The organism is Acidobacteriota bacterium (genome assembly GCA_018001935.1).
In the GTDB taxonomy this organism is placed as follows: Bacteria; Acidobacteriota; JAAYUB01; order JAAYUB01; family JAAYUB01; genus JAGNHB01.
Genome location: JAGNHB010000039.1, coordinates 1 through 54,420 on the forward strand (window position 1 = coordinate 1; position 54,420 = coordinate 54,420).

The 54,420-nt window shown below is 66.0% G+C and carries 35 protein-coding genes, 1 tRNA gene and 2 pseudogenes; 25 read left to right on the forward strand and 13 right to left on the reverse strand.

The features are described from left to right. Nucleotides 1-355: 355 nt before the first annotated feature. From KA419_14100 to KA419_14110, 3 genes and pseudogenes are all read left to right on the forward strand, one after another. The gene (locus tag KA419_14100) at nucleotides 356-1,102 is read left to right on the forward strand and encodes a hypothetical protein (GenBank protein ID MBP7867071.1); all 747 of its coding nucleotides are present in this window, start codon (nucleotides 356-358) and stop codon (nucleotides 1,100-1,102) included. 203 nt (nucleotides 1,103-1,305) lie between these two features. Continuing rightward, nucleotides 1,306-3,465 (forward strand): annotated as a pseudogene (locus tag KA419_14105) (RCC1 repeat-containing protein). Nucleotides 3,466-7,303: 3,838 nt separating this feature from the next. Continuing rightward, a complete protein-coding gene (locus tag KA419_14110) occupies nucleotides 7,304-8,464 on the forward strand; it encodes an ATP-binding protein (GenBank protein MBP7867072.1) in 1,161 nt (386 codons plus the stop codon). A gap of 314 nt (nucleotides 8,465-8,778) precedes the next feature. Here KA419_14110 and KA419_14115 read toward each other — a convergent pair whose 3' ends face one another. After that, entirely contained in the window at nucleotides 8,779-9,273 is a 495-nt protein-coding gene (locus KA419_14115; GenBank protein ID MBP7867073.1) for a tryptophan-rich sensory protein, read from the reverse strand. A 720-nt stretch (nucleotides 9,274-9,993) separates the two neighbouring features. Here KA419_14115 and KA419_14120 point away from each other — a divergent pair. The 6 genes from KA419_14120 (at nucleotide 9,994) to KA419_14145 (ending at nucleotide 18,966) form a co-directional block, all read left to right on the forward strand. Continuing rightward, entirely contained in the window at nucleotides 9,994-11,250 is a 1,257-nt protein-coding gene (locus tag KA419_14120) for a hypothetical protein (protein MBP7867074.1), read from the forward strand. A 692-nt stretch (nucleotides 11,251-11,942) separates the two neighbouring features. Next, nucleotides 11,943-13,967 (forward strand): GGDEF domain-containing protein, encoded by a 2,025-nt coding sequence (locus tag KA419_14125; protein ID MBP7867075.1) that lies wholly within the window; start codon nucleotides 11,943-11,945, stop codon nucleotides 13,965-13,967. Between the two features lie 840 nt (nucleotides 13,968-14,807). Further along, a complete protein-coding gene (locus KA419_14130; GenBank protein MBP7867076.1) occupies nucleotides 14,808-16,160 on the forward strand; it encodes a hypothetical protein in 1,353 nt (450 codons plus the stop codon). A 66-nt stretch (nucleotides 16,161-16,226) separates the two neighbouring features. After that, nucleotides 16,227-16,895 (forward strand): TrkA family potassium uptake protein, encoded by a 669-nt coding sequence (locus KA419_14135; GenBank protein MBP7867077.1) that lies wholly within the window; start codon nucleotides 16,227-16,229, stop codon nucleotides 16,893-16,895. 22 nt (nucleotides 16,896-16,917) lie between these two features. Continuing rightward, entirely contained in the window at nucleotides 16,918-18,369 is a 1,452-nt protein-coding gene (locus KA419_14140) for a mechanosensitive ion channel (protein ID MBP7867078.1), read from the forward strand. Between the two features lie 159 nt (nucleotides 18,370-18,528). Further along, entirely contained in the window at nucleotides 18,529-18,966 is a 438-nt protein-coding gene (locus tag KA419_14145; GenBank protein ID MBP7867079.1) for a thioredoxin family protein, read from the forward strand. Nucleotides 18,967-18,974: 8 nt separating this feature from the next. Here KA419_14145 and KA419_14150 read toward each other — a convergent pair whose 3' ends face one another. Beyond that, a complete protein-coding gene (locus KA419_14150) occupies nucleotides 18,975-19,763 on the reverse strand; it encodes a YdcF family protein (GenBank protein ID MBP7867080.1) in 789 nt (262 codons plus the stop codon). Between the two features lie 32 nt (nucleotides 19,764-19,795). Further along, a complete protein-coding gene (locus tag KA419_14155; GenBank protein MBP7867081.1) occupies nucleotides 19,796-20,347 on the reverse strand; it encodes an HDIG domain-containing protein in 552 nt (183 codons plus the stop codon). An 83-nt stretch (nucleotides 20,348-20,430) separates the two neighbouring features. Between KA419_14155 and KA419_14160 the strand changes: the two genes are divergently transcribed. Then, the gene (locus tag KA419_14160) at nucleotides 20,431-23,457 is read left to right on the forward strand and encodes a hypothetical protein (protein MBP7867082.1); all 3,027 of its coding nucleotides are present in this window, start codon (nucleotides 20,431-20,433) and stop codon (nucleotides 23,455-23,457) included. Nucleotides 23,458-23,988: 531 nt separating this feature from the next. Here the strand turns inward: KA419_14160 and KA419_14165 are convergent. From KA419_14165 to KA419_14190, 6 genes are all read right to left on the reverse strand, one after another. Beyond that, nucleotides 23,989-24,234, reverse strand: coding sequence for a twin-arginine translocation signal domain-containing protein (locus tag KA419_14165; protein MBP7867083.1), 246 nt, complete (start codon nucleotides 24,232-24,234; stop codon nucleotides 23,989-23,991). A gap of 139 nt (nucleotides 24,235-24,373) precedes the next feature. Continuing rightward, nucleotides 24,374-26,011 carry a hypothetical protein gene (locus tag KA419_14170; protein MBP7867084.1) on the reverse strand — a complete coding sequence of 546 codons (1,638 nt, stop codon included), beginning with the start codon at nucleotides 26,009-26,011 and terminating at the stop codon, nucleotides 24,374-24,376. A gap of 480 nt (nucleotides 26,012-26,491) precedes the next feature. Continuing rightward, complete coding sequence (locus KA419_14175; GenBank protein ID MBP7867085.1) at nucleotides 26,492-27,421, reverse strand: lysophospholipid acyltransferase family protein; 930 nt, start codon at nucleotides 27,419-27,421, stop codon at nucleotides 26,492-26,494. 11 nt (nucleotides 27,422-27,432) lie between these two features. After that, entirely contained in the window at nucleotides 27,433-28,167 is a 735-nt protein-coding gene (locus KA419_14180; protein MBP7867086.1) for a zf-HC2 domain-containing protein, read from the reverse strand. Between the two features lie 55 nt (nucleotides 28,168-28,222). After that, nucleotides 28,223-28,786 carry a sigma-70 family RNA polymerase sigma factor gene (locus KA419_14185; protein ID MBP7867087.1) on the reverse strand — a complete coding sequence of 188 codons (564 nt, stop codon included), beginning with the start codon at nucleotides 28,784-28,786 and terminating at the stop codon, nucleotides 28,223-28,225. Nucleotides 28,787-28,793: 7 nt separating this feature from the next. Beyond that, a complete protein-coding gene (locus KA419_14190; GenBank protein ID MBP7867088.1) occupies nucleotides 28,794-29,813 on the reverse strand; it encodes an NAD(P)-dependent glycerol-3-phosphate dehydrogenase in 1,020 nt (339 codons plus the stop codon). Between the two features lie 149 nt (nucleotides 29,814-29,962). Here KA419_14190 and KA419_14195 point away from each other — a divergent pair, with 149 nt between their 5' ends. The 9 genes from KA419_14195 (at nucleotide 29,963) to KA419_14235 (ending at nucleotide 39,867) form a co-directional block, all read left to right on the forward strand. Continuing rightward, nucleotides 29,963-33,943 (forward strand): response regulator, encoded by a 3,981-nt coding sequence (locus KA419_14195; GenBank protein ID MBP7867089.1) that lies wholly within the window; start codon nucleotides 29,963-29,965, stop codon nucleotides 33,941-33,943. Next, nucleotides 33,940-34,629, forward strand: coding sequence for a dockerin type I repeat-containing protein (locus KA419_14200; GenBank protein MBP7867090.1), 690 nt, complete (start codon nucleotides 33,940-33,942; stop codon nucleotides 34,627-34,629). The genes KA419_14195 and KA419_14200 overlap by 4 nt, the downstream gene beginning before the upstream one ends. A gap of 100 nt (nucleotides 34,630-34,729) precedes the next feature. Then, the gene (pyrB, locus tag KA419_14205) at nucleotides 34,730-35,671 is read left to right on the forward strand and encodes an aspartate carbamoyltransferase (protein ID MBP7867091.1); all 942 of its coding nucleotides are present in this window, start codon (nucleotides 34,730-34,732) and stop codon (nucleotides 35,669-35,671) included. Further along, nucleotides 35,668-36,141, forward strand: coding sequence for an aspartate carbamoyltransferase regulatory subunit (locus KA419_14210; protein MBP7867092.1), 474 nt, complete (start codon nucleotides 35,668-35,670; stop codon nucleotides 36,139-36,141). The genes pyrB and KA419_14210 overlap by 4 nt, the downstream gene beginning before the upstream one ends. Nucleotides 36,142-36,380: 239 nt before the next feature. Continuing rightward, nucleotides 36,381-37,319, forward strand: a complete 939-nt coding sequence (arcC, locus tag KA419_14215) for a carbamate kinase (protein MBP7867093.1) — start codon at nucleotides 36,381-36,383, stop codon at nucleotides 37,317-37,319. A gap of 189 nt (nucleotides 37,320-37,508) precedes the next feature. After that, a complete protein-coding gene (gene argF, locus KA419_14220; protein ID MBP7867094.1) occupies nucleotides 37,509-38,453 on the forward strand; it encodes an ornithine carbamoyltransferase in 945 nt (314 codons plus the stop codon). Between the two features lie 251 nt (nucleotides 38,454-38,704). Continuing rightward, nucleotides 38,705-39,025 (forward strand): Smr/MutS family protein, encoded by a 321-nt coding sequence (locus KA419_14225; protein ID MBP7867095.1) that lies wholly within the window; start codon nucleotides 38,705-38,707, stop codon nucleotides 39,023-39,025. Nucleotides 39,026-39,265: 240 nt separating this feature from the next. Continuing rightward, nucleotides 39,266-39,484 (forward strand): type II toxin-antitoxin system Phd/YefM family antitoxin, encoded by a 219-nt coding sequence (locus tag KA419_14230; protein MBP7867096.1) that lies wholly within the window; start codon nucleotides 39,266-39,268, stop codon nucleotides 39,482-39,484. After that, nucleotides 39,481-39,867 carry a type II toxin-antitoxin system VapC family toxin gene (locus KA419_14235; protein MBP7867097.1) on the forward strand — a complete coding sequence of 129 codons (387 nt, stop codon included), beginning with the start codon at nucleotides 39,481-39,483 and terminating at the stop codon, nucleotides 39,865-39,867. The genes KA419_14230 and KA419_14235 overlap by 4 nt, the downstream gene beginning before the upstream one ends. 251 nt (nucleotides 39,868-40,118) lie before the next feature. On the opposite strand, the gene KA419_14240 is transcribed toward KA419_14235, so the two are convergent. Next, the gene (locus tag KA419_14240; GenBank protein MBP7867098.1) at nucleotides 40,119-45,371 is read right to left on the reverse strand and encodes a tetratricopeptide repeat protein; all 5,253 of its coding nucleotides are present in this window, start codon (nucleotides 45,369-45,371) and stop codon (nucleotides 40,119-40,121) included. A 37-nt stretch (nucleotides 45,372-45,408) separates the two neighbouring features. Next, nucleotides 45,409-45,759 (reverse strand): annotated as a pseudogene (locus tag KA419_14245) (cupin domain-containing protein). Between KA419_14245 and KA419_14250 the strand changes: the two are divergent. Then, nucleotides 45,742-46,020: a hypothetical protein gene (locus KA419_14250; protein MBP7867099.1), complete on the forward strand. Its 279-nt coding sequence runs from the start codon at nucleotides 45,742-45,744 to the stop codon at nucleotides 46,018-46,020. The pseudogene KA419_14245 and the gene KA419_14250 sit on opposite strands and share 18 nt — an antisense overlap. Nucleotides 46,021-46,184: 164 nt before the next feature. Here KA419_14250 and KA419_14255 read toward each other — a convergent pair whose 3' ends face one another. Beyond that, nucleotides 46,185-46,406 (reverse strand): hypothetical protein, encoded by a 222-nt coding sequence (locus KA419_14255; GenBank protein ID MBP7867100.1) that lies wholly within the window; start codon nucleotides 46,404-46,406, stop codon nucleotides 46,185-46,187. Nucleotides 46,407-46,983: 577 nt separating this feature from the next. Between KA419_14255 and KA419_14260 the strand changes: the two genes are divergently transcribed. From KA419_14260 to KA419_14280, 5 genes are all read left to right on the forward strand, one after another. Next, nucleotides 46,984-47,058 (forward strand) — tRNA-Thr (locus tag KA419_14260). A gap of 180 nt (nucleotides 47,059-47,238) precedes the next feature. After that, complete coding sequence (locus tag KA419_14265; protein ID MBP7867101.1) at nucleotides 47,239-48,444, forward strand: tyrosine-type recombinase/integrase; 1,206 nt, start codon at nucleotides 47,239-47,241, stop codon at nucleotides 48,442-48,444. After that, on the forward strand, nucleotides 48,441-49,358 hold the full coding sequence (locus KA419_14270) for a hypothetical protein (GenBank protein ID MBP7867102.1): 918 nt from the start codon (nucleotides 48,441-48,443) through the stop codon (nucleotides 49,356-49,358). The genes KA419_14265 and KA419_14270 overlap by 4 nt, the downstream gene beginning before the upstream one ends. 78 nt (nucleotides 49,359-49,436) lie before the next feature. Then, nucleotides 49,437-49,673, forward strand: a complete 237-nt coding sequence (locus KA419_14275; GenBank protein ID MBP7867103.1) for an AlpA family phage regulatory protein — start codon at nucleotides 49,437-49,439, stop codon at nucleotides 49,671-49,673. A gap of 207 nt (nucleotides 49,674-49,880) precedes the next feature. Next, nucleotides 49,881-52,385 carry a DUF927 domain-containing protein gene (locus KA419_14280; protein ID MBP7867104.1) on the forward strand — a complete coding sequence of 835 codons (2,505 nt, stop codon included), beginning with the start codon at nucleotides 49,881-49,883 and terminating at the stop codon, nucleotides 52,383-52,385. 103 nt (nucleotides 52,386-52,488) lie between these two features. On the opposite strand, the gene KA419_14285 is transcribed toward KA419_14280, so the two are convergent. Further along, entirely contained in the window at nucleotides 52,489-54,048 is a 1,560-nt protein-coding gene (locus KA419_14285) for an ATP-binding protein (GenBank protein ID MBP7867105.1), read from the reverse strand. Between the last annotated feature and the right edge of the window lie 372 nt (nucleotides 54,049-54,420).

The following is a 54,420-nucleotide window of genomic DNA, read 5'->3' on the forward strand; positions in this document are numbered from 1 at the left end:
GCGCAGCGGCTGCCGCTGCGGCCTCTGCGAGGCCTCAAAGGTATGGATCAAGAAGGGGCCCGAGACCCTTCTTGATCCATTAGCTTATTTTTAGTGGATTTTTGTCTAGACAAAGGGGAGCACCGCATAGTACCCTGAGCCTGTGAGTTATTTCCGGAGGCAGGGGTGACGATGACAGCCGGCAGGACCGGGCCGCGGTGCAGAGCGCGCGGCCGCGGAAAGGGCAGGGTTGGCCGCGGGCTGTCGGAGAACGGCTGGAGAAGGCCGTGACCCCTGTCATCGACCGGGCCCAGAGGTGAAGCACCATCTTCGACACGGAATGTCAAATCAACGTTCATGCCTGAGGGAGGAAAATATGATCAGCCGTCGAGAGAGCCTGGGAGAGTCCTGCGATCGCCCGTTCCGGCCCATGGAGACGGCCCTGCGCCTGACCTGGATTCTAATTGTCTTCACCGTCAATCTGGCGGCTGGGGACAAGCCGAAACTGGTGGAGAAACCGTATGTCGATCCCCGGGGGTTTTTCAGGATATTCCCTCCGGAGGGATGGCAAACCCAGGAGTTCCAGGACGATCCGCGGGGAAAAGTCAAATTCGTCTACCCGGGCGTGAAAGCGAACCTGATCCTGGTGATCGGCCAGTCGAGCCCGTACGCCGACCTGAAGGCCCTGCGGGGGGACCTTGAACTGCAGAACGGGCGGATGAAGGCGAAAGTGGCCAGCGCATCGTTTTCGCTGACCGACACGATGTTCCAGGGAAGCCCCGCCTTGCAGAACGTCATGGAAGTCCCCGGGATGATGAAACAGGTGCAGGTCCACTTCCTCTCGGGGGGGATGTACTTCACGCTCTGTTACGGGTCCACCCCGGCCCTTTTCGAGGATTACCGGGCCGCGGCCATGAACTGCCTGGAGAGCCTCGAAACCGTTGCGAAGAACCTTTCCCCGGAGGAGGCCCGCCGCCACGCGGCGGCCTCGAAACTCCGAACGGCGAGGCTGATGATTCAGCTGGGTCAAACGGGCTACGCCCGGACCGTCGTTCAGGAGGGTCTGGCGCTCGATCCGGAGAACCCGGAACTGCTGAAGCTGAAGCAGCAGATCGACCCGTGAGGGCGGGGTTCGTCCCGCCGCGTTCGGCATGAGAACGACCGCCCCGAGCGAGCACGCCCCGGGGCGACCGGACGCTCAGGGTTTACGAGGCGTGCAGGATGAAATGTTTTGACTTTTTGTCACCTGATGCCGGAGGGAGATATGAAACAGAGATTTCCATCTCCCTTCCGTCGTCGGAAGACCCGTTTCCTCAGGAGGGAAGCATGACATCCCATCATCTGTTTTCGTCAGCCAGCAAGGCTTTCGGTCGCGCGGCCGTCGTTGCCCGCGCAACGATCCGGGGCCTGGCGCTTCCGGCCCTGGTCGCCGTCCTGGCCGTTGCCGCCCTCGCCGCGCCCGTGTTTGCCGGCGCCGCCCCGGCCGCCGGGGGGACCGTGGTGAAGTGGGGCAGCAACACCTTCGGCGAACTCGGGAACGGGGCCCAGGCGCTTCAGCTCACGCCGGTCCAGGCGGTGGTGATAACAGGGGTGATGAACGTTGCCGTCGCGCCCTTCCACACGGTGGCGGTGAGGTCCGACGGGGCGGTCTGGGCCTGGGGCAGCAACAACTACGGCCAACTCGGGAACGGTACCGACACCGCCCGTTATACTCCTGGCCCGGTACCCGGCCTGACGAATATCACCGCGGTGGCGTCAGGGGCCTACTTTTCCCTGGCGCTGAAGTCGGATGGGACGGTTTGGGCCTGGGGGAACAATTCCTACGGCCAGCTGGGGGACGGGACCACCACCGGCCACAACACGCCCCGGCAGGTTCCGGGGCTCGGAGACGTCATCGCCATTGCCGCCGGGTCCAACCATTCCCTGGCGGTGAAGTCGGACGGGACGGTCTGGGCGTGGGGGCTCAACAGCAACGGGCAGCTCGGCGACGGCAGCCTGACGAACCGGCTGGCACCCGTCCCGGTTTCCCTCGTGGAGAACGTCCAGGCCGTTGCGGCGGGAAGCGGGCATTCCCTGGCCCTTCGGCAGGATGGCGCGGTTTGGGCCTGGGGCATGAACAACAGGGGACAGGTCGGCGACGGCACGACCGTCCGCCGCACCACGCCGGTCCCCGTCTCGGGGCTCACGGGGGTCTCTTCCCTCGCGGCGGGCTCTTCCCATTCGCTGGCCGTGAAAACGGACGGCAAACTGTTGGCCTGGGGAGGCAACTGGAACGGCCAGCTGGGGGACGGGACATGGACGACCCGGAAGCTCCCCGTCGAAGTATTCACCAACGTGGTTTCCGTCGCGGGCGGGTCGGCTCACTCTCTCGCGGCCCGCGGTGACGGGACGGTCTGGACCTGGGGATACAACGAGTACGGCCAACTGGGAATCGCATCCACCTCGGATCGAAACACGCCGACCCAGATCGACGGGATGAGCGGGGCGCTTCGGGTCGCCGGGATGCAGTTCGGGTCGGCCATCGTCCGGGCGGACGGGTCGGTCTGGTGTTTCGGAACCGACATCGCCGGGCAGTGCGGCACCGGATCCTGCGAAGGCGTCAATCCGTTCGCCTTCGCCGTCGGTTCGGACCCCCTGGTCACGGCGATCTCTGCCGGGGACAACCACACGCTTGCCCTCAGCGACGGGAAGATCTATGCCTGGGGAGACAATTACAGCGGGCAGCTGGGCGACGGGACCACGTACAACCAGAGTACCCCGAAAGAGGTTCCGGGATTCAACGGCGGGGTGGCCATTGCCGCGGGGTCACTGCATTCGATGGCGCTGAAGGGGGACGGGTCCGTCTGGACCTGGGGCTACAACCTGGACGGCCAGCTGGGGGACAACACCTACGACAACCGCTACTATCCGAGCCCGGTACCGGGATTGTCCGGCGTGACGGCCATCGCGGCGGGCGACTACCACTCCCTGGCGTTGAGCGGCGGGCAGGTCTGGGCCTGGGGGGACGGCTTCTACGGCGAGCTGGGCGACGGCGCCACGGACGGTCGCCCCTCCCCGGGGCCGGTGCCCGGATTGACCAACGTGGCGGCCGTGGCCGCGGGGAACGATCACTGTATGGCTCTGACGGCGGACGGCAAGGTCTGGACCTGGGGCGGAAACGATGCGGGGCAGATCGGGGACGGGTCCACCACCGACCGCCTCACCCCCTACCTGGTCCCGGGGGTGACGGGCATCACCGCCATCGCGGCGGGGGCCTCGTTCTCCCTGGCCCTGAAGAGCGACGGGACTGTCCTGGCCTGGGGGGGCAACGGCTGGGGGGCCCTCGGCCTGCCGTCGTACACCAATTACCTCACCCCGCAGGCGGTCCCCGGCCTGACGGGCGTCACGGCCATCGCGGCCCGGGCGAGCCTGCACTCCCTGGCCCTGAAGTCGGACGGCACCGTCTGGGCGGCGGGTTACAACGCCCTCGGGCAGCTGGGGAACGGGTCCGCCGTCGTCCGGGACAACACCTTCCGGCAGGTGCTGGGCTCCGTGGGCGTCACGAAGATCTCGGCCAGCGGCTGGAGTTCCATGGCCCTCACCAGTGCGACCCTCACCACTCCGCCCACCATCACCCAGCACCCCCACGACGTGACGATCCCCGCGGGGGCTACGGCCACCCTGACCGTCTCGGCCGCGGGCTCGGAACCCCTGGGCTACGCCTGGTTCGGCGGGCTCCTGGGCGACGAGATGGATTTCATCGACTGGGCCCCCAACGCCCCCTACCTCATCCTCCCGGAAATCCCGGCCAGCGGCCGGGTCTTCGCCCGGGTCTACAACTTCCTCGGCTTCGCCGACAGCGACGTCGCCACCCTCACGGTGACGGGGGGCGCCGCGCCGTCCGTCACCGCCCCGCCGGCATCGACCACGGTCCTCCCCGGCGAGTCGGTCCTGCTCGCGGTGGTGGCCGAGGGCACCGCGCCGCTTTCGTACCAGTGGTACACCGGGCCCTCGGGCGACACCTCCGCCCCGATTGCGGGCGCGGTGTCGCCCGCCCTGGTCACCCCCCCGCTGGCGACGACCACCGCCTTCTGGGTCCGGGTGTCCAACGTCTACGGCGCCGCCGACAGCCCGGCGGCCGTGATCACGGTGCAGTCGTGCATCGCCCCGTCCATCGTGGCCCAGCCGCTCGGGAGCGTCGTCCCGGCGGGACAGCGGGCCACCCTGACGGCCCAGGTCCGGGGGACCGCCCCCCTGGACTTCCAATGGTTCGAGCTGACCCCCGGCGGAACGAACCCCGTCGCCGGCGCCACCCAGGCCTGGTACACCACGCCGCCCCTGACCGCCTCCGCCACGTACCGCCTGCAAGTCCACAACGGGTGCGGGGACCTGGACACGGCCACGGCCACGGTGACGGTGCTTTCCTGCACGCCGCCCGTCATCACGACCCCCCCGCAGGGCACCACCGTCAACATCGGCGCCACCGTGTCCCTGGGCGTTTCGGCCACGGGCACCGCGCCGCTGTCGTTCCAGTGGTACGACGGCGAGACGGGGAACACGGCCAACCCCGTCCCCGGGGCGACGACGTCGCTGCTGACCGTCGGCCCGCTCAACCAGACGCGGTCCCTGTGGGTCCGCGTGACCAACGCCTGCGGCCAGGCCGACAGCCCGGCCGCCGTGGTGACGGTGGAGGAGTGCTATCCCCCGGTTTTCACGAGCCAACCGGCGGACACGACGGTCCTCGCCTGGCAGACGGCGACGCTGACCGCCGCCGTCTCCGGGAACGCGCCGTTTTACTACCAGTGGTACGAGGGCCCGAGCGGCGACGTCACCCTCCCGGTCTCCGGGGCCATCGCGCCCGTGTTCGTGACCCCGCCCCTGGACCGGACCCGGTCCTTCTGGGTCCGGGTCACCAACCCCTGCGGCCTCAGCGAAAGCCGGACCGTCACGGTGACGGTATCCACCTGCTCGCCCCCGGTGATCCGGCGACAGCCCAAGGGTCGGACGGTGCGCCCCGGGGGCGTGGTCACGCTCTCGGTGAAGGCCGAGGGGCAGGCGCCCTTCAGCTACCAGTGGTACCAGGGGCCCCGGGGGGAAACGGGCACGCCGGTGGGGAGCAATGAGCCATCCTTCACCACGCCGCCCGTGACGTCCACCACGTCCTGGTGGGTGCGCGTGTCCAACGCCTGCGGGTCGGTGGGGAGCGAGGCGGCCGAGGTGCGGGTGAACGGGGCCGCCCCCGTCATCAACTCCCAGCCGCAGCCTGTGACGGTGCAGGCCGGGGAGCGGGCGACCCTGGGCGTGGCCTGGGAGGGCGGTGCGAAAGCCGGTTGCCAGTGGTACCTCGGCGAGAGCGGGGACAGCTCGAACCCCATCGCCGGCGCCACCTCCCCCGAGTACACCACCCCGACCCTGAACGCCAACGGGTCCTACTGGGTGGAGGTGGGCGGGACGGCGGAGAGCGAGACGGTGGAGGTGGGTGTGCAGGGCGAGGCCGCCTACCGCCTGTACGCCGCCCACCTGGCCACGGACGCCAACTGGTGGAGCCGGTTGACCCTGGCGAACCCCGGGTCGTCCGCCACCGAAGTGGTGATCGAAGCCTTCAACGGCGCGGGGGTGCCGGTGTACGCCAAGGGGGCGCCCCGGCGAACGCTCCTGCCCGGGGAGGCGCTGAGCCTGGACGCGGCGGAGTTGGTGGAAAACGGCAGCGACTACTGGCTGCGCCTCACCAGCCAGAAGAAGGTGGCGGGGGTCATCGAGTTCGGCATGCGCGGCAACGCCACCACCGAGGTGATCCTGCCGCTGCTGGACACCGGCTGCCTGGGGATGGTCTACCCCTACGTGGTGTCGGGGATCGGGAACTGGTACACCGGCCTCACCCTGCTCAACACCACGCCCGTGAGCGTCCAGGTGCTCCTGTCGGCCTACCGGGAGGACGGGACGCCCCTGGGGGCCCTGGGCCCGCTCCTCATCCCCGCGCGGGGAAAGTACGTGCGGCTCGTCAGCGGCCTGTTCCCGGCCGGGTCGGGGATCGACCCGAGCCAGATCCGTTTCCTCAAGGTGGAGGTGCCGACGCAGGGCGGCGTGGACGAGAACGCGGGCCCGCTGCTGGGCTTCGAGCTGTTCGGGATCTTCAGCGCCCAGGGCGGGCTGTCGGGGCTGCCCGGCTTCGTCCTGCCGGCGGAGGCGCTGACGGAGCGGTCCAGCTCGACGCTGCACCTGGGCGAGGTCCCGCCCGACGACCAGTGGTACACGGGGGTGACCTTCTCCAACCTGGGGACGGCCCCGGTCACGGCGAAGGCGGACCTGCTGGACGGCGCGGGCTCCCTCCTGGCGAGCGCCGACCTCAGCGTGGGGCCCCAGAGCCAGATGACGCGGGAGGTGTGGTCCCTCTTCGGCGGGACGCCGTTCCCCTCCGCGGCGCGGGTGCGGGTGGTCTCGCCGACGCCCCTCCTGGGCTTCGAGATCAACGCGGCCAGGAACGGGCTGGAGAGCCTGGACTTCGACGGCCTCCTGGGGATGGGGGGCGGGTGCACGAAGCAGTGCTTCCCGCTGGTCCGGTGCACGGGCGCCTGGACGACGGTGCTGCGGCTCACGGACCTCTCGGGTTCGACCAACGCCTACACCCTGAAGGCTTACGATGCCTCGGGGGCGGAGGTGGGGACGAGCGCGGGGACGGTGGCCGCCAACGCCCAGTCGGTGGCGGACCCGGCCGTCCTCTTCCCGTCCGTGGCGGCGTCCGTGGCCTGGGTGCGCCTGGAATCGGCCGGCCCGCTCCTGGCAGGGGCCACCCTCGAAAACGCCGCCACGCACCAGATCGGGAAGTACGTCGGGATTCCGGTCCCCTGACCGCCGAAGCCCCGGCACCGGGGCACGTACGCGAAGACCCATGCATCGGCTTGGCCGGCCCGCGCCGCCCCGGCGAAGGCGCTGTCGGGGTGCGGCGTCGCGTCCCCGCCGCCCCGGCAGGGCGTCCCCGGCGCCAGGAGCTTGATGAACAATAATGACACCCCCGTAATAAGTCCTGATTGTGATCTCACAGAGGCACAGAGGCACGGAGAAGAATCATAAGATTTTTTGATTCTAATAAATACGATTTGCATTTCTCCGTGCCTCCGTGCCTCTGTGAGAGAAAGGGACTTTTTGCGAACCCGTCAAATTTCCCCGGTAGTCCGGGGATTTATAATCCGGCCGGAGGTTCCCCCATGAGCGGACCAGACAGCCTGCCAACCGCGACCGTCAATTTCCCCTTTTCACTGACCACGGCGCGATTCTTCCGGATTTCTTGCGATCGCCGGCCAACCCGTGATAAAATGGCACCAGAAATGCCGTTTTGAGGCGCAATATGGAATTAGTGTCTCGCTTTTTTTCTCCCCCCGCCGACCATTTTTTCCTGCTCGGTCCTCGTGGCACCGGCAAGACCCTGTTGACCCAGGCGCTTTTCCCGCAAGCGGTCCGGATCGACCTGCTGGAGCCGGAAACCGTGCGGGTCCTGTCCGCGCGGCCCGAACGCGTGAGGGAGTTGATCAAGGCCCAGCCCTCCGTCCCGCAGGTGGTCATCGACGAAGTTCAGAAACTGCCCGAACTGCTGGAAGTCGTCCATCTGCTGATGGAAGAACGAAAATCCATCCAGTTCATTCTGACGGGGTCGAGCGCCCGCAAGCTCCGGCGGGGCGGTGTGAACCTGTTGGGCGGAAGGGCGGCGCAGAAGTCCCTGCACCCCTTCATGGCCGCCGAACTCGGTCCGCGGTTCGACCTGGCGGAAGCGTTGCGCCTTGGCATGCTGCCGGTCGTTCGGGGCGGGCGGAAACCGGAGAGCATCCTGCACGCCTACAATGGCCTCTACCTGCGGGAAGAAGTTAAAATGGAGGGCCTGGCGCGCAATATCGGAAATTTTTCCCGCTTCCTCGAAGCCATCAGTTTTTCGCACGCGGGAGTGCTCAACCTCGCCAATGTCGCCCGCGAATGCACCGTGGGCCGTAAAACAGTCGAAGGCTATCTGGGTCTGCTGGAGGACCTTCTCCTGTCCTTCCGCATCCCGGTCTTCACTCGGCGGGCCAAGCGTGAATTGGCGGCCCACCCGAAATTTTTCTTTTTCGACGCCGGCGTTTTCCGCGCCAACCGTCCCCGCGGGCCGCTGGATGCGCCGGGAGAGATCGACGGCGCCGCCCTGGAAGGGCTCGTCGCCCAGCATCTCCGTGCCTGGTGCGAATACACGGCGGGCAACCACCAACTCTCCTACTGGCAGACGAGATCGAGAGTGGAGGTGGATTTTGTCGTCTATGGCGAAAGCGGACTGTATGCGCTGGAGGTTAAAAACACGACCCAGGTGCGGCCGGAAGATCTGCGCGGCCTGAAGAGCTTCGGCGAGGACTATCCGGAGAGCCGCCGTTTTCTGTTGTATCGCGGGAAGGATCTGTTGTTGCGCGACGACATCCTGTGCGTCCCCTGTGGCGACTTCCTCCTCAGCCTCAAGCCAGGAGTGTTTCCCTATGACCGTTCTTGAAACCCTTGCAAAGGCGCTGACCAGGTGTTCGCTCTCTTGCCGAAGGATTTCGTGAGATGCACCAGTCTTTTCGCGGGTAATTGGTTATCGGATCCATCGGGATGAGCTGGATATGGGTGGATATGGGTGCCAGGAATGGGGACGTAGACGAGAACGGGCGGGTGAACCCCGTCGACCTCCTGGCCGTCGCGGGTGTCCTGGCCGGCCTGTACCCCGCCGGGCAGGGGCCCTGCCCACACCCCGAACGGGCCGAGTGGGCTGGTCTCGTGACGTCCAGACCCTCGGCGAAATGCCGCAGCGGTGTGACGGCGTGTTCAGGCGTTCATTCGCCACAGGGCGAAGTTCAGCACCGCGGCGAAGCTCACCCACGCCAGGTAGGGCGCGAGCAGCCACGCCGCGGCCCGGCTGACCGGACGGAAGCCGGCCATCGTCGCGGCGATCGCCAGCCAGAGCAGCACGATCTCGGCAAAGGCCGCACCGGTCCAGTGCAGTCCGAAGAAAAGGGGCGTCCAGGCCGCGTTGAGCGCCAGTTGCGCAAGGAAGAGTGTGAGCGGCCGGCGCTGCGCCCTGAATCCGCCCTGCGTCCACACGAGCCACGCGGCGACCGCCATCAGGGTGTATAGCGCCGACCACACCGGGCCGAACACCCAGCCGGGCGGGTTCCACGACGGCTTGTTCAGCGTCGCATACCACTCCCCGGGCACGAACAACCCACCCATCGCGGCGGCGCTGAAACTGAGCGCGAGCCAGGCGATCAGGCCCAGCCGGCGCAACAGCGGGGTAACCGGTTGGCCTGCCTTTGGATGCATCGTTTCCCCCCCGAAGCTTGCGTTCAAACAGCATTGACGCCCTCGCATAAAGTCCTTTTCTCTCACAGAGGCAAGGAGAAATGCAAATCGTATTTAAGAGAATCAACAATCCTTATGATTCTTCTCCGTGCCCCCGTGCCTCTGTGAGATCAAAATCCGGACTTCTTGCGAGATCATCATCATTAGACTCGATGGAAGGCGGGATGTCAAGTTCGGCGGATACACCGGACCCCGGGCCCGCGCGGTACGCGGGGGCATACGCCTCGATGAGGGTGAACACGAACGGGAAGTGCGAAAACTGTCAGGAGGTCGTCGTCGGGAGACAGGCGATGGCGTTTGGCCGGTTGACCGCAACCGGATACGCCTCTTCTCCGTGCCCCCGTGTTCCTCCGAGAGAAATTCCGGAAGGCGCCTCCCGGAGGCGGGGCGCCCCTTGGCCGCACCACCGGCGATCCGTTTTCCTTTGCGATCGTTGCGCGAGATCAAGATCCGGGCAGGCTCCCGCCAAGGCGCCAAGGAAGACCGCCTTGGCCGCAAAGTCTCTTAAAGGGCCTCGAACGGAACTCCGCTTCAGATGGTCGCCGGCCCTGTTCCCGAGACCCACTTCCACCCCCTAAAAGCCGCGAAAAAGACGGCCGCGACGAAAAGCCCTTGCTCCCGGGCGGCGGAGACTCTAAGATCAGTTGCGAGTCTGAAATCAAGAATGCCGGGTTCGAACCCATGTTCAGGAAAACCCCCGGAGTCCTGTTTGTCAGCGGCAGCATCGGCCTCGGGCACGTCACCCGGGACCTGGCTCTCGCCGCCGCGCTTCGGGAGAAGGTCCCGGGCGTCCGCCTGGCCTGGTTGGCCGGCGACGCCGCGCGGGATTTCCTGGCGGCCGCCGGGGAGCCGCTCCTCCCCGAATCGGCGCACTACACCACGGGCACGGGGATCGTCGAAGCCGCCGGCCGCGGGTTCTCCCTGAACCTGGCCCAACCGTCCTACCTGTTTCGCAATCCGTGCAACCTCCTGCGTCTCTTCCGGTTCTACAAGGATCTCCGGTTGAACGTGTCTCTCTTCCGGCAGGCGGCCGCGACCCGGGACTTCCGCCTGGTGGTGGGGGACGAGACCTTCGAACTGGCGCTGGCGATCACCCGGAACCCGGCCCTCAAGGCGGCCCCCTTCGTCCTGTTGACCGATTTCCTGGGCGTGGACGCCATGACCCGCAACCCGTTCGAGCGCCTGCTGGTGCGGGTGATGAACCGCGGCTGGGTCGCCTTGCTGCGGGGAATCGGGCGGACCTGCGACCGGGTGCTGTTCGTGGGCGAGGCGGAGGATGTCCCCGACGTCCCGTTCGGGCGCCGACTGCCGAGCCGGCGCACCCTGGCCCTTGAAAAGGTGGACTTTGTCGGTTACGTGCTGGGTTTTAACCCCGCTGCCCTGGCCGACCGGGCCGCGGTCCGACGGCGCCTGGGCTACGGCGAGGGGCCGGTCGTCCTCTGCGCCGTGGGCGGGACGAGCGTGGGCATCCCCCTGTTGCGGCTGTTCGCGGAGGCCTGTCCGCTGGTGCGGGAGAGGGTCCCGGAGGCCGCTTTCATCGCGGTCGGCGGCCCCCGCATCCCCGGCTCGGCGGTTGACGGCCCGCCCGGGCTGGACGTTCGGGGGTACGTGCCGGAGCTTTACGAGCACCTGGCCGCCGTCGACCTGGCCGTGGTGCAGGCCGGCGGCGCCACCACCCTGGAGCTGACCGCGCTCCGGCGGCCGTTCCTCTACTTCCCCCTCGAGGGGCACTTCGAGCAGGCGAATGTCGTCCACGGCCGCCTCAGCCGTCACGGGGCGGGGAGGCGGCTCGATTTCGGCCGGACCGATGCGCGAAGCCTGGCCGCGGCCATCCTCGAGACCCTCGGGACGACCCCGGGTTGGCCGCCGATCCGCTGTGACGGGGCGAAAAAGGCGGCCGGGATCCTGGCGGCGTACCTGGATCACCCACCCGGATAAACCGGAAATTGAACCACGAAATACACGGAATACACGGAAATTGAACCACGAACCACACGAACCACACCAACGAAGAATTCAGATTTCAGAGTGGGGAAACCCGATGCGGGGACGGAGGAGGGAATCCCGGCAGCGTCGTCCGGCATGCCCCGGAGCTGAAATGCCCCGCTTGTGCCGATCCGGGTCCGGAATCGGCGGAACAGTTCTCCCGCATAGGCGCCAGGATGCAAAGCCTCGCAAGGGAATCCCCTTTTTCCGGTTCCGGCTTTGCGAGGCTTGGCGGCTTTGTGCCTTGGCGAGCGGTTGGGACCGCCCGTCTTTTCTTCTGGAGCGTCCGGATGATCCGTGTCCATCCGTGTTCATCCGTGTTCATCCGTGGTTTCTTTCCGGTTTATCCGGGTTCGGCAGGAGGAAGAGACGGCCGTCAGGAGGCCTCGGTTGGGAGACAGGGGGAAGGAGACGGGAGTCGGGCGGAACGCGTCTCGGCGGGGGAGGCCTCGCCTCCGGGGTAGACAGGTCGGACGTTTTCCGTCGATTCAGCCCCTCCAGTGCCTTCGAGCTTGACTGATCGTGAATTTTCTTATAAATTTCAAATAGGGTCTACGTTACGAACGTTGCAATCTACAACCCCCCCTGTGGAGAGACCCTGTCTTCGTCCTGGTTGACCAACATGATCGCGGAGGACAGAGGCAATGGGCAGGACGGGCGCTTCACCCCGGGGCATGACAGGGAGACCGCACCGGTCAGCCCCGGTTCTCCGGCTGGCCCTCGTCCTGCTGGTGCTCTGCCTGGCCCGTCCCGTGGCGGCTGCAAGTCTCGCCCAGCGGGTCGCCGGGGCATCCCGGCTCCGGCTGGACAGCCCGGAGCAGTGCCGAGAAGCCTGCCTGGGGATCCTGCACGACCTGGGGGCGTCCATCGACTCGCCGGAAGGGGTCGCGGTCTTCCGGCTTCTGGCTGAAACCAGTTATATCCTGGAAGACGGGGAGAGCACGATCCGCTACGCCGCCCGGGGTCTGGCGCTCCAGTCCCGCACGCGCGAGCAGGACGTCCGCCTTCGCCTCAGCCTGAGCGGCGGGTTCGACCTTCTCGGGCAGTACGAGAGGGCCCTGGCGGAACTGGACACCGCGGGGCGGGTCGCCGAGGCGGTCGGTGACCCTGCCCTGAGGGCCCTCGTCCGGGCCCGGCGAGGGCAGGAGGCCTCCATGCTGAAGCGATACCGGGAGGCCCTGGTCGACGTGGTTGCCGCCGCCGCCCTCCTGGAGAGGATTTCGGATCTGGAGACGCGCTCCGACGTCCTCAACGCCATCGCGGAGACGTACGTTTCCATGGAAGACTACCCCAAGGCCCTGGACTACCACCTGAAAACGCTGGCCGTCCTGGAGGGGCTGGGGAACCGGCAGCAGATCGCCGCGGGGTGTTACAACGTGGCCCGGCTCCAGCACGCGCTGGGGCGGACGCAGCCGGCCCTGGAGTTCTACCGCCGCTCGCTGGGCCTCTGCCGGCAGCTGGGGGACGCGTCGGGGGTCGCCTTCGCCCTGCAGGGGATCGCGTCCATCACCGGGGAGAAGGGCGACCGGGGCGCCGCCATCCGGGACCTGGGCGAAGCCGTCCGCCTGTTCGACCGGCTGAGGCACGTCCAGATGCAGGTGAGCAGCCGTATCGACATGGCCGAACTGCACCTGGCGGGAAAGGACCTGGCGCAGGCCCTCGCCGTCGCCACGGCCGCTCTGGACCTGGCCGAAAAGGCGGGGTTGCAGGACCGCCTGATCGACATCCGTGCCCTCCTCGCCCGGCTCTGCGAGGCGTCCGGCGACTTTCGGAGCGCCTTCGCCCATCAGCGCGAGTTCATCCGGTTGTCGGCGGCGGCCTGGCAGAAGGAGCGGGAAAGCGCCCAGGGCGTCGCCCGGGAACAACTGGGGACCCGGCTGAAGGAGCAGGAAAACGCGACCCTGGCCCGGGAGAACGAGATCCGTCGCCTGCAACTGGAAAGCCACCGCGCCCTGCAGAACGTCTACTTCGGCGCGGCGGTGGTGTCGGTGCTGGTCCTGTTGCTCCTGTGCTGGCTGCTCGTCCGGAAGGGCCGGGTGGAGAAGCGCCTGCGCTGGCTGGCCCAGACCGACGAGCTGACCGGCCTGCTCAACCGCCGGGCCGTCCTGGCCCGCGGGCGGGCGGAGTACGACCGCTCCCTGCGGTACGGGTTCGACCTGTCGGTCCTCCTCATGGACCTGGACCGGCTCAAGGAGGTCAACGACCGGCACGGTCACGACGCGGGCGACCGGGTCCTGGCGGAGTTCGGCGACCTGTGCCGGGACACGCTCCGGATCTCCGACATCTGCGGCCGCTGGGGCGGGGACGAATTCGTCGCCATCCTCCCCCACACCGACGCGTGCGAGGCCCTCGCCGTGGCCGGGCGGATCTGCGAGCGGGCCCGCCAAGTCATCGTTCCGCGGGGGCCGGGCGGGACGGCCACCACCCTCAGCATCGGCATCGCCCTGCGGGACGCCGGGGACACCGGCATCGAGGACACCCTCAAACGCGCGGACGAAGCCGCCTACGCCGCCAAGACCGCCGGTCGCGACTGCGTGCGGGTGCACGGGGTTGTAACGGGGCCCCCGCCGGAACCCGCGGGTGAGGCCGTTCCACCGCTTGCGCCAGAGGCCTCTCCGGTTTCCGCCGGCACGCCGCCGGAAGGCCTTTCCGGGAAAACGGGAGACTGAATCACGGCCTATACGGAAATTGAACCACGAACCACACGAACCACACGAACGAAGAAGGCAGGAGAACGAAGACAGACGGTCGGATATCGGAGACAGGAGATGGCGTCGGGCCGATTCCCGATGAGCGGAGACGCCTCTTCTCCGTGCCTCTGTGAGTGGATTTCCGGACGGATCTCTCACGGAGGCACAGGCACGGAGAAGAGGCAACCGGAGCAGCATGCTCTCCATTGGGAGATCCTCCTCGAAATGCTCCCCGCTGCCGTTTCGAGAGATCGATCCCCAGATCTTGCGTGTTTTGACAACGAGTTTACTTTGAAAGTGCTTCACTCTTCCTTCGCGAGCTTTGCGTCTTGGCGAGAGCTGACCCGGATTTTCATCTCGCAAAGACGCAAAGCTCGCAAAGAAAACCGGATAGCCCTCGGATGCGGCCAAGGGGCTCGAAAGGCCGTCTTCACCGGGTCGTCGCAGCTTCGGGGCAGACTTTCCGGAACAGCTCGCGCAAAGGCACGGAGGCACGCAGAAGCGCCGTCTCCGATTCCGATCCGCCGGCCGAACGCCCTCGCCGTTCTCCCGTCTCCCGACCAAGGACTCCTGAGGGCTGTCTCTTCCTCCGGCCTCCCGAATTTGGATTCTGAATTCTGAATTCCTCGTTCGTGTGGTTCGTGGTTGATACAGGCTTTTAGCGGTTTAGGCTGAAGGGGTTTAGCATCCGGCCCGGTGAATCGTGGCTGCCTTGAACATCCTGCCCCGGAATCCCGTTCGTGTATTTCGTGTATTTCGTGGTTCCCTTTTTCGGATTATCCGGGTTAGGATGTGCCGGTTCGGGATTGGGGATCGGACGTGGCCAGAGTCAGGAAGCGAACATCCCGGTTCAGCACTCACCCCGTGCTCGTGGCGGCGGAGAGCTTCCTCTTCCTGTCCCTCCTCGGCTCCCTTCTCCTGTGCCTCCCCGGTTCGGCCCGGGGGGAGCCGGTCGAGTGGGTGGACGCGTTTTTCACCTCCACCAGCGCGGTCTGCGTCACCGGTCTGACGGTGGTGGACACCGGCACCGTCTTCTCGACGCTCGGGCAGGTATTCATCCTCCTCATGATCCAGTTGGGCGGCCTGGGGATCATGACCTTCTCCGTGGTCTTCATCACCCTCTCCGGGAGCCGGATCTCCCTCTACGGCCGAACCCTCATCGAGCAGACGTACATGCCCCAGGCCGAGGCGCAGATCTACACCATTGCCAAGACCATCGCCGGGGCCACCCTGCTGATCGAGGGGGTCGGCGCTGCCTTTCTTTTCCTTTTCCGGCCCGGTGACGGGATTTTCGCCGCCGTCTTTCACGGCGTTTCCGCCTTCTGCAACGCGGGGTTTTCGCTCTACCGGGACAGCTTCATGGGCCTGCGGGCCCACTGGGGCTACAACCTCGTCGTCTGCGGCCTGATCGTCCTGGGCGGGATCGGCTTCTACGTGATCTTCGAGGTCCGGAACCGCCTGTCCGGGCGGTGCAAGCGCCTGTCGCTGCACGCCCGCATCGCGCTGCTGACCACCACCGTCCTCATCGTCGGGGGGGCGGCCGCCTTCTACTTCCTGGAGATGCGGAACCTGCTCGAGGGCCTCCCCGTCGGCGAGCAGGTCCTCGCCTCGCTCTTCCAGTCGGTGACGTCGCGCACGGCCGGGTTCAACACCCTCGACTTCGGCCTGGCGAGCATGTCCACCCTCGCCCTCGTGATCTTCCTGATGTTCGTGGGGGCCTCGCCGGGGTCCACGGGAGGCGGCATCAAGACCACGACGCTGGGCGTCCTCTGGTCGGCCGCCGCGAGTGCCCTGCGGGGAAAGGCCGAGACCGAGGCGTTCCAGCGGACCATCCCCCAGCGGGTGGTGACCCAGGCCATGGTGCTGACCCTGATCTCCGCCATGATCATCTGTTTCGCCGTGATCGCGGTGGTGGCGGTGGACGCCCACGGCAGCCCCTTCGGACGGCATCCCGTCCGCTTCGACCAGTACCTCTTCGAGGTGGTCTCCGCCTTCGGGACGGTGGGCCTGTCCACGGGGATCACCGCGGGGCTCTCGGACGCCTCGAAACTGATGATCAGCCTCGTGATGCTCGTCGGCCGGGTGGGCCCTCTCACGCTGGCCTTCATCCTGGGCCGGGACAAGGCCGGCCCCAAGTACCGTTTTGCGGAAGGGAAGGTGATGGTGGGCTAGGCGCGACGGGCTTTCCAGCAGCCGGGCCCCCTCCCTCCCGGGACACTCACGCTTTGGGGACAGACGATGAAACGATTCGCCGTTATCGGTTTGGGGACCTTCGGATCCAACGTTGCCCGCAGCCTCTACGAGAAGGGACACGAGGTCATCGTCCTGGACGCGAGCGACGCCCTCGTCCAGAAAGCGAAGGACTTCGCTTCGGTCGCCGTGGCCGCCGACGCCACCGACCGGGATTTCCTGGAGTCCTTCGGCTTTCGGGACGTCGACTGCGCGGTGGTCAGCGTCGGGGACCGGATCGACGCTTCCATTCTCATCACGCTTCACCTGGCGGAACTGGGCATCCCGAAAATCGTGGTGAAGGCCGTCAACGAGATCCACGGGAGGATCCTCAAGCGCATCGGGGCCACGGAGGTGGTTCATCCGGAGAAGGAAATGGCCCTGAGGCTGGCGGACCGGATCTCCCACTCCGGGGTCCTGGACCAGATCGCGCTCGAGGACGGTTTTTCCATCCTCGAAACCCGGGTCCCGTCGTGTTACGTAGGGATCCCGCTCAAGGAATCGAAGATTCGCCAGCATTACGCCCTGAATGTGATCGCCGTCAGGCCGTCCCGCCAGGAGAAGCAGGGCCGTCGGGCCTTCTCCCTGCCGAAGCCCGACTACGCCCTCGAACCCGGCGACGTGCTGGTCCTCTTCGGGACGGACGAACAGATCGAGAAGTTCAAGGAACTCCCGTGAGCCGCTTCGGAGGTGATTGGTCGTGACCTTCCTTTCCCACTTTGTCCTGGCCCTGTCCCTTTTCGGGCTTGCGGTGCTCACCCTCGCCCTGGGCTTCCGGTGGCCCTTCCTTCGGCGGGGGGGGCGGGTCCTGTTCCTCCTCTTCCTCGTCCAGGGGGCGAGGGACGTCCTGTCCATCCCCGCGGTGGGCGTCCGGTGCCCCCGGGAGATCCACCTGATGACGCTGTTCCTCTTCGCCTTCCTGGTGGGCGCCTTCGTCGTCACCGTGCTCAAGGACGTCCTCCTCCACTGGTTCGCCCGGCGGCGGTTCATGGCCTCCAAGCTGATTCGGGACCTGCTCACCTGGGTGGTGTACGTCGTCCTCGTCCTGTTTCTCCTCCAGATCGTCTACGGGGTCAGCATCACCCCCTTCCTGGCCGGCTCCGCCGTCCTGACGGTCGTCATCGGTTTCGCGGTTCAGGACACCCTGATCAACCTGATCGCCGGGGTGGTTTTCCATTTCGAGGATTCCATCCGCCTGGGCGACTGGCTGGAGATCGACGGGAACATGGGCGAGGTGAAGGAGATGTCGTGGAGGGCCATCCGGTTGCAATCGGCCGCCAACGAGGTCTTCGTCATCCCGAACCAGGACTTCACGAAGAAGACCTTCACCAACCTCAGCCGCGTCAATGCCGCCCGGTTCCAGGTCATCGGGGCGTCCTACCGGGACGACCCCGAAAAGGTGCGCCGGACCCTCGCCCGGGCCGCCCTCTCGACCCCCGGCATCCGGTGGGACCCGAAGCCCACCGTGGAGATCGACGGCTTCGACGATTTTTCCGTCAACTACCGCATCCGCTACTTCATCGAGGACTATCGGAACCACCCGCGGGTCAAGGGGGCGCTCATGCTCTCGGTCTGGCACGCCTTCCAGCGCCACCGGATCTCCATCCCCTTCCCCGTGCGGGTGGTCCACCAGGAGGGGAAGCTGGAGGGCCACATCGTGCACGACCAGGCCGAGACCATCCGGGAAGCCCTGGCGGACCTCGAGATGTTCCGTTTCCTCGAAGGGGACGAACTGGACGCCATCGTCGCCAAGTCCGAACTGGTGGATTACCCCGAGGGGACCGTCGTGGCCCTGGAGGGGGAACAGGGCCTGGTGATGTTCGTCATCGTGGACGGGAAGGTCGAGGTGACGCGGGAGAACCGGCGTATCGCCCTCCTCGGCCCCGGCGACATCTTCGGCGAGGTGGCGCTGTTCACCGGGGAGCCCCGGAAGGCGTCCGTCAAGGCGATCACGCCGCTGACCGTCGTGACGATCCACCGGGTGGGGTTCGACAACATCCTGAAAAGAAACGCGCTGTTCATTTCCAAGATCGAGCAGATGGTGGAGGACCGGTTGTCCGCCGCGACGGAAGAAGAGGACCCCGACGCGAAAAAGGAGAGGAGCCGGAACCTTCTCCGAAGCATCCGGTGCTACCTCCTGGGACAGAAGTGAAACACTCCGCCGGATCGCGCATCAGATGACGATGACGTCTGACGACTTCGGAAGAGGTCGGAGAACGAACGGGACAGTGTTTGTAAAGCCTTTGATTGGCCATCGCCCGGGGGGCGATGGTACTTATTGCGGGATCGTCACATTTTATCGAGGTGATACATGCGGAATACACTCAAGATCGTCCTCCTGTTGTCCCTGGCCGCCCTCCTGGCTGCGCCCGCGGGCGCCCGGCCCTCCGAGGCCGCCGACGTGGAGAAGGAGATCGGCTTCGGCGAAACCGTCAAGATCGAGGACCACCTGGTGAAGGGAAAGACGGTGATCGTCGACTTCTTCAGCCAGTACTGCCCGCCGTGCCGCCGGATCTCGCCCCTCCTGACCCGCCTGGCCGAAAAACGAAGCGACCTCTTCGTGCTGAAGGTCAACATCAACCGGAAGGACGTGCGCGGCATCGACTGGGGGTCGCCGGTAGCGCGCCAGTTCAAACTGGAAAGCGTCCCCCACTTCATCATCTACGGGGCGGACGGGAAGGTCCTGGCCGAGGGTGAAGCCGCCTTCGAGAAGATCGAGCGCTGGCTCCAGGAGGCGGGGATCCGCTGACGCCGCGCTCAGCGGAAGTTCACCCCCACCGCGTAGGCCCAGTACCCCGCGTACTCCCAGAGGGCCGCCCGGGCCTTGTAGAACTCGCGGGGGTCGGGCAGCGCCATCTCCCACCAGGTCGCGTGCCAGTTCGTCCAGAACCCGCAGGGCGCGGGGATCACGGTGAGCCCGGCCTGCTCGAAGGAGAGCAACGACCGTCGCATGTGGATGGCGCTGGTGATCACGACGGGGGATTTCAGACCCCTCTGTTTGCACAGGGCCGCGACGCGGGTGGCGTTTTCGCCGGTCGTGCGGCTGGCGGGCTCCTGCAGGATGTGCTCCCGGGGGACTCCCAGAGACGCCAGGTAATCCGCCAGGACGGCGCTCTCCGGCCGGTCGCCGGGGAAGACGGCCCCGCCGCTGACGATCACGGGGAGGGGGCGGGCGCGGTAAAGGCGGCAGGCTTCCACCGTCCGCATCGCGGCGAACTCGTTGGGCTGGCCCGGTGAGTCGGAAAGGCTCAACCGTGCCTGGTGGTTCACCCCCCCCCCGAGGACGACGTAACAGTCCGCCCGGCCCAGGCCCTCGGCCGAGATCACCGGGTGCCGGTACTCCAGCCAGCCCGTCAGGAGGTTGCTCACCACGGGGATGGACAGAAGGTAGATGAGCCCGGCCCCGGCGAACAGGCAGAGGGAGACCGCCCGGAGCCGGGGGTGCTTCCCGCCCCGCCGGCACCACACGCCCAGCACCACCAGGCCCGTGACGAGCAGGCCGGGGGGAAAAAGAAACGCCAGGAAAGTTTTGTAGACCGCGATCATGGCTGCGGCGCCGGTGGCGGGCCCCGACCGTGTCAGAGCCCGAGTTCGTCGGACACGCCGCTCAGGGCGGCCACCACGAAATCGATGTGCTCCTCGAGGGGGACCCCCAGGTCGGCCGCCCCCTCGCGGATCTCGTCCCGGTTCACGCTTCGGGCGAAGGCCTTGTCCTTCATCTTCTTGATCACCGAGCGGGACGTGACGGCGGCCACCTTCCGCTCGGGCGTCACCAGCGCCGCGGCGGTGATCATGCCCACCAGTTCGTCGACGGCGAAGAGGACCTTCGCCATGAGGTTCTCCCGGGGAACCCCGGTGTACGCGGCGTGGGAGAGGATGGCGCGGACCGTGGTCTCGTCCACGCCGAGGGACCGAAGGTGATCCGCGCCGCGGAAGGGGTGGTTTTCCGCGTCCGGGTAACGCTCGTAATCGAAATCGTGCAGCAGCCCCACGAACCCCCAGGCGTTCTCGTCGGCGCCGTACTTCCGGGCGTAGGCGCGCATGGCGGCCTCGACGCCGAGGGCGTGCTTCCGGAGACCGTCCTTGGTCACCCACGCGTGGAGAAGGGAAAGGGCTTCGTCTCGCGTCATCGTCATCCTCCTGAAAATGTCATGACAGGCCGAAACAGGTACGTTATACTGAACGGTCGATTTTTTCAAAGGAGAAAACACCCATGAAACGGTTTTGGATTCTCCCCGCGCTGGCCGTCTTCGCCGTTTCCACCCTCCGGGCCGAGTGGCTCCAGATGCGGCAGGCGCACCGCAGTTCCGATCCCCGGCCGAGCGTGGAGGTCCTGGTGGACGACGTCTCCGGCGTGACGCTCGACATCGGGATCTGGGGCGCGGAGCGCAAGACCCGGGAAACGCACGGGCAGCGATTCGCCGAACTCGAGGTCCCGGGGGCGGGGAAGTCCTCGGTACCGGGTTTGCCCCAGCTTCCTGTGATCCGTCGCCTGGTCGAGGTCCCCGCGGGGGCGTCCGTCACGGTGGACGCCGAGGTGCTGGAGTCGATCGCGTTGTCGCTTCCCGGGGAGGGGGTGTTCGAGGACCTCCTGCCCGCCCAGCTGCCCCGGGAAAAGGTCCCCGGCGCCGAAAAACCGTTCCAGAGGGATGCCAGCGTCTACGGGACCGACGCGTTTCACCCGGCCGCCTTCGCCACCTGTTCCGCACCCCTGGTGGTGCGCGGCCGGAACCTGGTCCTGGTGGAGTTTCACCCGATCCGCTACAACCCGGTCCGCCGGGAGGTCCAGGCGGCCACCCGGGCGCTGCTGCACCTCCGTTTCGCGGGGGGGGACCGCGCGTACGGGGACGCCGAGGCCGCCCTTCGCCGGTCCGCCTCCTTCGAGCGGCGGCTCGCGTCGAGCGTGGTGAACTACCGGCCGGCGGTGAATCCGGCGGGGGCCCTCTCGGCGTCCAGCCTTGACGGCATCCTCTTCATCGTGGGGAACAACTACGCCGCGAACACGGCCCTGGCCGCCTACGTCGCGGATCGCCGGGCCGAGGGTTTCCGGGTCGAGACGGTCCCGATGTCCGGGATCGGCGCGTCGGACATGGACGTGCGGAACTACATCCGGTCCCAGTACCTCTCCTGGAGCAACCCGGGCCTGTCGTACGTGGTGATCGTGGGCGACGTGGCCGACGTCCCGGCCCACACCGGGTCCGGCGGTTCGGGGACCCAGCCCACCGACCGGTTCTACGCCTGCGTGGACCCCGAGAACTACGAGGCGGACATCCTGGCCCCCGACCTCGTCGTCTCCCGCATCAGCGTGGCCAGCACCGCCGAGCTGAACAACTACCTGGCGAAGGCCCAGAAGTACCTCGACGCCGCCTTCTCGGACTTCGGCTGGATGAAGCGGCTCTGCTTCATCGCCACCGACGATTCGGGCAACTACCCCACCGCCGAAGGGACCCACAACTACGTGATCGACACCTTCACCAGCGGGCTCGGTTACACCGGCGCCTACCCGGCGAACCCCCAGGCGGGGGGCGACAAGCTCTACGCCATCACCTACAACGCGGACACCGCCGACTGCCTGACCGCCATCAACGGCGGCCGCGCCGTGATCAACTACTCGGGCCACGGGGGAACCACCAGCTGGTCGGGGCCGTCGTTCACCGTGTCGAACATCAACAGCATCACCCACCCCGACGCCATCCCCTTCGTCATCGGCAACGCCTGCGTGACCGGCAAGTTCAGCGTCGCGAAGTGTTTCGGCGAGTCCTGGATGGTCGCGCCGACGGGCGGCATCCTCTACTGGGGGGCCTCCAACAACTCCTACTGGGACGAGGACGACATCCTCGAGCGGAGGATGTGGGACGGCATCTTCCAGCAGCACCTCGACCGCATCGGCGACTTCTGCGCCTATGCCATGGAGCAGCTCATCCTGGCGTACGGGACGGGGAGTTCGTCCTACTACTACGCCGAGATCTACAACCTCTTCGGCGACGCCACCCTCAACCTCTACAGCGACCCCTGCCAGGCCCTTGCGCCCACCTACCCCGCCACGGTCCCCGTCGGCGCCTCCAGCCTCGCCTTCCACGTGGGGACGGCCAAGGGCAACGTGGCGGGGGCCTCGGTGTGCGTTCAGGGTGACGGGAACGTCCGGCAGGCTGGGGTCACCGACGCCGCCGGGAACCTGACCCTGACCCTCAACCCCGTGCCTACGGTGCCGGGGACCCTTTCGGTGGTCATCTCGGCGCCCAACGTGGTCCGGTACGAGGGGACCGTCCAGGTGATGGTGACCAGCGGTCCCTACCTGACCCGCGAGTCCTACGAGCTGACCACCAACGGGACCACGCCGACCCAGCCCTTCCCGGGCCGGTCCATCGTCATGCCCGTCACCCTGCGGAACGTCGGCATCCTTCCCGCGGCGGGGATCACCGCGACGCTCACCTCGACCTCGCCCCACGTCGCCGTCACCCAGGCCCAGGCCGTTTACCCGGACATCCCGGTGGGCGGGACCGCCCGGTCCACGTCCCACTTCGCCTTCGACATCTCCGCCGAGGCCGCCGACGGCGAGACCCTGCCGCTGAACATCGCCTGGTCGTCCGGGACGTCCTCGGGCACCCTCGCCATCAGCCTGACGGTGGTGTCGCCCCGGCTGGAGTACGTCTCCATGGCGGTGAACGACCTGTCCGCGGGCTGCGACCAGGACGGTATCGCCGACGTCGGCGAGACCGCCGCCGTGACGGTGACGGTGAGGAACACCGGCGGGTGCAGCGCCACGGGCGTCCGCGTGAGCATCGCCTCCCCCGGCAGCAGCTCCTCCGGGGGCGTCAACGTCGGCACCCTCGCTCCCGGGGCCACGGGCCACGCCCAGCTCACCCTCACCCCCGGCAAGACCCTGGATTGCCCCGTCACCGCGGGTGTCGTGACGGTCACCCTGCGGTGCAACGAGCTGTCGACGCCGCCCCAGGCCACCGCGGAACTGGTGATGAACGCCGACGTCGTCCAGGGGAACACGGTCTGCCAGCGCCGGAACTGCGCCGGGGAGGACTCCTACGGGGACGTCAACGCCGACGGCATCGCCGACGGCCTGGACGAGGCCCTCTACGCCCAGTACTTCGCCGGCGCCGTCGAGGGTTTCGCCTGCCCCTGGAAGTTCGTGGACCTCAACGGTGACGGTGAGGTGGACCCCATCGACCTGGTGATCCTCTACCACTACGTGGTGGGCAACATCTCGCAGTTACCGGTGGAGTAGACAACGGGGGCCCGTGGCCTGGCGCCCGGCCGCCGGCCGCCGGCTGCAAGCTGCAGGCGCTTCTGCGGCTGCGTTTCTGCCAACATGTTGTCGAGTCCGGTTGCCTTCCGAGGCCACGGTTGCCGGGCGAAGTCCCGGAAATAGCGTAGTACCTTCTCAGTACAGTCGTTGCCGAATCGCGCAAGAACGTGGGATCGATCTCATGAAACGTCGGCCGGGAGCATGATTTGAGGCCCATGCCGTCTTCCTTTGCGAGCTTCGCGACTTGGCGAGAGACGATCCGGATCTGGATCTCGCAAAGGCGCGAAGCTCGCAAAGAAAACGGATCGCCTTTGATGCGCCGCGCAGGCTGCCGGAGCGGCGCGTCCCCCGCGGGGGACGTGCGTCGTCCGGAAGAGGAAGCACAGGGGCGCACGAAGCTTTGTGCTAAAACGTGCAAGAATCGAGGGCAACGCTTTCTTCCCGCCGCCTTCGGCGCGGGCCGGCCTTTGCGATGCGGCGCCTGTCCCGGGGCGGCGCCGCGGATGCCCGTCACGGTTCCCGAGACGTTTGTGCATCGCTGGCGTCCGCGGCTTGCCCCGGGCTGAAGCGCACCCTGAAGGGGTGCGGGGAAGGCAGGTCCCCCCCCCGGCCCGCCCCCCCTGAACCGGAGAGCTGCACCCGGAGATACCGCTGGACCGGCGGCACCCCCGCCAGGCGGCCGATCGGCGCCAAGGCGGCGCCGCCGATCAACGCGGCCGTCCCCGCAAGGAAACGGCGTCTGTCCACGAACCCCATGCCGACCTCCAGGTGTCCGCGAGACGCTTCGGACGGCCGGTGGTCCCCCACCCCGGGTGGGACCCGGGGCGGGGAACGGGTGCCGTCAGTCAGCAACCGGTTGAGGAACCGGGGGTCATCGGGCCGCCCCCTCCAGGATTCAGTTCGACGGGCACGGGGTGGCGCTGGGGTGGATCTTCGGGATGTCCGGCCCCGGGAGGAGCCAGATGGGCGTCGTGAACGCGTGGTACTGCGGCGTGCCGCTCGTCCACGTCGGGTTCACCCAGAAACCCTCCCCACCAAAGAGGGGGGGGATCCACACGGGGTCCAGGATTTCCTGGACGTCGGCTCTCACCCACATGCTGCAGTAGGCGCGGGAGACCACGTCGGGGCGGTTGCGGTAGTAGAAGAGGTAGGGCTCGTCCCCGTCCATGATGTACGGACAGGGGGGCAGGTAGACCGGCGTCGCCGAACGGGGGAAGTACAGGTCGTCGATCTCCACCTCGAACTCCAGTTGGCCCTCGGTGTTGGCGGGGAGCGGGTTGGTCTGGAACAGGAGTTCGTCCTCGGCCGCCTTCTTCACGAAGGTGAAGTCCGGGTTCTGAAAGTGGGGGCGGTACGTGATCGGCGTGTTCCCCTTGATGACCCGGACCCGGTACATCGTCCGCTCGCCGGGCTTGTTGTTCCCGGTATGGTACGTGACCTTGAAGGTGAACTTCTTGTCCTTGGGCACGTTCTTGATCTCGGACCCCATCCAGTAGCAGGCGGACTCGTCGGGCTCGCAGGCCCACAGGGCGATGCCGGACCCGCTGGAGACGTAGAAGCGCCCGGCCCGCAGCGCCCCCACGATGTCGTTGTCGCCGTTGGCGTCCGTCCAGGGGACCACGACGAGGTGGTCGTCGGCCTCCCGTGAGGGGTCGTTCGCGTCGGTGACGCGGTGGGCGTCCCGCCCGACGAAGGGGAACACCTTGGCCCCCTCCATGAGAAAATTCTTGAAACAGCTGTAATAAGACCAGCTCGGCCAGTTCTTGTTGGCGATCTCGACCCCGAAGGGCGTCCGGGTCAGGTCGTAGCGGGGGGACGTGGGGCTGTACCACACCTTCCGGTTCAGCGAGACCACCTTCTGCCGGTAGGCGGCGTCGGAGGCGATGGACTCGGGGTGGTTGACCACCGCGAAACCCCCGTCGAAGTTGTAGGTCTTGTAGATGGTCTCGGCCGTGTCGTCGTCGTCGTCCACCAGGGTGGAGTGCACGTGGTCGTCGGGGTAGTGGAAGTGGGAGTAGTAGCAGCACATGTGCCGGTCCGAGTCCCCGTCGAACACCGGGGGGAAGGGGATCGGCAGCAGGGCCAGAAGGTTGGCGTACTCCTGCTGGTCCATGGGGGAGAGTTCGACCCCGAAGATCCCGGCGAAGTCCACGTCGGCCCCGAGGTACCCCGCGGAACCGAGCCAGTTGTACTGCCCCAGGAGGTCGCCCGGGTCGGCGCAGAAGCCGAGGTGCTCGGGGTAGTGCTCCGTGAAGGCGCACCAGGAGAGGCCCAGCGCGTTGTATTTGTTGAGGTAGGCCGGCATGGTCACGCTCCCGGGCACCGGGTCGACGGGGCTGTCCGACAGGTGGGTGTGGTTGTGGGCCACGCCGGGCCGCCACCCCTGGCCCGGCAGGCTCATCCCGTACGGCAGGTCGGGCAGGTGGTACTGGGGCTTGGCCAGCGAGAAATCCGACGCCGGGAGAAACGGGGCGGCGGAGAGGGCGAGGGCGGCCAGGACGACGGCCGACAGGGCGAGCGGACGCTTTTTCATGGGGACCTCCTTTTGAATGGGCCTCGCCGGTTTGAACCCCCACGGGCCTCCCCCCCCTCGCGTGCACCCGAGGCGAAAACGCCCTTCCCGGCCGGGCTTCGAGACCGGTGAACTGCCCTGTTGTCAACGATTTCATTATGGCCCACCGGGGAGCGAATCCAAGCCGGGACAAATCACCGAACAGGTGGGAGGAATTCCCTGGGGATGAAACAGGGGGATGGGGGACGGGAAAGGGGAAGCCGGAGACCGGAGACCGGAGACCGGAGGATGATGGACGCCCTCCCTGCAGCCTCGACCGCGTCAACCGTCGGCGGGGTGCGCCGCGGTGGCTTCCGGAGCGGCACGGAACCCCGAATCCGCCGGCCTCGCGGTTAAGGCGGCGCTCCGGCAGCCTGCGCGCCTTTCTCCTCCGGTCTGTTCAAAGCGGCGCTCCGGCAACCTCCGCGCCGCACTCCTCAGGGCGGAAGCGGTGCTCCGCGGTCAGATGCCCTCGTAGGGGTCGGGGGTGCCGGGGGGGCGGGTGCGCCAGCGGCGGTGTCCCCAGAGCCACCACTCGGGGTCGCGGCGGACGGCCTCCTCGATGGCCCGGGCGAAGCGCTGGGTGTTCTCCCGGTCGTCCGCCTCCCGGTCGGCGGTCTTCTGAATCGGGATCTCCGGCTCGATGCGGAAGCAAAACCGGGCCTTTTGCTCCGGGTCGGGCGTGATGAAGGCCGGCAGCACCGCCGCCCCCGTCGCCCGGGCGATGCCGGCGGGCCCGCGGGCCATGGACGCGGGCCGCCCGAAGAAATCCACGAAAACGCCCTCGCCCTCCTGGACCTTCTGGTCGAGGAGGATCCCCACGTCCTCCCCCTGGGAGAGGGCGCGGACGATCTTCCGCAGGGCGTCCTTCTTGAGGATGGGGACGCAGCCCGAGAGGGTGCGGCGGCGGGTGATGAAGCGGTCGAAGAGCGCGTAGTCGAGGGGGCGCATGATGAAGTGCACGGGCCGGGTGAAGACGCCGTGGCTGAAGGAGAGCAGTTCCCAGGGCCCGAGGTGGGCGGTGAGGAACAGGGTGGCCCGCCCCTGGTCCCGGACCTTCCCGTAATGCTCGAACCCCTCGTACCGGACCACGCGCCGGAGTTTGCGGGGGTCCAGCAGGCCGGGAAACCGGGCGACCCAGATCAGCAGCTCGCCGAGGTGGGCGAAGGACCGGGCGGCGATCCGGTCGCGCTCCCGCCGGCTCATCCCGGGGAAGACGATCCCCGTGTTGACGCGGGCGATGGCCCGGTGGTGCCCCAGGAGCCGGTAGGCCAGGAGGCCGCCGACGAACGCCGCCCCCTTCGCCACCGGGACCGGGAGGACCCGGAGCAAGCCCAGGGCGCCGCGGCAGACGCCGTAGACGAACCACTGCCCGATGCCGGCCTTGTGCATGACGCCGACCCTCACGGCCCGGGGACGATGGCCAGCAGCCCGGCGGCCTTCGGCCCGTAGACGGGGTCGGGCCCGCGGGCCAGTTCCTCGAGCAGCTGCCGTCCGCCCCGGGTGTCCCCCGTGCGCAGGCGCGTGTTGGCCAGGTACCAGAGGACCTCCGCCTTCCGCTCCGTCGAGGCCCTCAGGGCGGCCTCGAACCGCCGGGCCGCGTCGGGGTGCCGGTGCAGCAGGTAGGCGGCCACGCCGGAGTAGAACAGGACCCGCTCGTCCCCGGGGTGCGTTTCCAGCCAGGCGTCGGCCGCTTCCAGGAATGCCGGGTAGGCGGCGCGGGTGTAGGGCTCCATGAGACGGTCCCGGTCCGGGGGCGGCGCGCCCCCCCCGCGGTAGACCCCGCGTTCGAAGGGGTACGGGCCGTCCTCGAGGCGGGCGCCCAGGTTCGACCCCGCCTGTTCCGCGAGGTAGCCTTTCACCAGGAAGAGCCCGGCTGTCAGCATGACCAGGAGGACCGCCGCCACCGCCAGGTGGACATAGAGGCGGCGGAAGGGGCCCGCGATGTCCCGTTCCGGGAAGAACCCTGCGGGGAGGGCCTTCTCGATGTCGCCCTGGAGGACCCGTGCCTGGAGGAAGTCCCGGAAGGCGGCCTCGCAGTCGGGGCAGGCGTCGAGGTGAGCCATCACGGCGTCCATTTCCGCCGGGGAAAGGTCCCCGTTCATAAATTCCAGGATTCGGACGTTGTCGCACTTCATTCGTTCGGCCCCCACCTTTACTAACGTTTTCGCGGGAAAATTTCCAAGTATTTTTTCACATTTTTTTCCACTCTCTCGCCAGGTCGCCGCAGATGCCGCGCAAGGCCCTGAGGGCCCCCCTCAGCCGCGAGTGCACGGTGCTCATGGGGATGTTCTTCTGCCGGCTGATCTCCACGAGCGTCAGGGGCGGCTTGCGGAAGAAGACCAGCTGCAGCAGCTGGCGTTGGGGGGGCGACAGTTTGTCGAGGCGCTCCACGAGCCGGGAGATCGCCCAGGTCTTGAAGGCTTCCCGCTGGCGCTCCATGAAGCGGGTTTCGGGCCCGTCGGCGCACTGGTCCGCGTAACCGTCGATGTCGTCGGACCCTCCCCCCTCGTGCTTCCGGGCGGTGATCCCGCGGCGGAGGCAGTCGATGAAGTGGTTGATCAGGAGGCGGACCAGAAAGCGCCCCGCCTCGGTCGGGCCCTCCGGGGCCCCGGGCTGGTCGAGGAATTTCTGGTAGCCTTCCTGGAGGCAGTCGACTGCCCGGTCGGGGTCCTTCAGGTATTTGAGGGCAAGGCGAAGGTAGAAGGCCCCGTTAGCTTGGACCAGGTGTTCCAGGACGGAGGGGGGGGCCGCCACGACGTCCCTACCAGTACACTTCCGGTTTCGCGGGGCGCATCATCAGGCTGGCCACCGCCGTGAGGGCGTCCTTGTCCGAAAAGAGCGTCTCGAAAACCTCCCGGGTGATGGGAAGTTCCACCCCCACCCGGTTCCCCAGTTCCATGGCGGACTCGGTGGTGCGCACCCCCTCGGCCACCATCACCATCTCCTCCAGGATCCGGGCCAGTTTCTTGCCCCTTCCGATCTGCTCGCCGACGTAGCGGTTGCGGGAGTGGCGGCTCATGCAGGTGGTGATGAGGTCTCCCATGCCGGCCAGCCCGGCGAAGGTGGAGGCCTTCGCGCCCAGGGCGAGCCCCAGGCGGGTGATCTCGGCGAGGCCGCGCGTGAGCAAGGCGCCCTTGCTGTTGTCGCCGAAGCCCAGCCCGTCGCAGACCCCCGCCGCCAGGGCGATGACGTTTTTCAGCGAACCGGCCAGCTCCACGCCCACGAGGTCGTCGCTGGTGTAGACCCGGAAACGCTCGCACATGAAGGCGCGCTGGACGATCCGGGCGGTATCGTGGTTCACCGCGGCCGCGACGACGACGGTGGGGATGCCCCGGCTGACCTCCTCGGCGTGGCTCGGCCCCGACAGGGTGGCGATCATCCCGTGGTTCTCGGCTGGGAGTTCCTCCGCCAGGACCTCCGACATCCGCTTGAGGGTCCGGTTTTCGATGCCCTTGGAGACGTTGACGATGGGGCAGGGTCTCCGGAGCTTGCCGGCCAGGCGGCGAACGACGCCGCGGGCGGCCTGGGACGGGCTGGCCATCACGATCAGGTCGGTGTCGTCCACGAGGGACTCCAGGTCCGTGGAGATCCCGATGTCCCCGGGGATGGGAATCCCCGGAAGGAAGCGGAGGTTCTCGCCCTTCTCCCGGATGTTGGCGACGTCGGTCTCCTCGTAGGCCCAGATCCGGACCTCGTGGCCGTTGGCGTGGAGGAGCAGCGCCAGCGTCGTGCCCCAGCCGCCTGCGCCCAATACGATGACTCTGTGCTTGTCAGGATGCATGCCTTTCCCCTTTCAATGCGGTCATCATATTCAATGTCGGTTTGCGGTTCAATGAAAAACCCACATTCGTCACCGCCCGGGGTGTGAATTCTGCTACAATACACCCGCTCGACGGGCGAAACTCGAAGAGGCGCGAGGATTCGACTCCCATGAACCGTCATCGCACCCATCCCGGCGAAACCCCTCCCCCATCTCCCCGAGGGCGGGCCCGCACCCGCTTCGCCCTTCCGGTTCTCCTCGCGGTGTTCGCCCTTGCCGGTACGGCCCGCCCCGCCGAGCCCGCGGCGCCGGCGCCCGAAGCCGCCCCCGTGCCCGCCCGCTACCTCCTCAGCCACTACACCGTTGAACAGGGGCTCATCCAGGACCAGACGAACTTCTCCGCCCAGGACCGCCGGGGCTACATCTGGGTGGGAACCAACGGGGGGCTCTCGTGCTACGACGGCGCCGGGTTCCGGAATTACTCCCTGGCGGAAGGTTTGCCCGACACGGTGATCCTCAACATCCTGCCCGACCGTTCCGGGCGAATCTGGGTGGGGACCAATTACGGCATCGCCTGCCTGAAAAACGGCCGCTTCGCTCCCGTCGTGCTCAAGGGGCTCCCCCGCAAGTACCGGGTGAACGCCCTGGCGGAACTTCCCGACGGGACCCTGGCCATCGGCGTCCGGAGGGGGTTGATGCTGCTCCGGGGGGAGACCCAGACGCTCCTCACCACCCGCGACGGGCTCCCGGACAACAACGTCTGGGCCCTCGAGTCCACGCCGGACGGCACCCTCTGGATCGGCAGCCGCCACGGCCTTTCCGCCCTGCGGGGTGGCCGGGTTTTCACCTTTCCGCACCTCAACCGGGACAAGGAAGACTACATCAACGCCTTCTGCCTGGACCCCCGCACCGGGGACCTCGTCATCACGCGCAACCGGCGGATCGAGGCCCGGGACCTCTCGGGCAGGGTCCGGACGCTGGCGGAGCTGCCCGTCCTGAAGGAAGACCTGGGTGTCACCGTGGTCGACCGGACCGGGACCCTCTGGACGTGCACCACCAGCGACGGGCTCTTCTACCGCCCCCCCGGCGAGGAAATCCGGCACATCGATGTCCACAACGGCCTTCAGACCAACATCATCAACCACCTCCAGCTGGATTACGAGAACAACCTTTGGATCTGCACCGACGCCGGCCTCACCAAGCTGGCCAACCGGGCGGTCACCCTCTTCGACCGGGACACCGGCCTGCTCTCCAAGGACGCCTGGTTCGCCGTACCGTTCCAGGGGCGGGTGATGGTGGGGACCCTGGCCGGGTGCCAGTTCCTGACCCCCCGGGGGCTCGAGCCCCGGGGCATCCTGGCCCAGAGCAGCGTCGTGGAGTACTGTTTCCTGCCAGACGGGAGCCTGCTCCTCGGGACGGAACAGCAGGGCGTTTTCCGTTACACCGGGTCCGGGGAGCCCGAAGGCGCCGGCGGGAACACAAAGAAGATGGACGTGGTCTGGAAGATCCATCCCCTCGCCGACGGGCGCCTTCTCCTCGGGACCGGCGCCGGGTTGTGGGCCGGCCGGTTCCCGAGCTTCACCCGGGTCCCGTTCCCGGAGTGGATCGAAGGGTCCGTGGTCAACGACATCATCCCCGTGGCCGCCGACCGTTTCTGGCTCGGGACCGACAAGGGCATCGTCCAGATGACCCTTCGGGGGGAGCGGCTCGACTTTGACCGGACCACGTTCATGAGAGGGGCGGACGTGTTGTGCTTCTGCAGGCTTCCCCGCGGCGACATCCTGGTGGGGACCGTGGGGAGCGGGGTCTGGCGCAGCACCGCCGGAAGGCCCCCGGAGGTCTACAACATCCTTCCCCCGGGGAGCAACCCCAACATCTGGGCCCTCACCACGGACGCCCGGGGGACGGTCTGGATCGGCACGAGCCGGGGGGCCTACTTCTTCCGCGACGGCGTCAGCACCGATTTCAACGCGCTTTACGGCATCCCTTACAGCGAAGTGACGGGGAAGCGCTCGATTTCCTTCGGCCCGGATGGCACCGGGTACTTCGCCACCACCACCGGCCTGACCGTCTTCCGGCCCGAGGGGAAACCCTTCGCGCCGCCCCCCCGGGGCGTCATCACCGAGGTCCGCGTCGCGGAGAAGGCCGTCCCGGTCCCCGAAGCCCGCCTCGAGCTGGGGTACCTCGACAGCATCTCCCTGTCCTTCCGGTGCCTCAGTTTCACCAACGAGAGGGGAAACCGTTACCAGGTCCGCCTCGACGGCATCGACAGCGACTGGCAGGCCCCCCAGGCCGAGGACCACATCTTCTATCCCTTCCTCCCGCCGGGGGACCTCATCTTCCGCCTGCGGGTCATCAACTCGCGCGGGCAGGCCACGGAGATCACGCCCCCCGTTCGGCTGAGGGTCAACCCGCCCTTCACCCGCACCCCGTTCTTCTACCTGCTCATCGCCGGCATCGCCGCGGTCGTGGTCTTCCTGCTCATCGGGTACAAGATCCACACGGACAAGCGGGAGAAGGAACGTCTGGTGCGGGTGGTCAGGGAGAAGACCTCCGAACTCCAGGTCTCCGAGGAAAAGTACCGCCACCTGGTGGAAGCGTCCCCCATCGGGATCGCCATCGTCCAGGACAACCGGATCGTCTTCGTGAACCCCATCTTCCCCCGAATCCTGAAGTTCATCCCGGAGGAGCTGGTGGGGCGGGAATTCGACCGGCTCATCCACCCCGACGACCTGGGCCTCTTCAAGGAGTACGAAACCCTCCGCAAGGGCGGGGACACGACCCCGCACGAGTACGAGGTCCGCCTGCTGTGCGGCGACCAGTCCCTCAAGAGCGTCCTTTTGCACGCCAACCTGACCCTCTTCAAGTCGCACCCGGCCATCCTCGTCAACGTCACCGACATCACCGAGAAGAAGCGGATGCAGGAGCAGTTGATCCACTACCAGAAGCTGGAGTCCATCGGCACGCTGGCCGGGGGCATCGCCCACGATTTCAACAACATCATGCAGGGCATCGCCGGGTTGACCTCCCTGGTCCGCATGCAGCTCGACCCGGGGTCGCCCTTCCACCCGGACCTCGCCCTCATCGAGGACGCCACCGCGAAGGCCGCCGTCCTGACCCGGAAGCTCCTGGGTTTCGCCCGCAGGGGGAAGTACGTGATCACCCGTCTCGAGATCCACGAGATCATCGAGTCGGTCATCACCTTCTCCCGGGGGACCATCCCCCTCAACATCGAGTTCGTCCGGCGGTTCAGCCCCGAGTCCCTCTACATCCAGGGCGACCGCAGCCAGATGGAACAGGTCTTCCTGAACCTCTTCCTGAATTCCCGGGAAGCCTTGCCGGGCGGCGGGGCCATCACCATCACCACCCGCCTGGAGACGATCCTCACGGACCAGGACCAGGGCGGGCACACCCTGGTGCACGGCGAGTACGTGGTCGTCTCGGTGGAGGACAACGGGTACGGCATCCCCCCGGAACAGGTGCCGAAGATCTTCGACCCCTTCTTCACCACCCGGCCCCAGGAGCGGGGGTCCGGCCTGGGAATGGCCACGGTTTACGGCACCGTGAAAAACCACCTCGGGTACATCTACCTGGACAGCGAGGTGGGGAAGGGCACCTGTGTCACCATCTACCTCCCCCACTTCACGCCGCTGGAGGGGCACGTGATCGAAAGCGCCCCGGTGACGGAACCTCCCGTCTACACGCCCGCGGATTTCGTGGGGAAGACGATCCTGGTGGTGGAGGACGAGTCCACCATCCGCCAGTTCCTCCGCAAATTGCTCGTCCAGATGCAGATGAAGGTTCACGAGGCGGAAAACGGGATCCAGGCGCTGCAGGTGTTCCGCATGGTCGGGGACGAGGTGGACCTGGTGCTGCTGGACATCAACATGCCCCTGATGGACGGCAAGGAGGCTTTCCAGAAACTGCGGGAGATCCGGCCGAACGTGAACGTCCTCATCCTCAGCGGGTTCGGGGAGGACGTCAAGATCCAGTCCATGCTGCGGGACGGGTGCAGGGGGTTCATCTCCAAGCCCATCGACGCCCGGAACCTGCTCTCGGAACTCGGCGCGGCGCTCAAACCGCCGTCAGCGCCGCCATCCCCGGGGCCGGAACCTCCGGCGCCGGAACCCACCGAACCGGAGGAATCATGAGGACCCTCACCCGGCTCGCCGGGCTTGCCGTCGCGCCGATCCTCCTGTCGGCGTTCGCGTTTTCCCAGGCCGAGCAGCACTACACGTGGAACATCACGCTCACGGCCTACTCGGGCTCGGAAACCCACTGGACCTCCCCGACGCCGGTGTCGACGGCCTTCGCGCGCTACTACTCCCGGCTGCTCATGGACACCTCGGTGGATGTCCAGTTCTTCGGCCAGTGGATGAACGTCTCGCAGCGGAGCGACCTGGCCTGGGGGGAGATGCCCGGCCCCATCCCCCCCGGCGGGGTTGAACTCTTCTCCCAGCACATCGCCTACACCGACCCCCAGTACCAGATCACCGTGGAGGCCGACATCCGCGCCGGCGTCGACGGCAGCGGGTACTTCCGCGTCGACGTGGTCAACTTCACCTCCACGCAGCCCCTCCGGATCCGGCTCTACGGCAAGTCCAAGATCAAGGCGACGGATACCGTCTACGGCGACCTGGACGGCAGCGGCGCGCTCGACCGGCCCGACGCGACGCTCTACGCCCGAATCCTGGCCGGGCGGACCGTCCTCGCGGACGCCGACCTCCCGCAGGCCGACCTCGACGCGGACGGGCGGATCTCCCTCAACGATCAGTTCCAGGCGCTCCTCTTCGCGGACGGCCTGATCCTGACCGCCCACACCGGCTGGGATTTCTGATTTTCATTTTGGCGCCGGGCCGGAACCGTGCTATGATGACCGCCTGTCCGCCGCCCGGCTTCCTCGGGCGGTACTTCTGTCAGGGCGAGGAGAAACAACGATGAGGGGATCGGTCGACAACTTCTTTGCCCGTTTCAAGGGCAAGGATATCGTCTCCATACGCGACTTCAATGCCGACGAGATCCGGTTCGTCCTGGACTATGCCCGGGCGTTCGAGGGCCAGAACCGCCCGATCCTGGGGGGACGGATCCTGGCCACCCTCTTCTACGAACCGAGCACCCGCACCCGCCTGAGCTTCGAGAGCGCCATGCTCGGGCTCGGGGGCTCCGTGCTGGGCTTCTCCCAGGCCGGGACCTCCTCGGCGGCCAAGGGGGAGTCGGTGCGGGACACGGCCCGGATGATCGACGGCTACGCCGACGTCCTGGTGATCCGCCACCCCCTCGAGGGTTCCGCCCGGGCCGCCGCCGAAGCCGCGCAGATCCCCGTCATCAACGGCGGCGACGGCGCGAACCAGCACCCGACCCAGACCTTCCTGGACCTCTACACCATCCTGAAGACCAAGGGGACGCTCAACGGGCTCAACGTCGGCTTCGTGGGCGACCTGAAGTACGGGCGCACCGTCCACTCCCTGGCCGAGGCGCTGTCCCACTTCGGTTCGCGGATGGCCTTCGTCTCGCCCGAACTCCTCCGCATGCCCCCCTACATCCTCTCCGACCTGGGGGACCGGGGCGTCGAGTACACCGAGACGGACACCCTGACCGAAGTCTCGAAGGGGCTGGACATCCTCTACGTCACCCGGATCCAGAAGGAGCGCTTCCCGGACCCGCTGGACTACGAGAAGGTCAAGAACGTTTACATCCTGAACGAGAAACTGCTGGATCACGTCAAGCCCGACCTCAAGATCCTGCACCCCCTCCCCCGGGTGAACGAGATCGATCCCTCGCTGGACGACTACCCCCAGGCGGAGTACTTTCAACAGTCGAAGAACGGCGTGACGATGCGCAAGGCGCTGCTCTCGCTGGTTCTGGGAGTGTACGTATGAGCGACGCCAACGGAAAGGACATTTCCAAGGACCAGAAGGTCTCCAAGCTTCGGAACGGCACCGTCATCGACCACCTCCGGCCCGGCACGGCCCTGAAGGTGATCGAGCTGCTGGGGATCGTGGACGGCCACATCCTCACCATCGGGATGTTCTTCGAAAGCAAGAAGATCAGCCGCAAGGACATCGTGAAGATCGAAAACCGCGTGCTCAGCCCCGACGAGCTGTCCCGGCTGGCCATCATCTCCCCCGACTCCACGGTCTGCGTGATCGAGGACTACGCCGTCACCCGGAAGTTCAAGGTGCAGGTCCCCGGGGAAGTGCCGGACATCATCCGCTGCAACAACCCCAAGTGCATCACCAACCACGAGAAGGTGAGCTCCCGGTTCGCCGTCGAGGTCATGGACCCGCTCAAGGTGCGTTGCCAGTACTGCGAGCGCTCCATGGCGGGGAACGAGATTTCGTTGATTTGAGAGGAATTCAGAATTCAGAATCCAGAATTCAGAATTCGGGATGAGAGTTCTGCGTTGAGAGCTTGTCCGCATCGGAAGGAAAAGGTCATGGGGGCTTGTCGGCCCGGGAACACGGCAGATTGTCAGTCTGCCTGCCTCCCTCCCTCCCCCCCCTGCTTCCACAATCTGAAATTTGAAATCTTAAACCCGAAACCCGAAACCCGATACCCGAAACCTAACCATCTACTGGAGTACGCCACATGAAACGCATCGTCATCGCATTCGGCGGCAACGCCATCCTGCAGAAGGGGCAGGAGGGAACCGTTTACGAACAGTTCGCCAACACGCGGACGGCCATCGACCACGTCATGGGCCTGATCCGGGAGGGGCACGAGGTGGTGATCACCCACGGCAACGGCCCCCAGGTCGGGAACATGATGATGCGGGTGGACAAGTCCCGCGGGTTTGCCTACGATCTTCCCCTGGGGGTGTGCGTAGCGGACACCCAGGGCGAGATGGGCTACATGATCGCCCAGTCCCTGCAGAACCGGCTGATCCGGGAGAAGATCGAACGCCCGGTGGTGGCCGTGGTCACCCAGGTGGTGGTGGACCGCAACGACCCCAGCGTGCTGCACCCGACCAAGCCGGTGGGCCGCTTCTACTCCGAGGCGGAGGCCCAGGAGATGCACAAGCAGGGCAAGCACATGGTGGAGGACGCCGGACGCGGCTGGCGACACGTGGTGCCCTCGCCCATCCCCCGCCGGGTGGTGGAAAGCCCCATCATCCGTCAGTTGATCGACCTGGGCGCCATCGTCATCGCCTGCGGCGGCGGCGGCATGCCCGTCTACATCGAGGACGACGGCACCTTCGAGGGGATCGACGGCGTGGTGGACAAGGACCGCGCCTCCTCCGTCCTGGCCCGTGAGATCGAGGCCGACGAGCTCATCGTCCTCACCGAGGTGGACAAGGTGGCCCTCAACTACAACAAGCCGGACCAGGTCGACCTCGACACCCTGAACCTCGCCCAGGCCCGGGCCTACCTGGCGGAAGGCCACTTCCACAAGGGAAGCATGGGGCCGAAGGTGGAGGCCGTGTGCGACTTCCTGGAAGGCGGCGGCAAGCGCGCCGTCATCGCTTCGCTGGACAAAGCCTATGACGCCCTGCATGGCCGCGCGGGAACGCACTTCACGCGGGAATGAAACAACGGGGTCGGGAATTCAGAATTCGGAGGGAGAAAACTGGAGAGTTTGGACCCCGTCTGAGCAATACGTTGAGTGGAAGTATTAGGTAACGAATCCAATCACATTTTCCAGATCTCGTCAGGGATTCTGGATTCTGAATTCTGGATTCTGAATTCCTGGACAATCATACGATCACTAGGAGGATTTATGGGTTTCAACCTCAAAGGCCGTTCGTTGCTGACGCTCAAGGACGTCACGGCGGAGGAGATCCGGCACCTGCTCGAGATTTCCCACCAGGTCAAGCGGGAGCGCCGTGCCGGCGTCGTCAGCCAGCGTTTCCTGGGCAAGACCCTGGCGCTGATCTTCGAGAAGCGCTCCACCCGCACCCGCTGTGCCTTCGAGACCGCTTTCGGCGAAGAGGGCGGCTACCCCGTCTTCCTGTCCATCGACGACATCCAGCTCGGGTCCAAGGAGAGCGTGGAGGACACGGCCCGGGTCCTGGGCCGCATGTTCGACGCCATCCAGTTCCGGGGCTTCAAGCAGTCCACGGTGGAGGCCCTGGCCACGCACTCGGGCGTGCCGGTCTACAACGGCCTGACCGACCTCTACCACCCGACCCAGGTCCTGGCTGACCTCCAGACGGTGGAGGAGAGCTTCGGGCGGCTCAAGGGGATCCGGATGGTCTACGCCGGCGACGGCCGGAACAACATGGCCAACACCCTCATGATCGGTTGCGCCAAGATGGGGCTCCACTACACCATCGCCGCCCCGCAGGCCCTGTGGCCCGAGGATGCCCTGGTGGCCGAGTGCAACGCCATCATCCGCGAGGAGCGCACCGGCGGTTCCGTGGCGGTGACGGACAGCATGGCGGAGGCCGTGAAGGGTGCCCACGTGCTCTACACCGACGTGTGGGCCTCCATGGGCGAGGAGAGCCAGAAGGCCCAGCGCGAGGCGATGCTGCGCGCCTACCAGGTCAACGACGCCGTCATGGACGCCACCGGCAACGTGGACGCCATCTTCATGCACTGCCTGCCGGCCGTCAAGGGGCAGGAAGTCACGGCCGAACTCCTGGACGGCCCCCGCAGCAAGGCCTGGGACGAAGCGGAGAACCGCAAGCACACCATCAAGGCGTTGATGCTGGCCACGATATAGGCTGTAGGCTGTAGGCTGTAGGTCCGGAGTATATTTCATTGGTATCGGTATCGGTATCGGTATCGGTATCGCAGTCGCAGTCGCAGTCGGTATCGCAGTCGCCGTCGGGTTCGCTTTTCCCCTTCGCACGGGGTGAAATCGCGGGGGCCCGATACGCGCCGGGGAGCGGCAGTCCGCTCCCGGCGCCTTCCCTGGCAGGGTACGAGGACGACACGTTGACGAAAAAATTGCCCGGGTTCGCATTTCCCGAACTGAACGATGAACCGGCGGACACCGACGCCTCCCCCGGGAACGGGGAACCCTTGGCCCTCGTCATCGACGGGGTGCTCGACCTCCACACCTTCAACCCGAGGGACGTCAAGGACCTGGTTCCCGAGTACCTCCGCCTCTGCCGCGAGAGGGGGATCCTGGACGTCCGGATCATCCACGGCAAGGGGACCGGCCACCTCCAGCGCACCGTCCACTCCATCCTCCTCCGGATGGCGGAAGTCACCGGCTTCCACCTCGCCGACGAGTCCGCCGGTTCCTGGGGCGCCACCCTCGTCACCCTCCGTCCCCTGGCCAAGCGGTAGCGAATCTTCGAGCCACCGCCTTGGATTGCGGTGCGGAGGTCTGACGGGGCGCCGTTTTCCCCCCGCCTTTCCCCCGGCAAGATGCAACGTGACGATTCGGGCCGAACGGCGACTCATCGTAGACGGTACGGACCAATTTCCAAGAGAATACACAAATTCGTGGGCTGGTGTTCTTGCTTGACTAATCACCCGCCAGGCGGGATAATGGACTAGAAAGTGGACTAACTTGAGGAGGTCCCGATGGCCGTTAACATCCACGAAGCCAAGACCCGCTTTTCCCGGCTTGTCCAGCAGGTTGAAGAAGGCGGGGAAGTGGTCATCGCCCGGGCAGGGAAGCCGGTGGCCCGGTTGGTCGCCTACGAAGCACCCGTTCCTCGTCGGCGGGTTCCCGGGTTCGACAGGGGAAAGGTGGTCCTCCGGGAAGGCTTCGAGGAGCCGGTCAAGGAGTTGGAGGATTGAAGGCGCTCCTGGATACGCACACGTTCCTGTGGTGGGTGACGGACGACCCGCTCCTGTCGGCAACGGCACGCGAGTGGATTGGTGACGGGCGGAACGAGTGCTTCCTGAGCGCGGCCAGCGCCTGGGAGATTGCAATCCAATTTGCCCGGGGGAATCTGGAGCTTCCGGAACCCCCGGAGCGTTACGTGCTGGACCGTATGTCCCGGTGCGGCTTCAAACCGCTGGCCGTCAAGCTTCGGCATGCCCTGCACGTCTCCGTTCTGCCGCCCCATCACAAAGACCCCTTCGACCGCCTGCTCGTCTCGCAAGCCGCCCTGGAAGGTTTGGCCCTGATCTCCGCCGACCCGATCATCCCCCTGTACGGCATCCCCATGATCTGGTGAGCCTGCCGCCCGCAGGGGGGAATCCGCATCCTGGGGAGTGCGGCGCGCAGGCCGCCGGAGCGCCGCTTTCCCCGTGCCGCGCAGGCTGCCGGAGCGGCGCGGGCGACGGGTCCGAGCCCAAGCGAACCGGCCCGGCCCGTGGCGGGGTTGTTGTTTCCGCCACGCGCCGCGAGGCTTGAACACGCGAGGGGGAACGGCCCGGCGCCCCGGAAAAGGCCGACGGCGCCGGGAAGGCGGCGCTCCGCGCTTTGTCAGCTTCTAGTGTCAATGAATCTAACCTTTAGAAAATTGGCCACGGCAAGAGTGAAGGCCAAACTGGTCAAAGCGGGGAGATCGAAGGCAACTCCGGCGATAAAAGACCCCAACGCAACACCCCCGATGGCCCACGTTGACCGTTTCCTGCTATCCGTATTCTGAAAAAACGACTTGCGGCCGAAAAGCACATTATTCTTTCGCAGACGTTTCGAGAGAGTGTCGAAGGTCCGCTTGTCCCCCCGCTCCAGCGCCTGGGCCAGGACGGGGAGGTCCTTGAGAAGGTGCTGCCATTTTTTCGGGAAGAACTCGCCCTTGAGCACTTCCCCGTCAAAATACCCCCCGTAGCGGGACCACGCATCGCGAAAGACTGCAAGGTCCCCGAGGAGGATGCTTGTCTCGGCCAGAACATGGGCCAGGAAGCGGGCGGTGTGGTCGTGGGGCAGGTAGCGGAGAGCGTCCCGGCAGGCGGACATGACCTCCCGGTACCGTGTTGCCCCGTAGTAGGTGAGCGACATCACGAAACAGCTCACCATCCACATCTTCACGTCGGTTCGCTGTTTCCAGGGGGCCAGGAACTTCGCCGCCAGGGGCGGCCGAAGCTCGACCAGTGCCCGGCCGACCTGCGCCCACGGCTCGGTCTCGTTGATCCGGTCGGGGTGCCGTTGCCCGTAGCGGATGACTCGCCGGTGATAGCCGAGATCGACCAGTTCCTCGAGGACCTTCGCCCGAAAGTCGGGTCCTTTCCAGGACGAACGGTCCGCCAATTCGAGCAGTTCCTCCAATTCAACGGCTCCGGCGCCCCGGAAGAAGGCGCACTGCAGTGCGCTCCGGCACTGGCCGCCACGGTGCTTCTCCCGTTTCCCTGCCAGGAGGGCCATCAGGGAGAAGGCGTGCACGGAGGGCTCCTCCCCCAATTCCATCCGATATTTCACTCTTTTCCTGATCTCCGGCAGAAGCCCCGCTTCTTCCGCCGTGGACCAGGCGTGCCTCGCGGGCCACTCGGATTCGACCTCCGTGTCGAAACTGATCCGGAGGGCGACATCCAGCAGTTCGTCGGTCTGTTTCCGGTCCGACAGGACCCGGGTGTACCTCGCCAGGGCAAAGGGGTCCCCCGGCGTGCGCTCCAGGACCGTATCGAGCACCGCTGCGGCCTTGTCGTGGAGTTTCAGCTCCTGGAAAGAATCGAAACATTCCAGGCGGAGGTTCGTGTCCTCCGGGTAATCCGCAAGGCAGCGGTCCCACTCCGCCTCGAGTTCGGCGGGGGGGAGGCCGGCCCGGGCCAGCAGCAGCAGGCGGTCCTTCCGGAACCACGGCTGCGCGCTCATGGCCGGCGGGGAAGGGCAGAGGGCCTTGCGGGCGTCGTCCCAGGCCTTGTCCTCCTGGAGCCATGTGATCAGCTTTTCCCACCCCCAGCCGTACCAGGGGGCGGCGGCGACAGCGGCGCTCATGGCCTTGCGGGCCGGCTCGCGCTTCCCGGCCAGGCGCTGCAGCCAAGCCAGGCGCCCGTCCACCGGCGAGGGATCGGGGAGGTAACGGCGGACCTGTTCCAGGACGGCCACGGCCTCCTCCAGCCGCCGCTCCTGGGCCAGGAGCATCGCCAGTTCGTCCGCCGCGTCGAACAGCCCCGCGTTCAACTCCAGGGACCGCCGGAAACACGCTTCCGCCTCCTTCTGCCGGGCCGGCTGACCCGTCGAGGCCAGGTTCCGCGCCAGCAGGAGCCACAGCCAGGCGCCCGACGGGTCGAGCTGGACGCCGTCCCGGGCCAAGGCCACGGCTTCCCTGGCCTCCCCGAGGTCCGACAGCACGTCCAGGGCGCACTCGCGCCGGAAGACGTTTCGGGGGTCGGCCGCCAGCCCCTCGAGGGCCAGCGCCCGAGCGTCCGGGCCCCGGTCCTGTCGCATGAGGTACCCGATCCGGGCCTTCCAGATCTCGGAGGAGAAGGGGGCCACGTCCCGGGCCGCGTTCAGCCACCTCTCCGCGCCTTCCTGGTCCTCCCGGCGTTCCCGCAGGCGCGAAAGCTGAAGCTGCACCCCCGTGTTCCCGGGGTGACGCCGGTTGATCTCCAGGAGGACGCCCTCGGCCTGCTCGTCCTGTCCCAGCGCCCGGCAGGCCTGGGCGAGGGAGAGGCGGAGATCGACGTGGTAGGGGAAGCGCTCCACGGCCGCGGCCAGGAGCTCGCGGGCCCGCTCCGCGTCGCTGCGGCCCTGCCCGTAATCCAGCCAGAGGTCGGCAACGGCCTCCAGGACCTCCGGGTCGTCGGGCCGGGCCTGCCGCCACCGGGTCACCGCGGCTTCCGCGGCGGCGAGACCGAAGCGCTTCGCGATCATGAAGGCGAGGTCCCGGGCGATGTGGAGGCGGCCGATGCAGCGCATCAGCAGAATTTCGATCCGGTCGAAGAGCTTCTGCCGGTCGGCCTCCGGCAGCCCCGCGGCGCACTCCCAGGCCCGCCGGTAGGCGTAGAAATCCTCCGGTTCCGCCTCCGCCGCCCGGAGCCAGTGATCCGTCGCCGTCCGCCAGATGCCCCGCGCTTCCGCCCACGAGGCGTGCATGCGCAGGGTCGAGGGGTTCCTCGGGGCGGTCCGGTCGCATTCCGACAGGACCCGCTCGATTTCCGGGGCCAGTTGGGGCCGCTCCGCCACCGGCCTGAGCTCGAACTCCCCGATCCGGATCAGGGCCAGTTCCCGCCAGGCCCAGCCGTCCTCGGCGTTGCGGGCGACCCGCTCCCGGACCAGCCGGAGCCGTTCCTCCTCCGTCTCGGCGCCGGCCAGGCGGTCGTGCAGCAGTTCCTCCATCTCGTCGTGGCCCGGGTGCTCCGCCACCCACCGGCGGGCCAGGTCCACGGCGGCGGCGTTCCCCTCCCGCACGGCGGCGGCGTCCAGGAGGTGCCGGCGGGCGGTCGTGGAGAAGGGCGACAGACGAACCCACTCCCCGGCGTGATGCCGCACGTTTTCCCACTCTCCCCGCAGGCGGTGGAACACCAGCCGGGCCTCGTGGAAACCGGCGGTTTCCGGGCGGTCCGCCAGGCGGCGCAGCCCGGCTTCCGCCTCCTCCCAGCGCCCCAGGCGGCACCAGAACGGGACCGCCGCCTGGACCCACTCCGGGTCGTCCCCGTGGGTCTGCAAAGCTTCTCCCAGGGCGGCGGCGGTTCGCTCGGGGTGCCCGAAATCCTCGAGGGCGTCCACCCAGGTGAACCAGGGCCCCAGGGGTCTCGGGGACGTCGCCAGCCGCCGGGCCCGGTCCTCCAGCCAGCCCAGCCCGTCCTCCTCCCGGCCGTCCAGGCGTAAGACGTTGCACCAGGTGCGGGCGTTGGCGTCGTCCTCGTCCGCCAGGCATGCCGCCGCCCGGTAAGCCAGCCGGCCGGCGGGGGTCGGCCCGCCCGTCCAGGTCAGCCGCCCCAGGGTGTACCAGATTTCCTCGTTCCCGCCGCCGCGGGCCAGGACGGTGCGCAGGAGCCGGAGCGCGCGCTGGCGGCCGGGCTCGGAGGCGGCGAGCAGGTCCGCGTACTGGCAGACGTAGGTCTCCGGGGGGTACCACCAGTCCTGGGCGGCCTGCACCCCCGGCAACCGCCCCTTCTCCACCAGCTCCGCCAGGGTTTCCCGCAGGAGGGCCGTGTTGCCCAGGGAGCGGCAGGCCTGGACCAGGGACCGGCGGAAGAGCAGGCAGCCGGGGTGCTCGTTCAGCAGGCCCTGGAAGGACGTGAACGCTTCGCGAACGTGGCCCTCCAGCACTTTCTGGAAAGTCTCCAGGTAGCGGGTGACCACGTGGCCGGGCAGCTCCCGGGCGAGCTCGCTCACCACCCGGCGGGCGGCGGGCGGCCCCGCGTCGCGCAATGCCCGGCCGTGCTCGTGGAAGGCGGCGACGGCCTTCGCCTCGTCGGGGGGGATGATCCGGTCCAGGACGGCGGCGCGGTCCCGGGGCACGGCAGCCAGGCCCCGCGGCCCGAGGGGGGACTCGTCGGCGCCCAGGCCGTCCAGCAGCAACTCCCCCAGCCGGGGGAAGGAGGGGTCGTGGTACAGCAGGGTCCCCGCCGCCTCGTCCACCCCCACCGCCGCCACCGCGTGGCCGGAACTCTCGGCCTGCAGCGTGAGGACGAACGGCACCCCGGCCAGGACCAGTTCCCGGGCGATCCCCGGCGTCGCCCGGAAGTGACGGACCGCCAGGCCGCGCCCCTCCAGCCAGTCCGCCGCATCCCAGGCGGTGGTCCCCCCGAAGCTGATCTCCCCGGCGATGGCGTCCGCGCTCAGGTCCATCCCCAGGGCGTGCAGCACGGCCGCCATGCTCGTGGGCATGCAGGCGTCGTGCTTCTGGGAGACCCGCCAGAACGGCAGGAGGTGACGACGGCCGGCGGGGTTCCGGCGCAGGTTCTTCAGTGCCGCCCGGTAGAAGGGCGACCCCGTTTCCTCGGCCCACCGTTCGAGGGCCGCCCGGTCCTCCGCAAGGTCCGCAATGTCGAGCCGGGCGCGGGCCACCATGTCCCGGGTCTCCCGATCCGGCCGGGGCGCCAGGTCCGCCAGTCGGTCCACCAGCGCCGACGCCCGCCCCAGCAAACGGCCCCGGTCCGCGCCGTCCAGGGCCTCGGCGTGGGCGCACAGGAGCCAGGCGGCGTAGGACGCCATCTCCACGGACTCCCCCGCCTCGGCGGCGTCGGCGATCCGGCGAGCCGCTTCCGGGAGCCGCCCGCACTTGATCATGGCCTGCCCCAGCACCCGCGCCGTCCAGGGTTTGCCCGGAGATGCCATCCAGGAGCGGCGGGCGGCGTCGCAGGCCTCTTCCCAGCGGTCGGCGGCCAGCAGGACGTTCGCTTCCGAGGACAGCACCCAGGCGTCCTCCGGCCTGAGGGCCTTCGCCCGGTCCAGGCAGGCGAAGGCGTTCCCGAAGTCCCGTAAAACGGTCCAGTGCATGGCGATGGAGCCGAGCCAGGAGGCCTTCAGTTCGGGGTCGTCGGTGTCGAGTTCGGGTTCCGCCTCGAAATCCAGCAGGGTGTCGAGAAGGTCGGCACGGCGGCGCCCGACGTGCAGGGCGTAGCAGCGGACCTGGGGGTGCCGCGGCGCCCGGCGGGCGGCTTCCCGCTGCAGCCAGCGCGAGAGCCGGGGGCTGCCGATGCGGAACGCCAGGCGGCTGAAGAGGACCAGGTCCTCGATGGGGAAGGTGTCGGTGTCCGTCTCCGGCGTCCAGAGGTGGGCGCACCGGCGGTAGGCCTCCAGGAAGCGGTTCTGCTCGTACAGCGCCAGGATTTCCGAAAGCTCCACTGGCCCCTCCTCCTTCTCTAATCCATGATCGAAGCCCTCATCGCACGATAACCACCAGGAACTCCAGGGGCTCGTCACCGGTGTTGGCGATGCCGTGGGAGTGCCCCCGCCTGGTCACGAAGGTGTCGCCGGGCAGCGCGTCCACCTCGACCCCGTCGTCACGCTAACGGCCCTGGCCGGAGAGGATGACGCAGACTTCCTCGTCCGACGTGTGGATGTGGCCCCCGATGGACGCCCCGGGGTCCAGGCTCAGCCGCCCGATCATCTTGAAAGGACTCCCCCCGGGGGCCGCGTCGTGCGGCAGGGGGTCGCGCCCCCAGCATCCGCCGCTCCCGCCGTGGAAGTTCTCCCGGCGGACGGTTTCGCTTCGTTGAAATTTCCAGATCATGGTCCCGCCTCGGCGGGGATTGTAGCAGAAAAGGAGACGGAAGTCAGGAGGAAGGTTGTTAGGCTGAAGGCTGTTAGGCTGAAGGCTGTCAGGCTGAAGGCTGTCAGGCTGAAGGCTGTTAGGCTGAAGGCTGTTAGGCTGAAGGCTGTCAGGCTGAAGGCTGTTAGGCTGAAGGCTGTTAGGCTGAAGGTTGCCAGGCTGAAGGTTGCCAGGCTGAAGGTTGCCAGGCTGAAGGTTGTCAGGCTGAAGGGTTTGGGGTGAAGGGTTGACACTTCAGCCGGACGGGCATCCGCCTTTCTCTGCGGAGTGCGGCGCGCAGGCCGCCGGAGCGCCGCTTTGACCGCGCCGCGCAGTCTTCGGAGCGGCGCGATGACCGGGGGGACAAGGTTCCCTGGAGCGGTCCGGGCGTCGGATGCGGAAGGCAATCACGGGTAGACGGCGCTCCGGCAGCCTGCGCGCCTTTCGCCATCGGCCAAGTTCAAGGTGGCGCTCCGGCGGCCTGCGCGCCGCACTCCGCAGGATGACAGCAGTGCTCCGGTTTCATCGATGCGATTTGCGACGTTGACTTCGGTGTCGATGGCGACCGCGAAGGCGATGTCGACCACGATGGCGATGTCGACCGCGATGGCGATACCGATACCAATCAAACAAACTCCGGACCTACAGCCTAAACCCCTACAGCCTAAACCCCTACAGCCTAAACCCCTTTCGATTGCGACTGAGATACCGATACCGACAGGATGACCTCCGGAACTGCGGCCCGACCCGGATAAACCGTAAAGAAACCACGGATGGACACGGATGGACACGGATCATCCGGACGCTCCTGGATCAAAAAAACCAGGCGGTCTCAACCGCTCGCAAAGGCGCAAAGACGCCAAGTCTCGCAAAGCCGGAACCGGGAAAGGGGAATTTCTTCGCGAGCTTGGCGCCTTGACGAGAGCCGATCCGGATCCGGGTCTCGCAAGGGCGCAAAGCCCTCAAAGGAAAACGGACAGCCCTCGGATGCGTCCAAGGGCCCTGAAAGATCGCCTTCACCGTATCGCCGCGCCGCCGGGGAAGACCTTCCGGAAGGTCTCTCACCACGGCACGGAGGCACGGGGAGGCGGCCTCTCCGATCACGGTCTGCGGGCCAAGCGCCGTCTCCTTGTCTCCGGTCTCCTCTCTCCGCAATTTCCCCTTGCATTTTCTGGCCGCCTGGTGTATTTTCCGCCCTCGCCTTGGGCCAGAGTAGCTCAGTGGTAGAGCAGGCGATTCGTAATCGTCAGGTCAAGGGTTCAACTCCCTTCTCTGGCTCCATTTGACAAGTCCGACAACGTTCGCCGAAGAACAAAGCCCTTGAGAAATCAAGGGCTTTTGATTTTTCGGCAGTCCGTCCACGGCCGGGAGAGTCCCTTGAAATCCGCCATTAAATAGGGTATTATTCAGGGGACCAGTGGTCTCTCGGAAGAGTGGTACCCTAATCGGGAGGATCTGACGATGCCTAAACGGAAACGCGATGCCCTGACCGATGTCCAGGTCCGGCAGGTCAAGCCCAGGGAGAAGCCCTATAAACTGGCTGACGGTCGCGGACTATATCTCTTCGTCAAACCAAATGGGTCCCGGTTGTGGCGAATGGATATCAAAGTTTCAGACCGCTGGGTGACGCTGTCCTTCGGTGAGTATCCCTTGATCAGTCTTAAGGAGGCTAGGGACAAGCGGGATGATACCCTGAAGCTGAAGCGGGAGGGACGGGATCCGGTCCAGGTAAAAAAGGCCAAGGAAGCGGCTCAGGAAGCGGATTTGGCCACATTCGAAGTGGTCGCCCGGGAGTGGCAGGCCATGGCCGCCAAGGCTTGGACGCCGGATTACGCAACCGGTATCTTGCGGCGATTGGAAAAATGGGTGTTCCCGTATGTAGGTGGCTGCCCCATGGGCAAATTGACGTCACCCGAAATCCTCTCCGTCTGTCACCGGGTGGAGGCAAAGAGCGCTTACACGGCACACCGGGTTTTGCAATTGTTCGGGAAAGTGTTCCGTTTCGCTGTCGCGAAGGGCCTGGTCGGGGTCAACCCCGCGTTGGGATTGTCGGATGTTTTGACCCCCCACCAAGAGGAACACCGCGCGACGCTCACGGATCCCAAGGCGATCGGCATCCTTCTCCGGGCAATGGATGGTTATACCGGTGACATTTTGACGAGGGCCGCGTTGCGCCTCACACCCTACCTGATCCTTCGACCCGGCGAACTCCGAAGCCTCGAGTGGGCCATGATCCATTTCGATGTGCCCGAAATCCGGTTCCCCGGGAAGAGGATGAAAATGAAAACGCTGCCCCCGCATATCGTTCCCCTGGCTCGCCAAGCCGTGGAAGTGTTGATGGATATTCATCCGGTGACAGGGAAAGGACGATACGTCTTCCCATCCGTCCGGAAGGACGGACGCCCGATGTCCGAGAACACCGTTCGTTCCGCCCTCATCCGCTTAGGGTACCGGGGAGACGAACAGACGGCCCACGGGTTCCGAGCCATGGCGGACACTCTCTTGAACGAGATGGGTTTCAACCGCGATGCCATCGAGCGGCAGCTGGCCCACGGTGAACGGAACAAGGTCCGGGCTGCCTACAACCATGCCGAGCACCTGCCGGAGCGCCGGCGGATGATGCAGAAGTGGGCGGACTACCTCGACAAACTGAGAGGTCAGAAATGAACCACCTCTATGCGTTCTCCAAGTGGGACCCCCTCCAGGGCGAGGTCCCCGAGGCGGCGAACGAGGTTTTCCGGTCGACGGTGCAGGCCGTTCGCTCGCTGGTGAAGGGCCGGACCCTTCCGGAGTTGGTCGAGGCGGTCCGGTTCATCCAGGCCCTGAAACTCGATTGGATGGAATCGACAGAAGGGGCGGCGCCGGGTGCCGGGGACCCGTCGAGCGGCGGCAATGCCTCGCCCGGCTTTCCGGCGGCGGAAGAACTCGAAATCCTGAAGGACCGGACCGCTGACCTGAGTGCCCCGCAAGCCGGAATCCCGAACGCCAGGCCCTTCGAGTACTTCGCGGCCTGGGCCCTGTACAAGGCGGCCGCGGTGGTCATCGCCATGGAACGCGTCACCCGGCTCAAGGACAGGGCGAACCCGCTCAAGCCTGACAAGGCTTCGGGTGCGAACGCCGACGAGCGGCGGCAATACGCGAACGCCCGGGAAAACATGCGGTGTTTTTCCGAGGAGTTCTACGAGGCGGCGAGCCACGCCGAGCAGCTCCAACAGCAATCGGTGAGCCAGCCGGATGAGGCCGTCGCGATGAACCGTCGCGAGATGGCGGACCTGGGCCGTCGGGGGGGGCAGGTCCGGAACCGGCCGACCCGGGAAGTTCGGCTGTGGGTCCTGCGGGAGTTCCGGGCGGTCTGGAAAAAGCGCCGGTGGGCGAGCGTCCGCCAGGCGGCGCGTTCGCTGCAGAAAAGCGCGATCGAGAAAGCCCGGGAGCTGCACGCCCCCTGCCTGTACGGGGACGAGGAGAATGCCTTCAGAACGATCTACACCAGATGGATCCTCCCCTACTACAACCGCTACCTGAAGGAAAAAGTGGTGGACCTAGCCGCTAGCGCTACTACCGCTGGCGGCCAGCTCCACTAGACGACGCGGTTTTCTTCTTGGGACAATCGCCTTGTCCGCACCGGGACCCTCCCGAATTTTCGCGGACAGAGACGAAAAATGGGCTATCACTTCATCCCCGAGGCCGGTTTCCTCCGGTTGCACCAGATCATCGGCGCCCCGCGGCGGGGCATCCCCCCCATCATCCCGGTCTCGAAGACCACGTGGTACGAGGGCGTCAAGGACGGCCGCTTCCCGCGCCCCGTGAAGTTCGGCCGCCTGACCCTGTGGCGCGTCGAGGACATCCGGGACCTGCTGACCGCCCTGAGCTGTGCCGCCCCCCTTCTGTCGAGGTGAGGGGCCGTCATGCCCAGGAAAAACGACCGTCACCCGGCCGGGCGGGGGGAAGACGCATCCGGCGATCTCGAGCGGCCCGATGTTCGCACTGGGGCCGACCGGCGGTCGAGGTCGAACCTGCCGCCGGCCCGTGAGTCGTGCCGGGAACCGAAGCGCTTGAGACGGTATCGCCCCAGGGCTGCCCGCTGGGCCCGCCGGAGGTGAGGCATGGCCGACCCCGTCGAGGCCTTCAAGGACCGGTTGGAAGCGCAGGGGCTGGGCAGGCCGGACGTCGTCCCGGACGGCCGGCTGCACCGCTTCGACACCCCGGGGGAAAAGCGTGGCCGGAAATCGGGCTGGCTGATCTACCACCCCGAAGGGATCCCCTCGGGGGCGTTCGGCTCCTGGAAGTCGGGAGAGAGTCACAAGTGGTCTCACCGGGAGCTGTCTTCCCTGCGCCCCGAGGAGCGCGACGAGTTCCGCCGCCGGATGGTGCAGGCTCGCTGGGCCCGGCAGGAGGCGAGACAGGCGGAACAGGGGGCGGCCCGGGAGCGGGCACGGGAGATCTGGGAAAATGCTGGCCCAGAGCGGGGGGACCACCCCTACCTCGTTCGGAAAGGCGTCCGCCCTTACGGGCTCCGCCGGCGGGGAGAGACCCTGGTGATCCCGGCCCGGAACGCCGAGGGGGAACTGCAGACCCTGGCCTTCATCGACCCCGCCGGGGCGAAGCGCTACCTCGCGGGCGGGTGCAAAGCCGGCTGCGTCCACCTGATCGGGGAACCGGACGGCCTCTCGCCCATCGGCCTGGCCGAGGGGTACGCCACGGCCGCTTCCGTCCACTTGGCCACCGGGATGCCGGTGGCGATGGCCTTCGACGCGGGGAACCTCCCGGAAGCGGCCCGAATCACCCACCGGAATTACCCGGGGTGCCCCCTCGTTGTGTTCGGCGACGACGACCACGAGACGGCGGGGAACCCCGGCCGGCGCCAGGCCGAGGAGGCGGCGCAAGGCGTCAACGGCCGGGCGCTCTTCCCCCCGGGCCTGCAACCCGGCGAGAGCGACTGGAACGACCTGGGCCTCCGGATCGGCACCGAAGCCCTGGGCAAAGTCATCGCGGACCTGCTGGAAGGCGGGGGGGATTCCCCCGATGACGACCTCCCCCCGACACGCGTGGACAACATCGACGAGTACGGGGCCGAGACACACCGGCACGGTTGTTACGCCGCGACCAGTACGGGGGTCTGGCTGCTCCGCGAGGGCCGGGACGGCAACGTGGAGCGCTACAAGCTGACCAACTTCACCGCCCTGATCACCGGGCGAACCTTCCTCGACGACGGCGTCGAGTGGAGCGAGCAGTACGAGATCACCTGCCATTGCCAGGGCCGCCAGACCGTCGTCACCGTCCCCGCGACGCAGTTCTCGAGCCTGAACTGGGCGTACCGGTTGGGGCCGGGGGCGATCGTCTCCGCCGGCATCTCGGTCAAGGACCGGGCCCGCGCGGCGATCCAGTCCCTCTCGCTCGGGGAAACCCGGGAGAACTTCGTCTTCGTCCACACCGGTTGGGCCCACTACCAGAAGCAGAAGATCTTCCTCCACGCCCTCGGCGCCATCGGGCCGGACGGCCCCGTGCCCGGCGTCACGGTGGAACTCCCGGAGCCGCTGGCCGGTTTCGCGTTCCAGGAAATCCCTTCGGCGGAAGAGACCCCGGCGTGCACGCGAAAAGTCCTCCACCTGCTGGAATCCGGGCCCCCGGCCAACCTCGTCCCGCTGGTGGCGGGCGTCTTCCGGTCCGTCCTGGGCGAGGTGGATTTCGGCATTCACCTGACGGGCCGGACCGGCAGCGGGAAGTCCGAACTCGCGGCCCGAATCCAGAGCTTTTTCGGGCGCCGGATGGACCCCCGGCGGCTGCCGGGCAGCTGGGCGTCAACGGGGAACTGCAACGAGCGCTATGCCTTTATGCTGAAGGACTGCGTGTTCGTGGTGGACGACTTCGCCCCGGAGACGGGCACTGACGGCGCCCACCTCCACCGGGAGGCCGCCCGGCTTTTTCGCGCCATCGGGAACCACGCCGGGCGCGGGCGCCTGAACTCCGACCTCTCCATCCGGCAGGCCCGGCCGCCCCGGGGCCTGGTCCTGTCCACGGGGGAGGACGTCCCGAAAGGGCAGAGCATCCGGGCGCGGCTCGTCCTCCTCGAGATGGAGCCGCCGCCGCGGCAGGGGTCGGCGGAGCGCCAGCGGGTCTCCAGGGTCTGGGCGCAGTGCGCGGAGGACGCGGCGGACGGTTCCTACGAAAAATGCCTGGCGGCCTTCATTCACTGGGTCGCCCGAAATCACGACCGGGTTTTCGAACAGCGGGCCCGGTTGGCCCGGGAATTCCGCAACCAATTTCTCCAACTGGGGGACCACCTACGGGCCCCGTCCGCGTTTGCGGAACTGGCCGCGGGCTTCCAGATTTTCCTGGATTTTGCCCGGGAGTCCCAGGCAATCCCGGACACCGAGTACACCCGTCGCTGGGACGACGCCTGGGAGGTCTTCACCACGGGCGTGGTGGCCCAGGCCGACTACCAACGGATGGCTGACCCCGTGGACAAGTTCTTCGACCTGCTGTCGGCCGCCCTGGGGTCCGGGCGGGCGCACCTGGCCGGGTCGAGGGGCGAGATGCCTACCGATTTCGCCCCCTGGGGGTGGCGGATGGAACCGAACGGCTCCCAGCGCGATATCAAACCATGGTAAATCAGATTTCAAATCGATGCAATGTACTACCGAATCCATCTCTAATCATTAGTAGGGTAAGGGCCTTCTGGGCGAAAAGTTAATGGGACAGCAGGGAAAGGTGTTAACTATTTTCGCTTGTGTGCGAGTGGTTTTTGTATTTGGGCTTGATAAAGTCAGAAAAAACTCTTTTTAAAATTTCTTCCGGTTTACAGTAAGACCTATAGTCTGCAACTATCGCTTTTGCAACTCTCTTTAGTAGAGCCTTTTGATCCAATCTTCTCAATTTTCTCATGTCTAACACATGATCTAGAAGCAAAGGACTATTTGAATATTTTTCTACTGTTTGTTTATGTGTGATTAGGCGTTGTTTCATCTCGTCAGAACAATACCTAGCATATGCCTTCTCAACCTGTTGCAATGTGCCAAGAGCTCTCTTGAATGCCTGTTCGTAGTGTTCTGTGTCAATGTAAGTAAACGAATTATCATGGATTTCGTTGATGTGTGACAAGCAATTCTGGATTCTAAGATTAGCTATTCGTGCATTAGAAGACTTTCTGCAAGTGCTGCTTAGATGACGCCCCAAAAAGTTCAATTGCTCTAGAAACCGTTCGAACAGAGGCGTATGCTCAAAACTATCCCTTCTTGCATTAGGTATCAATGATCGATCAACAATATGAATCTCTCCTATCTGCCATCCGGAAAATCTCGCCTCAGAGAATTTATCATCTAAGAAATGTTCTCCTCCGACCTCAATATTGCCTTGACGTACCCTAATTCCTTTAATGTTTAATACGGTGGGTAGACTTGCCAAAAAGCTAGTTCTTGCATACCAACCAAGAGCAATTATCTCGGAATCTACTCCTTTGAACTGAATAAATTCTATAGAATGGATTTGATCTGAACAATGCTCAGAAATCTTGATTTCATCTTTGTATGGCCGAAAAATCTGATGATTGTTCAATATGATACGGTAGGATTTGAAGTCCTTAATCCCTGATAGAGAGTTTTCTATTGCTTCAGCGTGATGAAAAACCTGCTTGTTGTAAGGAACAGGAGCACATTGGGCTAGATAATCGTAAACTACTTTGAAGTTCATTAACAAATCGGAATGGAATGAATGAACATTGCGCAGTGTGACTCTGAAAAAATTTGGTGGTGAATTCAGGGAAATTCCCTGATGTTCCACTGAAACAAAAGAAGTAATAATTTCAGCCATGGTTATATGGCTCTGAGCTGAATTAGTTCTTGATTCGAATTCCTTGCGGTTCCATCGTATAACTGATATATGTTCATCCCCCGGAGAACGTGTCTCGAAAACCAATTCATCGCAATATGCTAATCCACCTAGCCGCCCAATGCCACGGAATCCTCGTTGATCTGTCCCTTCTTTTGGACTACAACCGACATTGATAAGAACTTCATGAGCAATTTCATTGGAAATCCCATATCCGTTGTCTTCTATTATTATGTTGCGATCTTTTCCGTTTAGCGTAATGGAAATCTGTGCATCATCTTTTAGAATGACTCCATCGCTTATGGCTTGGTCGATAGAATCCACAGAGTTCTGAATATATTCCCTATATATCATCAAGGGATTATCATACATCCCAGAAGTGATTACATCAAAAAGTTGCTTCCCTATGAAGGGATGTAAGCCTATTTTAGATACCAAATTAACCATTCCCTAACCTCATAATCATTGGATGACTTCAATGCTTGCCTTATGCTTTCTTTTAAACATGGAGAAACAGCTTCATGAAATTCAATAAACGTATTATCTTGCTTTCTCAGGAGACGCAAAATAAACTCACGAAACCGTTCAACATCTCCTGACCCTGGTTTTCTTGTCGGATTATATGGATAGATTCTTGACTCATACTTATCTCGGAAGCGAAGCAGTTCTTCGGGCATGTATAGATTGGCAATATATAATGCTCCCCAGAATCTGGACAGAGGGTTAAGTTAAAATTCGAGGGCAGGAAGTCAAGAAAGGAGCGAGCAAGATGGGAGGAGTGAGACGGCGGCACAGTCCGGAGTTCAAGGCGAAAGTGGC

Bases quoted from the DNA above. Each gene is read 5' to 3' on its own strand.
- KA419_14110 (MBP7867072.1), top strand. From the start codon at position 7,304: ATGGAATTAGTGTCTCGCTTTTTTTCTCCCCCCGCCGACCATTTTTTC.
- KA419_14175 (MBP7867085.1), bottom strand. From the start codon at position 27,421: ATGCACAAGGCCGGCATCGGGCAGTGGTTCGTCTACGGCGTCTGCCGC.
- KA419_14135 (MBP7867077.1), top strand. From the start codon at position 16,227: ATGAAACGATTCGCCGTTATCGGTTTGGGGACCTTCGGATCCAACGTT.
- KA419_14275 (MBP7867103.1), top strand. From the start codon at position 49,437: ATGGGCTATCACTTCATCCCCGAGGCCGGTTTCCTCCGGTTGCACCAG.
- KA419_14270 (MBP7867102.1), top strand. From the start codon at position 48,441: ATGAACCACCTCTATGCGTTCTCCAAGTGGGACCCCCTCCAGGGCGAG.
- KA419_14180 (MBP7867086.1), bottom strand. From the start codon at position 28,167: ATGAAGTGCGACAACGTCCGAATCCTGGAATTTATGAACGGGGACCTT.
- KA419_14100 (MBP7867071.1), top strand. From the start codon at position 356: ATGATCAGCCGTCGAGAGAGCCTGGGAGAGTCCTGCGATCGCCCGTTC.
- KA419_14150 (MBP7867080.1), bottom strand. From the start codon at position 19,763: ATGATCGCGGTCTACAAAACTTTCCTGGCGTTTCTTTTTCCCCCCGGC.
- KA419_14145 (MBP7867079.1), top strand. From the start codon at position 18,529: ATGCGGAATACACTCAAGATCGTCCTCCTGTTGTCCCTGGCCGCCCTC.
- KA419_14115 (MBP7867073.1), bottom strand. From the start codon at position 9,273: ATGCATCCAAAGGCAGGCCAACCGGTTACCCCGCTGTTGCGCCGGCTG.
- KA419_14230 (MBP7867096.1), top strand. From the start codon at position 39,266: ATGGCCGTTAACATCCACGAAGCCAAGACCCGCTTTTCCCGGCTTGTC.
- KA419_14200 (MBP7867090.1), top strand. From the start codon at position 33,940: ATGAGGACCCTCACCCGGCTCGCCGGGCTTGCCGTCGCGCCGATCCTC.
- KA419_14265 (MBP7867101.1), top strand. From the start codon at position 47,239: ATGCCTAAACGGAAACGCGATGCCCTGACCGATGTCCAGGTCCGGCAG.
- KA419_14155 (MBP7867081.1), bottom strand. From the start codon at position 20,347: ATGACGCGAGACGAAGCCCTTTCCCTTCTCCACGCGTGGGTGACCAAG.
- KA419_14280 (MBP7867104.1), top strand. From the start codon at position 49,881: ATGGCCGACCCCGTCGAGGCCTTCAAGGACCGGTTGGAAGCGCAGGGG.
- KA419_14160 (MBP7867082.1), top strand. From the start codon at position 20,431: ATGAAACGGTTTTGGATTCTCCCCGCGCTGGCCGTCTTCGCCGTTTCC.
- arcC (MBP7867093.1), top strand. From the start codon at position 36,381: ATGAAACGCATCGTCATCGCATTCGGCGGCAACGCCATCCTGCAGAAG.
- KA419_14120 (MBP7867074.1), top strand. From the start codon at position 9,994: ATGTTCAGGAAAACCCCCGGAGTCCTGTTTGTCAGCGGCAGCATCGGC.
- KA419_14165 (MBP7867083.1), bottom strand. From the start codon at position 24,234: ATGGGGTTCGTGGACAGACGCCGTTTCCTTGCGGGGACGGCCGCGTTG.
- KA419_14190 (MBP7867088.1), bottom strand. From the start codon at position 29,813: ATGCATCCTGACAAGCACAGAGTCATCGTATTGGGCGCAGGCGGCTGG.
- KA419_14195 (MBP7867089.1), top strand. From the start codon at position 29,963: ATGAACCGTCATCGCACCCATCCCGGCGAAACCCCTCCCCCATCTCCC.
- argF (MBP7867094.1), top strand. From the start codon at position 37,509: ATGGGTTTCAACCTCAAAGGCCGTTCGTTGCTGACGCTCAAGGACGTC.
- pyrB (MBP7867091.1), top strand. From the start codon at position 34,730: ATGAGGGGATCGGTCGACAACTTCTTTGCCCGTTTCAAGGGCAAGGAT.
- KA419_14285 (MBP7867105.1), bottom strand. From the start codon at position 54,048: ATGGTTAATTTGGTATCTAAAATAGGCTTACATCCCTTCATAGGGAAG.
- KA419_14170 (MBP7867084.1), bottom strand. From the start codon at position 26,011: ATGAAAAAGCGTCCGCTCGCCCTGTCGGCCGTCGTCCTGGCCGCCCTC.
- KA419_14210 (MBP7867092.1), top strand. From the start codon at position 35,668: ATGAGCGACGCCAACGGAAAGGACATTTCCAAGGACCAGAAGGTCTCC.
- KA419_14125 (MBP7867075.1), top strand. From the start codon at position 11,943: ATGGGCAGGACGGGCGCTTCACCCCGGGGCATGACAGGGAGACCGCAC.